Annotated in this window: 51 protein-coding genes and 1 riboswitch; of the genes, 24 read left to right on the forward strand and 27 right to left on the reverse strand. The window is 47.3% G+C overall.

Translation table 11 applies throughout. The annotated features are described in order from the left end of the window. Nucleotides 1-102: 102 nt before the first annotated feature. Complete coding sequence (locus ACLUXO_RS05910; protein ID WP_412136728.1) at nt 103-474, forward strand: hypothetical protein; 372 nt, start codon at nt 103-105, stop codon at nt 472-474. A 57-nt stretch (nt 475-531) separates the two neighbouring features. On the opposite strand, the gene ACLUXO_RS05915 is transcribed toward ACLUXO_RS05910, so the two are convergent. Genes ACLUXO_RS05915 through ACLUXO_RS05930 form a run of 4 tightly spaced genes read right to left on the reverse strand, consistent with a single transcriptional unit; the run spans nt 532 to nt 7828 of the window. Next, nucleotides 532-4284: an SbcC/MukB-like Walker B domain-containing protein gene (locus tag ACLUXO_RS05915; RefSeq protein WP_412136729.1), complete on the reverse strand. Its 3753-nt coding sequence runs from the start codon at nt 4282-4284 to the stop codon at nt 532-534. Beyond that, nucleotides 4271-5269 carry a hypothetical protein gene (locus ACLUXO_RS05920; protein ID WP_412136730.1) on the reverse strand — a complete coding sequence of 333 codons (999 nt, stop codon included), beginning with the start codon at nt 5267-5269 and terminating at the stop codon, nt 4271-4273. Before ACLUXO_RS05920 ends, ACLUXO_RS05915 begins: the two co-directional genes overlap by 14 nt. After that, nucleotides 5257-6777 carry a hypothetical protein gene (locus tag ACLUXO_RS05925; RefSeq protein WP_412136731.1) on the reverse strand — a complete coding sequence of 507 codons (1521 nt, stop codon included), beginning with the start codon at nt 6775-6777 and terminating at the stop codon, nt 5257-5259. Before ACLUXO_RS05925 ends, ACLUXO_RS05920 begins: the two co-directional genes overlap by 13 nt. After that, nucleotides 6764-7828, reverse strand: a complete 1065-nt coding sequence (locus tag ACLUXO_RS05930) for a DUF2399 domain-containing protein (RefSeq protein WP_412136732.1) — start codon at nt 7826-7828, stop codon at nt 6764-6766. Before ACLUXO_RS05930 ends, ACLUXO_RS05925 begins: the two co-directional genes overlap by 14 nt. Nucleotides 7829-8229: 401 nt before the next feature. On the opposite strand from ACLUXO_RS05930, the gene ACLUXO_RS05935 reads away from it, so the two are divergent. The 3 genes from ACLUXO_RS05935 to ACLUXO_RS05945 all read left to right on the forward strand — a co-directional run bounded on the left by ACLUXO_RS05935 (nt 8230) and on the right by ACLUXO_RS05945 (nt 9868). After that, the gene (locus ACLUXO_RS05935) at nt 8230-8808 is read left to right on the forward strand and encodes a histidine phosphatase family protein (protein ID WP_412136733.1); all 579 of its coding nucleotides are present in this window, start codon (nt 8230-8232) and stop codon (nt 8806-8808) included. A gap of 157 nt (nt 8809-8965) precedes the next feature. Then, nucleotides 8966-9667, forward strand: coding sequence for a TIGR00266 family protein (locus ACLUXO_RS05940; RefSeq protein ID WP_412136734.1), 702 nt, complete (start codon nt 8966-8968; stop codon nt 9665-9667). 63 nt (nt 9668-9730) lie between these two features. Next, the gene (locus tag ACLUXO_RS05945) at nt 9731-9868 is read left to right on the forward strand and encodes a hypothetical protein (RefSeq protein WP_412136735.1); all 138 of its coding nucleotides are present in this window, start codon (nt 9731-9733) and stop codon (nt 9866-9868) included. 61 nt (nt 9869-9929) lie between these two features. Here the strand turns inward: ACLUXO_RS05945 and ACLUXO_RS05950 are convergent, their stop codons facing one another. The 5 genes from ACLUXO_RS05950 to ACLUXO_RS05970 form a co-directional block, all read right to left on the reverse strand. Next, nucleotides 9930-11744: an ABC transporter ATP-binding protein gene (locus ACLUXO_RS05950; RefSeq protein ID WP_412136736.1), complete on the reverse strand. Its 1815-nt coding sequence runs from the start codon at nt 11742-11744 to the stop codon at nt 9930-9932. After that, the gene (locus ACLUXO_RS05955) at nt 11737-14091 is read right to left on the reverse strand and encodes an ABC transporter ATP-binding protein (RefSeq protein ID WP_412136737.1); all 2355 of its coding nucleotides are present in this window, start codon (nt 14089-14091) and stop codon (nt 11737-11739) included. Before ACLUXO_RS05955 ends, ACLUXO_RS05950 begins: the two co-directional genes overlap by 8 nt. Beyond that, on the reverse strand, nt 14078-14548 hold the full coding sequence (locus tag ACLUXO_RS05960; protein WP_412136738.1) for a MarR family winged helix-turn-helix transcriptional regulator: 471 nt from the start codon (nt 14546-14548) through the stop codon (nt 14078-14080). Before ACLUXO_RS05960 ends, ACLUXO_RS05955 begins: the two co-directional genes overlap by 14 nt. A gap of 158 nt (nt 14549-14706) precedes the next feature. After that, nucleotides 14707-17907, reverse strand: coding sequence for a carbamoyl-phosphate synthase large subunit (gene carB / locus ACLUXO_RS05965; RefSeq protein ID WP_412136739.1), 3201 nt, complete (start codon nt 17905-17907; stop codon nt 14707-14709). Beyond that, nucleotides 17900-18976 carry a carbamoyl phosphate synthase small subunit gene (locus ACLUXO_RS05970; protein ID WP_412136740.1) on the reverse strand — a complete coding sequence of 359 codons (1077 nt, stop codon included), beginning with the start codon at nt 18974-18976 and terminating at the stop codon, nt 17900-17902. The genes carB and ACLUXO_RS05970 overlap by 8 nt, the downstream gene beginning before the upstream one ends. Nucleotides 18977-19365: 389 nt before the next feature. On the opposite strand from ACLUXO_RS05970, the gene ACLUXO_RS05975 reads away from it, so the two are divergent. Beyond that, nucleotides 19366-20091, forward strand: coding sequence for a DUF554 domain-containing protein (locus ACLUXO_RS05975; RefSeq protein ID WP_412136741.1), 726 nt, complete (start codon nt 19366-19368; stop codon nt 20089-20091). A 414-nt stretch (nt 20092-20505) separates the two neighbouring features. Next, complete coding sequence (locus ACLUXO_RS05980; RefSeq protein ID WP_412136742.1) at nt 20506-21303, forward strand: GGDEF domain-containing protein; 798 nt, start codon at nt 20506-20508, stop codon at nt 21301-21303. A gap of 61 nt (nt 21304-21364) precedes the next feature. Here the strand turns inward: ACLUXO_RS05980 and ACLUXO_RS05985 are convergent, their stop codons facing one another. After that, nucleotides 21365-22645, reverse strand: a complete 1281-nt coding sequence (locus ACLUXO_RS05985) for an MATE family efflux transporter (RefSeq protein ID WP_412136773.1) — start codon at nt 22643-22645, stop codon at nt 21365-21367. A 145-nt stretch (nt 22646-22790) separates the two neighbouring features. Between ACLUXO_RS05985 and ACLUXO_RS05990 the strand changes: the two genes are divergently transcribed. From ACLUXO_RS05990 to ACLUXO_RS06000, 3 genes are all read left to right on the forward strand, one after another. Next, the gene (locus tag ACLUXO_RS05990) at nt 22791-23528 is read left to right on the forward strand and encodes a MerR family transcriptional regulator (protein ID WP_412136743.1); all 738 of its coding nucleotides are present in this window, start codon (nt 22791-22793) and stop codon (nt 23526-23528) included. Nucleotides 23529-23758: 230 nt separating this feature from the next. After that, on the forward strand, nt 23759-25015 hold the full coding sequence (locus tag ACLUXO_RS05995; RefSeq protein ID WP_412136744.1) for an ATP-binding protein: 1257 nt from the start codon (nt 23759-23761) through the stop codon (nt 25013-25015). 316 nt (nt 25016-25331) lie between these two features. After that, nucleotides 25332-25973: a tyrosine-type recombinase/integrase gene (locus ACLUXO_RS06000; protein ID WP_412136745.1), complete on the forward strand. Its 642-nt coding sequence runs from the start codon at nt 25332-25334 to the stop codon at nt 25971-25973. Nucleotides 25974-26164: 191 nt separating this feature from the next. Here ACLUXO_RS06000 and ACLUXO_RS06005 read toward each other — a convergent pair whose 3' ends face one another. Continuing rightward, nucleotides 26165-26635 carry a GNAT family N-acetyltransferase gene (locus tag ACLUXO_RS06005; protein ID WP_412136746.1) on the reverse strand — a complete coding sequence of 157 codons (471 nt, stop codon included), beginning with the start codon at nt 26633-26635 and terminating at the stop codon, nt 26165-26167. Nucleotides 26636-26896: 261 nt separating this feature from the next. Between ACLUXO_RS06005 and ACLUXO_RS06010 the strand changes: the two genes are divergently transcribed. From ACLUXO_RS06010 to ACLUXO_RS06050, 9 genes are all read left to right on the forward strand, one after another. Further along, nucleotides 26897-27811, forward strand: a complete 915-nt coding sequence (locus tag ACLUXO_RS06010) for an ABC transporter ATP-binding protein (RefSeq protein ID WP_412136747.1) — start codon at nt 26897-26899, stop codon at nt 27809-27811. Further along, the gene (locus ACLUXO_RS06015) at nt 27808-28668 is read left to right on the forward strand and encodes an ABC transporter permease (RefSeq protein WP_412136748.1); all 861 of its coding nucleotides are present in this window, start codon (nt 27808-27810) and stop codon (nt 28666-28668) included. The genes ACLUXO_RS06010 and ACLUXO_RS06015 overlap by 4 nt, the downstream gene beginning before the upstream one ends. 132 nt (nt 28669-28800) lie before the next feature. Next, the gene (locus ACLUXO_RS06020) at nt 28801-30204 is read left to right on the forward strand and encodes a Rib/alpha-like domain-containing protein (protein WP_412136749.1); all 1404 of its coding nucleotides are present in this window, start codon (nt 28801-28803) and stop codon (nt 30202-30204) included. 159 nt (nt 30205-30363) lie between these two features. Continuing rightward, nucleotides 30364-30828 carry a DUF2798 domain-containing protein gene (locus ACLUXO_RS06025; protein ID WP_412136750.1) on the forward strand — a complete coding sequence of 155 codons (465 nt, stop codon included), beginning with the start codon at nt 30364-30366 and terminating at the stop codon, nt 30826-30828. A gap of 162 nt (nt 30829-30990) precedes the next feature. Next, entirely contained in the window at nt 30991-31389 is a 399-nt protein-coding gene (locus ACLUXO_RS06030; protein ID WP_412136751.1) for an arsenate reductase ArsC, read from the forward strand. A gap of 38 nt (nt 31390-31427) precedes the next feature. Then, nucleotides 31428-32498 carry a hypothetical protein gene (locus ACLUXO_RS06035; RefSeq protein ID WP_412136752.1) on the forward strand — a complete coding sequence of 357 codons (1071 nt, stop codon included), beginning with the start codon at nt 31428-31430 and terminating at the stop codon, nt 32496-32498. A gap of 162 nt (nt 32499-32660) precedes the next feature. Next, entirely contained in the window at nt 32661-33503 is an 843-nt protein-coding gene (locus tag ACLUXO_RS06040) for an aldo/keto reductase (RefSeq protein WP_412136753.1), read from the forward strand. Between the two features lie 186 nt (nt 33504-33689). Continuing rightward, entirely contained in the window at nt 33690-34442 is a 753-nt protein-coding gene (locus ACLUXO_RS06045; protein WP_412136754.1) for an ABC transporter ATP-binding protein, read from the forward strand. Between the two features lie 22 nt (nt 34443-34464). Beyond that, a complete protein-coding gene (locus tag ACLUXO_RS06050; protein ID WP_412136755.1) occupies nt 34465-36339 on the forward strand; it encodes an FtsX-like permease family protein in 1875 nt (624 codons plus the stop codon). A 63-nt stretch (nt 36340-36402) separates the two neighbouring features. Here the strand turns inward: ACLUXO_RS06050 and ACLUXO_RS06055 are convergent, their stop codons facing one another. Then, on the reverse strand, nt 36403-36867 hold the full coding sequence (locus ACLUXO_RS06055) for a pyridoxamine 5'-phosphate oxidase family protein (protein ID WP_412136756.1): 465 nt from the start codon (nt 36865-36867) through the stop codon (nt 36403-36405). Nucleotides 36868-36962: 95 nt separating this feature from the next. On the opposite strand from ACLUXO_RS06055, the gene ACLUXO_RS06060 reads away from it, so the two are divergent. Next, a complete protein-coding gene (locus tag ACLUXO_RS06060) occupies nt 36963-37097 on the forward strand; it encodes a hypothetical protein (RefSeq protein WP_412136757.1) in 135 nt (44 codons plus the stop codon). On the opposite strand, the gene ACLUXO_RS06065 is transcribed toward ACLUXO_RS06060, so the two are convergent. Next, the gene (locus tag ACLUXO_RS06065) at nt 37069-37647 is read right to left on the reverse strand and encodes a helix-turn-helix domain-containing protein (protein ID WP_412136758.1); all 579 of its coding nucleotides are present in this window, start codon (nt 37645-37647) and stop codon (nt 37069-37071) included. The two genes, ACLUXO_RS06060 and ACLUXO_RS06065, sit on opposite strands and share 29 nt — an antisense overlap. Before the next feature lie 214 nt (nt 37648-37861). Here ACLUXO_RS06065 and ACLUXO_RS06070 point away from each other — a divergent pair, with 214 nt between their 5' ends. Further along, nucleotides 37862-38713 (forward strand): diacylglycerol/lipid kinase family protein, encoded by an 852-nt coding sequence (locus ACLUXO_RS06070; RefSeq protein ID WP_412136759.1) that lies wholly within the window; start codon nt 37862-37864, stop codon nt 38711-38713. A 232-nt stretch (nt 38714-38945) separates the two neighbouring features. Here ACLUXO_RS06070 and ACLUXO_RS06075 read toward each other — a convergent pair whose 3' ends face one another. The 8 genes from ACLUXO_RS06075 to dapD form a co-directional block, all read right to left on the reverse strand. Continuing rightward, complete coding sequence (locus ACLUXO_RS06075) at nt 38946-39503, reverse strand: GNAT family N-acetyltransferase (RefSeq protein WP_412136760.1); 558 nt, start codon at nt 39501-39503, stop codon at nt 38946-38948. Nucleotides 39504-39728: 225 nt separating this feature from the next. Further along, nucleotides 39729-40265 (reverse strand): SLAP domain-containing protein, encoded by a 537-nt coding sequence (locus tag ACLUXO_RS06080; RefSeq protein WP_412136761.1) that lies wholly within the window; start codon nt 40263-40265, stop codon nt 39729-39731. Nucleotides 40266-40296: 31 nt separating this feature from the next. Beyond that, on the reverse strand, nt 40297-40884 hold the full coding sequence (locus tag ACLUXO_RS06085; RefSeq protein ID WP_279190547.1) for a peptidylprolyl isomerase: 588 nt from the start codon (nt 40882-40884) through the stop codon (nt 40297-40299). A gap of 98 nt (nt 40885-40982) precedes the next feature. Continuing rightward, nucleotides 40983-42164, reverse strand: coding sequence for an aminotransferase class I/II-fold pyridoxal phosphate-dependent enzyme (locus tag ACLUXO_RS06090; protein ID WP_412136762.1), 1182 nt, complete (start codon nt 42162-42164; stop codon nt 40983-40985). Between the two features lie 36 nt (nt 42165-42200). Continuing rightward, nucleotides 42201-42980, reverse strand: coding sequence for a 4-hydroxy-tetrahydrodipicolinate reductase (gene dapB / locus ACLUXO_RS06095; protein WP_412136763.1), 780 nt, complete (start codon nt 42978-42980; stop codon nt 42201-42203). Between the two features lies 1 nt (nt 42981). Then, entirely contained in the window at nt 42982-43911 is a 930-nt protein-coding gene (dapA, locus tag ACLUXO_RS06100; RefSeq protein ID WP_412136764.1) for a 4-hydroxy-tetrahydrodipicolinate synthase, read from the reverse strand. A 22-nt stretch (nt 43912-43933) separates the two neighbouring features. Beyond that, a complete protein-coding gene (locus ACLUXO_RS06105; RefSeq protein WP_279190554.1) occupies nt 43934-45088 on the reverse strand; it encodes an N-acetyldiaminopimelate deacetylase in 1155 nt (384 codons plus the stop codon). 60 nt (nt 45089-45148) lie between these two features. Continuing rightward, nucleotides 45149-45862 carry a 2,3,4,5-tetrahydropyridine-2,6-dicarboxylate N-acetyltransferase gene (gene dapD, locus ACLUXO_RS06110; RefSeq protein ID WP_279190555.1) on the reverse strand — a complete coding sequence of 238 codons (714 nt, stop codon included), beginning with the start codon at nt 45860-45862 and terminating at the stop codon, nt 45149-45151. Between the two features lie 115 nt (nt 45863-45977). Next, nucleotides 45978-46154, reverse strand: a riboswitch (Lysine riboswitch). Between the two features lie 221 nt (nt 46155-46375). On the opposite strand from dapD, the gene ACLUXO_RS06115 reads away from it, so the two are divergent. After that, nucleotides 46376-47749 carry an aspartate kinase gene (locus tag ACLUXO_RS06115; RefSeq protein WP_412136765.1) on the forward strand — a complete coding sequence of 458 codons (1374 nt, stop codon included), beginning with the start codon at nt 46376-46378 and terminating at the stop codon, nt 47747-47749. A gap of 1 nt (nt 47750) precedes the next feature. Further along, complete coding sequence (gene dapF / locus ACLUXO_RS06120) at nt 47751-48737, forward strand: diaminopimelate epimerase (RefSeq protein WP_412136766.1); 987 nt, start codon at nt 47751-47753, stop codon at nt 48735-48737. A 49-nt stretch (nt 48738-48786) separates the two neighbouring features. On the opposite strand, the gene ACLUXO_RS06125 is transcribed toward dapF, so the two are convergent. The 6 genes from ACLUXO_RS06125 to ACLUXO_RS06150 form a co-directional block, all read right to left on the reverse strand. After that, complete coding sequence (locus ACLUXO_RS06125; RefSeq protein WP_412136767.1) at nt 48787-50058, reverse strand: hypothetical protein; 1272 nt, start codon at nt 50056-50058, stop codon at nt 48787-48789. A gap of 8 nt (nt 50059-50066) precedes the next feature. Next, the gene (locus tag ACLUXO_RS06130) at nt 50067-51695 is read right to left on the reverse strand and encodes a VWA domain-containing protein (protein ID WP_412136774.1); all 1629 of its coding nucleotides are present in this window, start codon (nt 51693-51695) and stop codon (nt 50067-50069) included. Further along, nucleotides 51670-52608, reverse strand: coding sequence for an AAA family ATPase (locus tag ACLUXO_RS06135; RefSeq protein WP_412136768.1), 939 nt, complete (start codon nt 52606-52608; stop codon nt 51670-51672). Before ACLUXO_RS06135 ends, ACLUXO_RS06130 begins: the two co-directional genes overlap by 26 nt. Before the next feature lie 279 nt (nt 52609-52887). Continuing rightward, on the reverse strand, nt 52888-54219 hold the full coding sequence (locus ACLUXO_RS06140) for a dihydrolipoyl dehydrogenase family protein (protein WP_412136769.1): 1332 nt from the start codon (nt 54217-54219) through the stop codon (nt 52888-52890). Nucleotides 54220-54348: 129 nt separating this feature from the next. Next, entirely contained in the window at nt 54349-54783 is a 435-nt protein-coding gene (locus ACLUXO_RS06145) for a DUF3021 domain-containing protein (protein WP_279190564.1), read from the reverse strand. 12 nt (nt 54784-54795) lie between these two features. After that, on the reverse strand, nt 54796-55236 hold the full coding sequence (locus ACLUXO_RS06150) for a LytTR family DNA-binding domain-containing protein (RefSeq protein ID WP_412136770.1): 441 nt from the start codon (nt 55234-55236) through the stop codon (nt 54796-54798). 211 nt (nt 55237-55447) lie between these two features. Between ACLUXO_RS06150 and ACLUXO_RS06155 the strand changes: the two genes are divergently transcribed. Beyond that, the gene (locus tag ACLUXO_RS06155) at nt 55448-55729 is read left to right on the forward strand and encodes a type II toxin-antitoxin system RelB/DinJ family antitoxin (protein WP_412136771.1); all 282 of its coding nucleotides are present in this window, start codon (nt 55448-55450) and stop codon (nt 55727-55729) included. Continuing rightward, a complete protein-coding gene (locus tag ACLUXO_RS06160) occupies nt 55729-56007 on the forward strand; it encodes a type II toxin-antitoxin system YafQ family toxin (protein WP_412136772.1) in 279 nt (92 codons plus the stop codon). The genes ACLUXO_RS06155 and ACLUXO_RS06160 overlap by 1 nt, the downstream gene beginning before the upstream one ends. Nucleotides 56008-56025 lie beyond the last annotated feature (18 nt).

Consider the following 56025-nt stretch of genomic DNA (forward strand, 5'->3'; position numbering starts at 1 on the left):
TAAATGACACAATTTGATATAATCTGACCCAATATTCTCTAACATAATGGACTTGATCAACAGAAGTTGACTTTAGTGTGTAATTGAAGGGGATGAGAAAAATTGTTTACACAGAAGCAAAAGACGATTGTCTATCGGGTTTTGATGGCAATTTACCTAGTTGCTTTGGGGCCAAACTATACTTTTGGCTACGCAACACAAGACAATCTAACTAACCGTTTTTTCTTGATTGCTAATTTGCTGTCAATTGTCGCATTTATTCTGGCAGCTGTTTGGATTGACCGGCCGAAGTTTTTCAAGGCAGTGTCTGCTATGATGGTGATTGTGGCTATCTTGGCAGTAGTTCAGCTTGCCTTTCCAGGGCAGTCAGCTTATGCAAGGTACAGCAACGCTTGGGCAATCATTAACATTATCTGGGCTGTGTTAACCGTACTTTACCAAAAGCAGCAGCTTCAGATGAAGAAACACGCTTAGTTTAATTTAAACGCCAAAATGGCATGACTCCGTTAATTCGGAATCATGCCTTATTTTTTAGCGATTTTTTCTAACGATGCTCTGTTCTACAGAGATAAAGTGATTCTTGCCATCAACCGTATGGTCAATCAGGGTGAAGTAAGTCGTGTCCTTGCTGTTTTCTGGTACCGCAAGGCGGGCATTGTAGCCTGCAGCAATAAAGTTGTCTGCGATATCGTAGATATTCTTCAATAGCAGCTCTTGCTGTTCATCATCGATACCAGAGAAGGACTCGTCCATCAAGATGATCTTCGGAGCAAGTGGATTGCTCATCTTCTTTTCGTCCAGCTCCAAGACGATCAAAAGTGGTTCAAGGATCGCCCGGCTTCTTTGCCCTTCAGAGAAGGCATTAAGCTTCCGGTCAGTCATCTTTTCTGGGGCATCACCAGCATGGCGGCGGAAGCTGATGTTAAATCTGTACCATTTCTTGTAGTCAAATTCCTCATAGAAATGATCAACCAGTTCATCCCTGGTCATTTCATCGTTATTGTCCTTGATATAAGTCCAGAAGCGGTCCATCAAGAGGGTAACCGCGTTTTGGCTTTCCGGACTGTCGATAGAAGTGTTCCCAAAAGCTGCCAGGTAGTCCTTTCTGTAGTCAGGAATTTCACTGAAGCTGGTATAGAAGGAGATATGACTTGTCTGTTCCTTTTCCTTCAAGGACTTGCTGATCTGCTTGGTTAAAGTAGTCGCTTCGGCAGTGGCCTGGCGGATCTTTTGCAGAATCGTCGAGTTGTTAAGGTAGCGGGCCAGACGCTGAACTTCATCGTCAGCAGATGCCTGGAAGGATTCCAGCTGCTGGCGGATATCGTCATAGAGCTTGCTGAGTTCTAACTCCTGGTCACCGTAGTAGTAGTGAACCACTGCAATTTCATGCAACAAGTTTTGGACTTGAACGAGCAGGTAGTCGTTAATTTCAATGTCTTCAAATTCCAAACGCTTGCTGTTGTCGACCCGATAGTCTGTTTCGCCGTTAATGCTGTTAACGGCAATCATAGCCAGGTTGGCTTTACTTTGGTTGCTTGCCTTGACTTGCTCGCTGTTCCAATCATTAGGGGATGCATCCTTGACTTTCTCAGTTAAATTCAGTTTTTCCAGCAGATCAGTTACTGCTGCATACTCATGATCCAAATCTTCATAGGCTGCCTGCTTTTCTGGCAAACGTTCCTGGTAGTTAGTAAGATGATTGTTTTCTCGCTCCAACTTAAATTCGATTTCGTTAAGTTGCTTTTCAAGCTCCTTGAGCAGTTGGTCCAGTTCTTCCTTTCTGGCCAGCTGCTTTTTAGTTTCCGGGTCATTCTGGATTTCTTCCAGCTGCTTTTCAAGAGTCGCAATCTGAGCTTTAATTTCAGTCAGCCGGTCTTGCTTGTCCTGGACCTGCTTTGTCTTTTCAGATAATTCAGCGTGCGCTTGCTTGATCCGGCTTTCAGCACTAGCCAGCCGGTCCTTTTGCTTAAGCAGGTCATTTTCTTGCATAATCCGCTGGACTTGCTTGTCCTGGTATTTGTCCCAGGCCAGGCGGTAGTCAGCAAATTCCTTGCTGTCAGCTGGCAGGTCTGGGCAGAGCTCGCTAGTAAATTGTTCTTTTTGCCGGTGGAAGTCGGCTAGCTGTACTTGTAGCTTTTCTTGCTTCTTTAAGCGTTTGTCTTGTTCAGAAAGGGCATTATTATAGGCGATTTGCGCTTCGGTGACCTTGTCACTCTTTGGGAAATTAGCAGGATCTGCTTGTTTAAAGAGCTCTTGATAGCTGGCCAGCTTGTCTGCCAGTTCAGCTAAGTGCTGTTTAACTTGCTTGATTTCTTCTGTCAGCAGGGCAATCTGTCTTTCCCGTTCTTTTTGCCGGTTGCTTTCACCGATATGAGTGATCGCGGTGGCTTTCTCGCTGTGCACCTTGACACTGGCATAACTGATATGGCCATCTTTAACCGCAATCGTTTGTAAAAAATCATTGACCCGGTCGTCTTGACTGACTAAGTAGTCAGCCAGAGTTGGGAGATTACCGTTAATTACATTGCTAGTATTGACAGTAGAATTATCAGCCTCCAAGCCAGTCTTGATCTCCTGCCCATCAAAAAGGGCATAGAGGAGGTTAGAGTACTTTAAGTCGCTTTCCAGCTGCAACTGAAGGTCACTCGGCACGCCTTCTTTAAAGTCGATCAGTTCAAAAAGCTGCTTGCCGTCTTTAAACTCAGCTGTCGTTTCCGGCTTTGGCTGTTCTTGCAGCTTTTCCAAATCAGAGCTCAGTTGCTTTAACTGGGCCTTTTCAAGCCGAATGTCATTTTTGGTTTCAGCGATGGCTTCTTGGTACTGGCCTCTGGCATTTTCCAGCAGATGCCGTCTGTCTTCATAAACTTCCAGGCCAAATTCTGCCACTTGATCAAAGCTGATTTCTCTTTCCTTGAGCCAGGCACTTGTTTCTTGATCAAGTTCAGCAAGGGCAGAGGCAATGTTATCCGTGTAGACGGTCTCGTCAAAAGCATTAATTGCTTGATTTACAATGCCCAACTCGGTAGCCAGCTCCTGGTTTTGCTCAGCTAATTTATCCAGTTTATCCAAGAGCAGCTTTTGCTTCTTCAGCAGTTCCTTTGCGTCTGGGTACTTTTCTTCAAAATCAGCTTGAATTTGATACTTGGCAAGTTCTGTTTTGGTCGTTGCCAACCGGCCTTCAAGGATAACGAGAGCGTTCTTCTCTTTTCTGGCGTCCTCGGTATAAGCCAGCAGCCGCACCTCTGCATTCTTGCGGTCCTTTTGGGCTGCTTCAAAATCTCTTTCCCGGTTATTTCTTTCATCTTTAGTCTGAGTGATTTTTCGTGACAGCTGGTCAAGGTTTTTAGCATCAATCACGGCCTGCAGAGCTTGCTGTTCACCTTCTTTAGCCTTTAAATCCTGACTGACACTTGCCTGGTCACTCTTCAGCTGGGCGATTGCTTCTTCGGTTTCCGCAAGACTAGTCTTCAATTTCTCAAACTGTTCCTGCTTTTGGCCCAGCTCAGTTTTAGCCTTACCGTAGAAGTTCTGGATCTGGGCCAGAGTTGGCTTGTTGGTCAGACTTTCCCATTCTTCAGTCTTAGCCAGGGCGTTATTCAGCTTGTCCAATTCTGCCTTTTTCTTTTCTTCTTCAACCATGGCCAGGGCATTGTCGATAAAGTTTTCAACTGTTGCCCGGTCCGCGTAGTGGCTGAGGTTTGGCAAGGCAGTCTTTAAGGCACTGTCCAATTCAGCCGTGCTGCCAGTTTGCTTGAGTGGTGGCTTTTCAAAAGCGGCCAGGTGCTCAAAGTACTCCTGCATCTCACTTTGTGAGGCAAAGCCAAAGAAGAGCTGGTTGATGGCATTCTGGTAGTCAGCCTGGGTCTCATAGCGGCGTTCAACGTAGGGCTTGACGGCTCCGCGGAATTCCGGCCAGCTGGTTGAATAGGGGAGGTCATCACCTTTAACGCCTTGCTTTAAGACGTAGTAATAGTGGTTGGTATTGGATCCGTCGGCCGACTTGCTGTAGGCCAAAAGCAGGGTTTGCAGCAAATCATCTGCTTTAAATTCGGCCCAGGCAAAGCCGGCTTCGCCAGCCTTGATGTAGTAGTCCAGACTCCGCTTGTTGTCGACAATCCGCATGCTGCCTAAGAAGATCGTTGGGAACAGGGAGAGCATGGTCGCGGTCTTCCCGGACCCGTTTTCCCCGTTAAAAACAATCGACTGGGTATTGGCGTCAAAAGTCTGATTTCTGTAGTTGAAATAGTTATAGAAGCCAAAGCGGTTAAGCTTATAATTCGTCATCAGTCATTTCCTCATCTTTTACGATTAATCCGGTTAAAGAAGTGGTGAACCAGGTATCTTGTTCTTTTGTCAAAAGGCCGGTGTCTTGCTCTTTAGCAAGCAGGCCATAATAGGTCAGTTCATTTAAGAGCTCGCTTACTTTCATCTTCAAGCCAGTTGCTTTCTGTGACCCGGTCATAGTCTTGTAACTGCCAGTCTGCTTGGCCAGATTGACTAATTCTGGCAATTGGAAGCGGCTCTGACCGCTGTCATTGATCAATTGGACTAGTTCAACGGCCATGGCATCCAATTTGCTTTGCACTGTGTTAGGGAAATCCAGCTGGGAATAATTGAGCAGGATAAAGTAGTCGTCAACGTTGACTAAGCGTAAGCCTTGCCTTGTTTCATGGTTAAAAAAAGGCTCAAAAGAATTCTGCAGGTAGTTGTACTCATTTTTGCCCATGTTTTCCTTGCGGAAGAAGCCGTTTAACAGGAGTTCTTGCCGGGCAAGATCGTTACCAGTCTGCATCCCTTTCTCCAGATCAATCGGGTCCTGCGGCTTTGCCTGCTTGGTCAAGACATACAAGGAATCCTTGTCGTCCTGGTCCCGGAGTTCAATAATCCCGTCCTTTTCCAGCTTGGCGATGACCGGCTTCAAGTACTTGGACAATTCCACTGAGCTTGCCTCTGATAGATTTTCTTTGTCGTTGATGTAAGCCACAATGTCCTGGTAGAGGATGGTCATGCCGACTTGCAAGCTGGACAATCTGGCTAAAGTCTCATAGTAGACCCGGTATAAGAGGGGATCTGCCTGGACCCGCTTGTCAGCTTCAATGCCAACCGGCCGGGTCTTGGAGTAAGCCCGCAGATGCAGGTCCTGGTCCAAGACCAAATTGAACTTATCTTTCAAGTATTTGCTGATCGCCAGGCGGTTTTGCCTAATATAAGCGGTTGTCTTGCCAGCTAGAAGATTCGGCATAACCTGGCTCCAGTCTATTTCTGCCATCTGCTTTTTACCTCCAGTCTGCAATTGCATAAAATCAAGCTCTGTTTTGGTGATTCGATAGTCATGTTTTCTGTTTGGAATTGCTTGACCAAAAGATAGTCGCCAGTCGTTGCGCTAGCACTTAACAAGTCACCATCAGCTGAGAAGCGGTAATCAAAATGACTTTGCCCCAGCAGTTTTTGCAAAAAGGCAAACTCTTCGTCAGTCAAATTAGTTAATGGATTATTGATCAGATTTTGCCCTAGTTCTGCCTGCTTGGCTTTTTCTGCCGCGTGCCGTGCTTGTTCAGCCGCGAGTTCAGCTTTTTCCTTGTCATTCAGTTCCATGGACCGGGCAAGTTTCACTTCAGCCCGCTTGCGTTCTTTGGGCGTGAAGTTGTAGTGGATCTTTTCATCATCCAGGTTGTAACTAGCATGTTTGGACATAAACCAGTGGTGGTAGACAGGCGTGCCTTCATATTGGTCGAAAAGGAGGGCCATTTCCTGGGCTGTCATGCCAGCTTGAAAGCTCTGCGCTTGCGCTAAGAAGCGTTCAGCTCGCTCTTTGCTGACCTGGATCTCCCGGTTTTGTGAGATGAGGTCAATCAAGGCAAAAAACATGTCGCTCAAACGGTCTAAAAGGCTGGCGTATAAGCCGCTGCCATCCCGTTCGCTTTGGGCAATGTCTGCAATATTTCCAGCCATGATGTCGGACAATTCATCGCTGCTTTTGGTAGCGTTAAAGGCCAGCAGTTCATCGGCTAGGGGCTGGTAGAAGAGTTTGGGACCAATCTTCGTCTGGCTTTCCTCCAAGGCAAAAATGGCATCCAGGACTTCTGGAATCTTACTTTCAACCTTGTCGAGCACTTCCTTAACTACGTCCCGCAGCTTAAACAACTCCTGGTTCAAGTCGCCAGTGGTGTTTGCATCTGTTTCCAAGCGGAAGACCTGCATGTTCAGGTCATGGATGTTGGTCGCGAAGCTGTCGATCCGGTTCTTCAGCCGGTTGTAGATACCGTTGTTGTAGCCAAAAGACAAGTCATAAAGGGAGATACCATCTTTAAAAAGCTGCTGCTGCAATTCCAGATTCTCTGGGTCTGTAAGAAGGCCCTCAAGGCTTTCCTTTAATTCCCGTAAATTCTTGATCAGTTCATCAGTTTCCGTCATAGACAGGGATTCTCTGATCTGCTTTTGCAGGTTGGCGATCTTGTCAAAAGCCTGGAAGAGCTCCATGCTTTCGCTAGTCAAGGCATAAGCCGTGGTCTGCATGGCCTCTTTCATCGACCGGGCCTTAGCCTGGTTGGTTAAGGGGATGGACTTTAAGTTCTTGCTCTCAGACAGCTTTTTAAGGATCTTAGTGACTTCGTCATAGTCAGCTGAAAGCTGCTCGCTAAGCTGGAGGGGAGTATATTCCCCCATGGGGTGGCTGTTTAAATAGACGACAATGTCCCGGGTTGGGCCTGGAGTGGATACGGCTTTTAAAAATCCGTCCGCTTGGGACATGAAGTTCTGATTGTCATAAAAAATCATGGATGGCCTCTTCAAAAATCACACGTTTTTTCTTCTGGATCTGAGATAATACTTCCTGCAAATCTGGATTTTCTACTTCCTTGATCTGCTTGTCTTTTGCCGGCGGGACACTGGCTTGGTAGTGCTCTTTATAGGTCTTCAGATCCATGTTTAGAAGGTGGATCTCTGGAAACTCTAATAAAAGATTGTCCGCGATCTTGATCCCGCTTTGGTCCAAATCGCCAGAATAGTAGAGCTGGCAGGAATTTATTAGCAGGCGCTTGATCAGCTTTTTCGTGGCAAGATTGACCTGTCCGCCCGTGCAGACGAAGGCCCGGTCTGGAAACTTGCTAGCCAGTGCAGTAGTCACGCCAGAATTTTCATGCAGGTAGACCTTGATCTTTTCTGGTAAAACAATTTTGTCAATATCCGGCAGGGCAATGATGTCGTAGGTTAAGGGAGTGTCCAGCAGATTGGCGGTCATCGCGAAATTGTAGAGCTGGTCGGGATAGACATTGAAATCTTCTAAAGTTGCTTCTTCACCTAGCTGGGCTTGGATGATTTTTTCCAAAAGCCCGCGCCCCCGTCTTCCCCGGTCAAAGGCATGGGGGTCGCCTAGTACTTGCAAGGCAAAAGTTGGAAGCAGGACTCCTTCAACTGGTTTCTCCCAGGCCTTTGCCATTTTTTGGTAAAAGGCGAGGTCAGAGATGATCTGTTTCTCTGAGAAATTTTCGGCAAGAAAAGCCGCGTAAGCTGGAGCTACGTCTTCTTTGAACTTGTCTAGTTTAACCTGGTCAGCACTGGCTTTTAGCTTGCGTTTATCCTTTTTAGAGAGCAGGGGGCCATATTTGTCTTCCAGCACTTGATAAACTTCAGCCGGGCTCTTGCCATATTGTTTGAAAATCTGGTAGCAAGGGATTCTGTAATTGCCGTCTTTATCAAGCTTGGCCTTAGTCAGCAGGCCAAGGTCGAGCAGGTCAGACTTAGTCAATGTTACCCGCCAATTTTTAAGCTGCTGGTCTTCACCTTTTTCAAGATAGAGGTCTCTGGTCAGAGCAAGCCAATCGATCATGATTTTTGTCCCTTTTCCTTCTAAGCTAGTTCAGTTTAAATGCTGAATAATCTAAGCAAAATGCTTTGTCATTTCCATGATACCAGATAGAACAAGCTTTTATCGGGAAAAGAGGATCTTCTTTATGATCCCATCGCTTCGGATCCAGAATATGGGAAAAGGCCAAAAAATTAAAGAGGGGGTAAGTTAACTTCAGTCTGATATCTCAAGCAACTCTTAGCAAGTGGAAAAAGTGTAAGAAGGCAGTCAGAGCAATGATTTAAGCAGGTATAGCTCCTAATTTTTTGTCCGTCCGCGCTGGTCCGTTTTTATTGGAGCATTGTCAATTTCCATTAGTTTGCGAAAAAATGCTATAATTTTCTGTGAAAGCGCTATAGAAATGTGAAAAGGGGCAAATTTAGATGGAAAAAATACTGTATCTCATGCGGCACGGACAAACCTTATTCAATGTTGAACACAAGATCCAGGGTTGGTGCGATTCACCTTTGACTGAATTAGGGATTAACCAGGCCAAGATCGCTGGCCGCTACTTTACAGATAACAAGATTAAGCTGGACCACTGCTATGCAAGCACGAGTGAGCGGGCTAGTGATACTCTGGAACTGGTTACTGGCGGCAAAATGCCTTATACCCGGCTCAAGGGGATCAAGGAATGGAATTTTGGCCGGTTTGAAGCGATGGATGAATTTTTGAACCCACCGCTGCCTTACGAGGACTTTTTCGTCAAATATGGCGGGGAAGATCAAGAGGAAGTCGGGGAGAGAATGGCTAAGACCTTGAGCCAGGTCATGGAGCAGGCAGACCACCAGTCAGTTTTAGCCGTATCGCATGGCGGTGCCATGGCCTGCTTCTTGCGTTACTACAAGCAGCAGCTGCCACATGGGATGAAGAACTGCATCATTCTTAAGCTGAAGTATGACGACGGGCAGTTTACCCTGCTGGAGCACTTTGAACCTGATTTCAGTCAACTGGACCAGTAAATATTTTCATCATGAAGTATTCAAGCTGACTTTCTTTGTTTTTTAAAGGAAATTCCTTTTGCGGGAGAAAGCGTTTTTTTGCTATAATATAGACAAGAAAGAGCATTTAAGATAAATATCAGATTTTGCTAAGGCAATAGAAAAGAAGAGGGATATCATGAAGTACGAATTGAGCGGCGGGAATACCTGCCCATTAGCAACTGTAACCCTCGATAAGGGTGAAAGCATTAAAGTCGAAAACGGCGCCATGGTGTACATGAAAGACGTCACTATCGCCGGAAAGATGAACTCCAGCAAGAAGGGCCTGGGCGGTTTGCTCGGCGCGATTGGCCGGAGCTTGACCAGTGGTGAAAGCATGTTTATCACCCAGGCAACTGGGGATGCGGACGGCGGACAAATTGGGGTTGCGCCGGCAATTCCTGGCAAGATCGAAAAATTATCCGTCGGCAAGCAGCAGTATTGCTTGAACACCGGTGCCTTTCTAGCAAGTGACGACAGCGTCAGCTACAAGATGAAGAGTCAGAATTTTAGCAAGGCGGCCTTTGGGGGAACCGGTGGTTTCTACGTAATGCAGACTGAAGGTGAAGGCGATATGCTGGTTAACGCCTTTGGTGACTTAGTTGAACTGACCGTGACCAGCGATAAGCCGATTTCAATCGACAACGAACACGTTGTGGCTTGGGATGCAAACCTTGACTACGACATTAAAGTAGCGTCAGGGATGTTTGGCTTTACCTCTGGTGAAGGCCTGGTTAACCACTTTACCGGGGATGGCAAGGTTATCATCCAAACTCGTAACCTACATTCACTGGCAGAAGCCTTGCAACCTTTTATTGTTGAGAAGGATAGTAACAGTTAAAGAAAAAACGGGATTAGCTATGCTGGTCCCGTTTTTTGCTTAGTCTTCAACCAAGTCGAAATCATGCTCTACGTAAATGACCCGGAAAAATGTGCCACGTTCTGGAGTGAACAAGTTGGCTTTATTGTGAAAGAAGCAGGCGAAGGCCACCTGCACGAATTGAATATTCCGACTTTCATCGCGACCAGAAGCGTGAAATAGCAAAAGCCACCAAGTTTAAGCTTGCTGGCTTTTAATGTATCCAAAATGATTTACTTTTTTCTTATTCTTCACCATGCTCAAATTGTGATTGGTAAAGGTCGGCGTAAAAGCCCTTCTTTGCCATCAAGCTGTCATGGTTGCCGACTTCAACGATATCCCCGTCCTTCAAAACGATGATGCTGTCGGCATCCCTGATCGTTGACAAGCGGTGGGCAATAACAAAAGCCGTCCGCCCCTGCATCAGCCGGTCCATCCCTTGCTGAATCAAGAGCTCAGTCCGGGTGTCAACTGATGAGGTTGCTTCGTCCAGAATCAAGATCTTCGGATCCTTGACAAAAGCCCGGGCAATCGTCAACAGCTGCTTTTGTCCGGCGGAGATATTGCTGGACTCTTCGTTAATCATGCTGTCATAGCCCTCTGGCATCTGCTCGATAGAGTGGTCAGCATGGGCATCGATTGCCGCTTGCCGCAATTCTTCATCACTGGCATTGAGATTGCCATAGCGGAGGTTCTCCTTAATCGTTCCGTTGAAAAGCCAGGTATCCTGCAAGACCATCCCAAACATGGACCGTAAATCCAACCGCTTCATCTTGCTGATATCCTGGCCGCCAATCGTGATCTTCCCGCTGTTTAACTCGTAAAAGCGCATCAAGAGCTTGACTAGGGTGGTCTTGCCGGCCCCAGTAGGCCCGACGATGGCAATCTTTTGTCCGGCAGAAACATCCAGGCTGAAGTCCTTGATGATGATCTTGTCTGGATTGTAACCAAAGCGGACATGGTCAAAAGTCACATCGCTAGGCAGTTCGGCTACTTCTTCGGTAGAAATTTCCACCTCTTCTTCCGGCATCTCTTCGGCTTCCAAGAAGTCAAAGACCCGTTCACTAGCTGCCGCCGTTGACTGGAGCAGGTTGATAATCTGCGCCATCTGCGTGATTGGCTGGGTAAAGCTCTTCACATACTGGATAAAGGCTTGAATGTCCCCAATCGTGACCACGCTGTTGACCGCCAGGAAACCGCCAGCGATACAGATGCCAACATAGCCGATATTGCCGACCAGGTTGGAAATTGGCATCATCAAAGAGCCAAAGAACTGGGACTTCCAGCCGGAAGTGTAAAGCTCATCATTGTACTTCTTAAAAGTTGCCACTGACGCAGCTTCACCGTTAAAGGCCTGGACGATCTGGTGGGCCCCATACATTTCTTCGATGTGACCGTCCGCGTCACCTAAGGCCTTTTGCTGACCGATATAGTACTTTTGCGACCGGCTCATGACCATTCCTAAGATGCCGAAAGTCACTGGCAAAATCGCTAAAGCAATCAAGGTTAATTGCCAGGAGATCGTAAACATCATAATCACGACCCCGACAACGGTCACGGTTGAAGTGATAATCTGGGCCATGGACTGGTTGAGCGATTGGGCAATCGTATCCACGTCATTAGTAATCCGGGACAAGATGTCACCGCTGGCATGCTTATCAAAAAAGCTGAGCGGCAGGCGGTCAATTTTTACCGCGATATCTTTTCTCAAAGAATAGGCCACCTTCTGGGAAATGCCCGAAGTAATCCAGCTTTGCACATAGTTGAAAAGCATGGACAGGAGGTAAAGGCCCAGGAGCAGCAGGAGGATCTTGTTGATATAGGTAAAATCAATTCCACCAGTATTCTGGATCTTGGCGCTGATCCCGGCGATCAGCTTGTCAGTTGCCTTAGATAAAATTTTCGGCCCGATAATGGAGAAGACGGTCGAAGCAATCGCGAAAATGATTACAGCGAGCAAGGACCAGTAATAAGGCTTTAAGTAGCGGAAGAGTCTGGCAAAAGTTCCGGAAAAGTCCTTTGCCTTCTCAGTTCCTCTTGAGTTGCCATGGTTATGCATCGGCTAATTCCTCCTTTGAAAGCTGTGAGTAGGCAATTTCCCGGTAAACCTGGCAGTTCTTGAGCAGGTCCTGGTGCTTGCCCTTGCCGACAATCTTGCCCTCATCCAAAACGATGATCTGGTCGGCATCCATGATTGACGCGATCCGCTGGCCAACCAAGAGGACGGTCTTCTTTTCCTTAGCGGCCATCTTGGTCAGTTCCCGGCGGACCTTGGCGTCAGTCTTAAAGTCCAGGGCACTGAAGGAGTCGTCAAAGACCAGGATCTCTGGATCCTTGGCCAAAGCGCGCGCAATTGCCAACCGCTGTCTTTGCCCGCCGGAAACATTGCTGCCGCCTTGGGCGATCGGGGCCTCCAATTTGCCTGGCAGGCGGTCAACGAATTCTTCTGATTGTGAGACCCGCAAGGCTTCTTCTAAGTGGGAGTCATCCTTTGCCCCATACAAGACATTAGATTTTACTGTCCCGGTCAAAAGCTGGCCTTTTTGCGGCACCAAACCGATCCGCTCACGCAGGTCTTGCAGGTCATAATCCTTAACATCAATTCCGTCAACCGTGACTTTACCGTTCGTAACGTCATAGAAGCGGGGAATCAAGTTGATCAAACTGGACTTACCAGACCCGGTTGACCCGATAAAGGCGGTCGTCTTGCCGGCTGGAGCAGTGAAGCTGATATTTTCTAAGGCTGCTTCCTGGCTGCCTGGGTAAGTGAAGGTCACGTCGTCAAAAATAACGCCCGTGTTTTCCTTGCCTGACTTACTTGCAGCTGGAGATTCAATCTCAGCTTCGGTTTCCAGGACTTCTGCCACCCGGCCGGATGAAATGCTGGCCCGGGGAATAAAGATGGCAATCATGGCCACCATTAAGAAGGCCATAATGATCATCATCGCGTACTGGACAAAAGCCATCATTGCCCCGATCTGCAGCTTGCCCAGATCGATTTGCTTGGCGCCGGCATAAACGATCACCAGAGCAATCGTGTTCATGATGAACATCATAAGCGGCATCAAGGTTGACATGACCCGGTTGGTAAAGAGGTTGACCTTGGTCAAGTTGCGGTTTGCTTCGTCAAAGCGGTCTTCACTGACTTTTTCATTGCCAAAGGCCCGGATGACCAGCATCCCGGTCAAGTTTTCCCGCATGGACAAGTTCAATTTGTCAATCAGCTTCTGGACAATCTTGAACTTCGGCATGGCCAGGCCCATGGTGATCATAAGGATGACAAAAATCAGCAGAATTACCAGGCCGATAATCCAAGTCATCGATGGAGATGAGTCCAGGGCGTGCAGGAGGGCTCCAATACCCAGGATTGGCGCGTAGGCCACCATCCGGATCATCAAGACAATTACCTGCTGGATCTGGGTGATGTCATTGGTTGACCGGGTGATCAAGGATGCGGTTGAGAAGCGGTCCATTTCCGTGTTGGAGAAGGATTCGACCTTTTCAAAAAGAGCCAGCCGCAAGTCCCGGGCCACGCCCGCCCCAACTCTGGAAGCTAAAAGGCCAGCCAAGATCGTTACGACGGAACCAAGAAGGGCGATGCCCAGCATCTTTAGGCCCGCAGTTTTAATGTAGCTGGTCTGCAGCTTGCTGGTTGAAGCACCCAGGCGCTTGTACTCAAGCTTGACTGCCCGGCCGCCGGCCATGTTCATGGTGCTGGTCCCCATCTTCTTCATCTGCTTGTCGATCGAGTCGTAAATCTTCTGCTTTTGTTTAGCAGTCATCTGCTTGAAGAAGTAGGCCAGGTCCTTTTTCTGGTAGGCAGTCTCCATTTCGTCAATTTGCTTTTTGGCCGCTTCCAGCTGCGCCTTCATTTTTACGGCCTGGGGAGCTGCAGGTGCAACTTTAGCCAGCTGCTGATAAGCTTTTTCCCCCTTAGCGTATTTGTCTTTAGCAGTTTTGATTCCCTTAGAGATATTCTTGAGGAACTTTTTGCTGGTATCTGAGTTCTTATTGCCGGTGAGGGTGTAGTAGAGGATCATCCCCCGTAGCATGGCCGTGTTCAGCTTGTCCCGGTCAGCATTTTTCTTTAAGACATAGAGATTTTTGCCTTTAGGAAAAGTCTGCTTCAAGTCATTGGAGACATCAGCTGCTTTGACATAGCGGTAGCTGGCCTTGATTGTCTGCTGGTGAGCCTTAGTTGAGTAAGTCATGACCTGCCGGTAGGTTTGAGGCGACAGGACATCAGCAACGCTGTCTTTAAAACCACCCGCCTGGATCCCGTTAGTCACAATATCACTCATATAGTCCGGCAGAGCTAGCTCAGTTTGGGCCTCACCGAAGATAAAAGCGATCGCCAACAGAATCGGCAGCAGGTAGGGCAGGATATATTTTCTAAGCTTGATCATCCGCTTCCTCCTTGATCATTGCTTCCAGATTCTGGCAAACCTGCTCATGAATCCGGATAATCTCCTGGAAATCTTCGTCGGTTAGGCCTTGGAACATCTGCATATTACACTTCTTCATCTTGGCTATGACTTCATCCAGCTCCTGGTTGGCCTTGGCGGTCAATTCCAGCCGGTACTTGCGCCGGTCATTTGGATCTGTCACCCGGACCAGGTAGCCGTCCCGCTCCAGCCGCTTGATCCGGCCGGACAGGCTGGCTTGGGTGATATGAAAGAGGTCGGCCAGGTCGGTCTGGTTGTAGTTGGTCTTCTTAATCGCGAACAACAGGCCTCCGGATTCCCGGGTTAAATGAATATCCTTGAACTCCTGCTGGTACAACTTATGCATGAGCATGTTCAAATAGGCTCTTTTTTGGATGATTTCTCCCAAACGGGGGTCCTCAAAATATGTGGGCTCCATTCTCCACCTCGCTTAAAATATTACTTAGCTTCCTAATAATTAACATACTAAGTATTTTACTTAGCTTGCTAAGTAATTGCAAGGGCATTTTTCAATTTATACAAAAAACGCCAGCAAATACTGACGTTTAAACTATTGAGTATTGAGGAATACAGTTTCTACAGCTTGGTGATGTCGACCAAGGAGATCTTGTTGTCGTGCTTGGCTTCCAAAGCGTGGATCAAAGCCCGTGCCGTATCAAGGGAAGTGTAGATCGGCACGCCGGCTTCTACGGCAAAGCGGCGGATCAGGAAGCCGTCCTTCAAGTTGTTGTTTCTGGTTGGAATGTCGATGACCAGGTCGACCGTTTCCGTCAAGATCAAGTCAAAGATGGTGTTCTCCTTGTCGTTGATCCGGTTGACCAGGCGGGCAGGGATGCCATGACTCTGCAAGAAGTCGTATGTCCCTTGGGTCGCGTACAGGTCGTAGCCGAAGTCGTGGTATTCCTTGGCGATTGGCAAAAATTCTTCCTTAGCCGAATCCTTGACCGTGCAGATAACCTTCTTGTGCTTAGGCAGGTCCAGCCCAGTCCCCATAAAGGCCTTGTACATGGCTTCTTCAACGTCTTCAGAAATCCCCAGAACTTCACCGGTTGACTTCATTTCCGGCCCCAAGGCAATTTCCGCCCCGGTAATCTTTTCAAAGGAGAAGACTGGCATCTTGACGGCAACCGTCTTTTTTTCCGGAGCTAGGCCGTAGTCGTAGCCTTGTTCCTTGATGGACTTGCCGATGATGACATTGGTTGCCACGTCAACCAGCGGAATCCCGGTAACTTTGGAGATATAAGGGATGGTTCTGGAAGAGCGGGGGTTGACTTCAATCACGTAAACTTCGTTTTCGTAAACGATAAACTGAATGTTCATCAAACCCTTGACCTTCAAGGCCTTGGCCAGGCGCTTGGAGTATTCAACGATCCGTTCCTTCATCTCCTGGGAGATCTTTTGCGGCGGGTAGATGGAGATTGAGTCACCAGAGTGGACACCGGCTCTTTCAACGTGTTCCATGATCCCTGGAATCAAGATGCCTTCGTCATCGCAGATGGCGTCAACTTCACATTCCTTGCCGGCCAGGTACTTGTCGATCAAGATCGGGTGGTCTTCAATGTTGAACTGGGAAGTGATGTGGTCGATAAAGCGCTTGAGGTCGCCATCATTTAAGGCAATTTCCATCCCGGCCCCGCCTAAAACGTAGGAAGGACGGACCAAAACCGGGTAACCCAGCTCATTAGCAGCCTTTAAGGCTTCTTCAGCTGTAAAGACGGTTTGCCCCTTCGGCCGGTCGATCTGGCACTTTTCCAAAATCTCGTCAAATCTTTCCCGGTCTTCAGCCGCGTCAACACTGTCGGCAGAGGTACCAAGGATCGGCACGCCCATCTTCATCAAGTCCTGGGACAGCTTGATCGCGGTTTGCCCGCCGAATTGGACAATGGCCCCATCTGGCTGCTCAAGTTCAATGATGCTCTGCACGTCTTCAGCCGTCAAAGGTTCAAAGTAGAGGCGGTCGGCGATGTCAAAGTCAGTTGAGACAGTTTCCGGGTTGTTGTTGACGATGATGGTTTCGTAGCCAGCTTCCTTTAAGGCCCAGACGCTGTGCACGCAGCAGTAGTCAAACTCAATCCCTTGGCCGATTCTAATTGGGCCGGAGCCAAAGACAATTACCTTTTTCTTGGACCGGTCTGGCTGGATTTCATGTTCACCGCCATAAACGCTGTAGAAGTATGGCGTTTCGGCATCAAATTCAGCCGCGCAGGTGTCGACCGTCTTAAAAGCGGCCGTGATCTTCAAGCCCTTTCTGAGGTAGTAAACTTCATCAGCCGTCTTGCCGGTTAAGCTGGCGATGACCCGGTCTGGGAATTCGCAGTGCTTGGCCAGTTTCAACAGGTCTGGTGTCAGTTTTTCGCTCTTGAGGCGGTCTTCGATTTCAACCAGGTGCTTGATCTTGTCAATGAACCAAACGTCGATCTTGGTAATGGCATGAATCTCCCGGATGGAGACGCCCTTTCGCAAGGCTTCGGCAATTCTGAAGGCCCGCTTGTCGTCAATCTTGCGGAGGTCTTTTCGGAGATCATCTGCTGACAGCTGGGCAATTTCTTCATTATAAAGGTAGTAGCTGTCTTGTTCCAGGGACCGGAGGGCCTTCATGAAGGCACCTTCGAAGTTGTTGCAGATGGCCATGACTTCCCCGGTTGCCTTCATTTGAGTGCCCAGCTTGCGGGAAGCGTCGTAGAATTTGTCAAAAGGCCACTTAGGAATCTTGCAGACAATGTAGTCAAGGGTTGGTTCGTAAGAAGCGTAGGTCTTGCCCGTTACGGCGTTGACGATTTCGTCCAGCGTGTAGCCCAAAGCAATCTTGGTAGCAAGCTTGGCGATCGGGTAGCCGGTTGCTTTTGAGGCCAGGGCAGAAGACCGGGAAACCCGAGGGTTGACTTCAATGACGCAGTATTCAAAGGAGTCTGGGTTGAGGGCAAACTGGACATTGCAGCCGCCCTTGATGTTCAAGGCTGTGATGATGTTGAGGGCAGAGGAGCGGAGCATCTGGTAGTCCTTGTCTGACAAGGTTTGAGATGGCGCAACCACGATACTGTCACCGGTGTGGACACCGACCGGGTCCATGTTTTCCATGTTGCAGACGGTGATGCAGTTGCCGGCACCATCGCGCATGACTTCGTATTCAACTTCCTTCCAGCCGGCGATGGACTGTTCAATCAAACATTCAGTAACTCGGGAGAGGCGGAGGCCGTTAGAGCAGATTTCATGCAATTCTTGTTCATTGTGGGCGATCCCGCCGCCCGTCCCGCCTAAAGTGTAGGCCGGGCGGACAACTACGGGATAGCCAATTTCCTTGGCAAAAGCGATGGCATCTTCAACGTAGTTGACGACAACCGACTTGGCAACCGGTTCACCGATTCTTTCCATCAAGTTCTTGAATTCCAGCCGGTCTTCAGCCATCTTGATCGTGTCGGTGTCAGTACCGATGGTCTTGACATGGTGCTTTTCCAAAAAGCCTTCGTCAGCTAATGCCATGGCGATGTTCAAGGCGTTCTGCCCGCCCATGGTTGGCAGAAGGGCGTCTGGCTTTTCTTTTTCAATCAATTGCTTGACGACTGGCACAGTCAAAGGTTCGATGTAGACGTGGTCAGCCATGTCGCCGTCAGTCATGATCGTGGCCGGGTTGGAGTTGATCAGGACAACTTCGATGCCTTCTTCTCTGAGGGCCCGGCAGGCCTGGGTGCCGGCATAGTCGAATTCAGCGGCCTGGCCGATGATGATCGGGCCGGAACCAATCACTAAAACTTTTTTGATATCGTCACGCTTAGGCATTCTTGTGTTCTCCCATCATTTCAATAAAGCTGTCAAAGAGGTATTCCGTGTCGTGCGGGCCGCCGCAAGCTTCCGGGTGGAACTGGACGGACTTGATGTTTTCGTTTAAGTATTCCAGGCCTTCGTTGGTCTTGTCGTTGACGTTCTTGAACCAGACCTTGGCTTGCTTTGGATCAATTGTGTCTTCCTTGATCATGTAGTTGTGATTTTGCGTGGAGATGTAGACCCGGCCAGTATTCAGATCCTTGACTGGGTGGTTGCTGCCGTGGTGGCCGTAGACCATCTTTTCCGTCTCAAAGCCGTGGGCTAAGGCTAAAAGCTGGTGGCCCAGGCAGATGGCGAAGATCGGGATGCCGGAAGAAGCAAGGATCTTCAACTGGTCAATGATTTCCGTGCATTCACTCGGGTCGCCGGGGCCGTTTGAAAGCATGATCCCGTCGAAGTTGTGGTCTAAGACATATTGGGCCGGGGTGTCAGCCGGCAGGACTGTGACATGGCAGCCTCTTTTGGCCAGTTCTCTGGCGATATTGCGCTTGGCACCGAAGTCATAGAGGGCAACTTCGTAGTCACCTTGACCGACATGGTAGGGTTCAAGGCAGCTGCACTTTTCAACGACCCCTTGGATCTTGAAGGCCTTGATCTGGTCAATTACTTCGCTGACTTCGTAATCCTTGGTAGTGATCATCCCGTTCATGCAGCCTTCTTTGCGCAGGATCCGGGTGATGGCCCGGGTGTCGACGCCTTGGATGCCGGGGATGTTGTTTTCAATCATATAGTCGTTCAGACTCATGTTCATGCGGAAATTGGACCCCAGCCGGGAAAGCTCGCTTACTACAAAGGCTTCGACAAAGGGGTGGGCAGCTTCCTGGTCATCCAGGGGAACGCCGTAGTTGCCGATCAGGGGATAGGTCATGACCACGCTTTGACCGGCATATGACGGGTCGGTCAAGACTTCCACATAACCAGTCATCGCCGTGTTGAAGACGAATTCGCTGATAACATCATGGACCGCGCCGAAGCTTTCGCCTTCAAAAACGTGTCCATCTTCCAGTATTAAACGCGCTTTCATTGATTGTTTGACTCCTATAAAAAAAGACATATCAACGAGTGACATGTCTTAAGTGATGAAATATTAATAATTTGAAAAAATGGAAAAGAAACAGCGAATGAAGCTGGGCAGATATCGGGATTAATGTTAATAAATGCGGCCATTTTTGCTGCCTCCTTTCTGTTTTTTCAATAGTATAAAGGATAGATGCAAGGCTTGCAAGTGGTTTTCTTAATTTTCATTAAGAAAGCTGCATATTTTATATGCATTTAGTTGGCAATCGTTGATTTATCTAGGGGAAAGCAAGATTTGCCTGGATAATCACGAATATTCGCTTTTTCATTATTGAAATGATATTTAAATTAAAAAGCACCTTTTCCTATGCTATACTTTTGACTGAGGTGAAATATATGCCAGGAATCGGAACTGTAATCAACGTCACCGCCATTATCTGCGGCGGTCTGCTCGGACTTAACTTCGGCCACCTGCTCAAGGCCCGGGTGCAGGAAACATTAATGGTCGCTTGCGGACTGGGGACCATGTTTTTAGGGATTGCCGGAGCAATTGAAAAAATGCTGCAAGTCAAAAATGGCCAGCTGACCAGCGGGTCCAGTTTGATGATGATTTTATCCCTGGCAATTGGCGGCTTGCTGGGGGAATTACTCAACATTGAGGCCTACTTTGAATCTTTTGGCCACTTCCTCAAGCACAAGACTGGCAACAGCAAGGATCCAGCCTTTACTACAGCTTTTGTCGATGCCTCCCTGGTCGTGTGCATCGGCGCGATGGCGATCGTTGGCTCGATCAATGATGGAATCTACCATAAGCCAGATACCTTAATCGCCAAAGCGCTTCTTGACTTCGTTATTATCATGGTGATGACCAGCGCTGAAGGAAAGGGCTGCATCTTTTCCTTTGTGTCTGTCGGCCTATTGCAGGGGAGCTTAACCTTATTGGCTCACTATATCAAACCGGTTATGACCGCGGCTGCCTTAACTAATATTTCTTTGGTTGGCTCCGTCTTGATTTTTTGTGTCGGGGTCAACCTGCTTTGGGGTAAAAAGGTCCGGGTTGCCAACTTTTTGCCAGCCTTAGTTGTCGCCTGGATTTTTGCCTTCTTGCCAGTAATCGGCTGATGATCATATTCTGAAAAAGAAATTTGAAAGCAGTTCGTATAACATTTAAAATATAATTGATGATATACCTATATACGTTTTAGCTTTTTGCTGTGCTTCAGAAAGAAGGCGGTAGAGGATGAAGGCTCGCAGTAAAATCTGGAACTATCTCTGCTACGCGGGATTAAGTCGAGAAGAATATGAATCTGTTAAAGGCCGGGTTAGCTTCAGTAATTGGCGGATGCTGCTCCTTGGGGAAAACATCTTCTTTATTGCCATGATCATCTCTGCCATAATCGTGCCAATAAAGGTACCCTTGCATTACTTTACTAGTTTCTATAGCTGCTTTTACTCTCCTGAATTTCTTTACTTCAGTTCGGGAATCGCTTGTTTTTTCTTATGCTATTGACCCTGCTGGCCAAAGGAAAGACATCCTTGACAAAATTGCTGGTCTTTCTTTTCTGCCTGCTTCTCTATGCCTACTCCATCTGGACAACCTTGCAGAACCCCTCCAGCCAGGCCACGACCATTATGGTTTTTTTAGTCTTGTTGCCAACCATATTTGTGATCACCCCTTGGAAGCAATTCTTAATGTCCTTCATCTTAGTAATCTGCTTTAACTATTTGGTGATTGAGTTTAAAACGCCCGATAGCTTTGACGCTGATTCGTGGAACTCGGTCTTCTTTGGAGTAGTTGGCATTATCAGCGGCTACTACTTTGACCATGTCAGTCTGCTTGGCTGGCTTGACGCGGAAAAAAGCAAATTTCTCAGTGAAAACGACCTTTTAACCGGGATCAGGAACCGGAACTATTACCAAGATGAAATTGGCAACCTTTTGCACGGGGCCCAAGAAAGCGTCACATTTGTCTTCTGTGACGTTAATGGTTTACATGAAACAAACAACAAGCTTGGCCATGAAGCCGGGGACCGGATGCTGATTGCCCTGGCTAGTGAATTAGCTGACAAATTCGGGCAAGACATGTCTTTTCGCTTTGGCGGGGATGAGTTTTTAGCAATTGCCTTAGACGAGCCCTTGGACCAGGTCCAAGCAAAGTCTGACCAAATCCTTTCTAACTTGAAAAAGCAAGGCTACCACGTTTCAATCGGGATCAAGCAGGCAAATGCTGACCACTTGAATGTTACTGACCTGCTCTACCAGGCAGACAAGGCCATGCGCAAATCCAAGGAGGAATTCTACAAGAAAGCCGAGAACGACCGCCGGGTCCGGTGACCTTCCATTCTTTACTACATTTATGACTGCAGACAAAAAGCCGGTTTTACCCGGCTTTTTTCTATTCTGTTGCTTCTAAAGCTTGCATTTCTTTAATAATCAAGATGGTTGACCCCGAGACGCAGATGATTCTGGCGCCTAGCTCCGCGCTCCAGAAAGCATTAGTCTGAAGAGGCATTAAAAGCAGCCAGGTTGCGGCCAGCTTAAGGGCTAGTTCACCCAAGTTGCAATAGAGGTATTCCTTCATCAAAACCATGCTTCTGAGCAGTCCTTCATTCAAGAACTTGAAGATGGAGAAAAGCTGGATGCCGACAAAAGCATAGAGGTAAACTCTGAAGAAGGAGTAAGCTGCCTGGTTTTGGCCTGGATCAAAGAACATGCCTGCCAATAGCCGGCAGAAGATGACCGACAAGGCTGAGCTGACCAGCCAGTAAATAAGAGAGACATTGCTGCAGTAGCGGTAAACTGCTTTAACAGCTGAGTACTTTTTGGCTGCTAATAGCTGAGCTGTCATCAAAGTTAACGTCTGGGCAAAGCCAACCAGGACGATCCGGGCCAGGTTCATGACCTTGACGATGGCAACATAGCCCAAGATGGCTTCCTGGCCAAAGGGGTTGACCCAGGCTTGAACCAAAGTCGCGCCAAAGGTGATCGCGAATTGCTGGAAGATGGTTGGCAGGGCGATATGAAGGATGGACTTGATTTTTGTCCAGGAGAGGTCAGGCTTAAGTGAGACAGGCTCTTCTTCCTGCCGGTCCATTTTTGCCAAAAGGTAGAGGGTGACCAGCATGGTGATCCCTTGGGCTAAAACCGTGCCCAGGGCTGAACCCAATACGCCCAGCTGCAAGACGAGAATGAAAAGAAGGTTCAAGAGCAGATTTAAGACACTGGAAGTTGCCAGGAGATAGAAGGAGATTTTGGCCCGCTCATTGGAGATCAAGATAGCCCGGCCAACGTCATAGATGTAGATGATCGGCAGGGCAAAGAGGTAGACCCGGCCATAGAGGAGGGCATCCCCCATCATGTTTTCCGGTAATGACACCGCCTTATAAAGGGCGGGCAGGGAAATCCAGGCAATTACTACCAATACCAGGCCGCTTATCGCGCTGAGAAAGAGGGTGTCCCGGGCCATGGCAGCCTTCTCTTTATTTTTGCCAGCCCCTAACAGACGGGAGACCATGACGTCGACCGCCATTTCAAAGCCGCCGGAGACAACCAGGAAAAGCATGATGATATTGGCCGCGTTGCCCACGGCGCCTAATTCCCTGGCTCCCAGATAGCGGCCGATGATGGCCATGTCGATGACGCTGTAGAGCTGCTGGACAAAAAGCTCACTGATCATGGGCAGGCTGAAGGCCCAAACTTTCTTTTTCAATTCTTCTGTCATTTTTCTTACCTGCTTTCAAAGTTCATACCTTTAGGGTAAACTATGCCCTTAGGGAACAGTCAAGAGCTGAGGAATCTTAGTAAGGAAAGAATTGACCGATATGGACGAGGAATTGATCAAAACCGGTGATTTTGCCAAAATGTGCTCTGTCACTAAGAAGGCACTTTATGTCTATGAAGCAAAAGGACTTTTGCAGCCGGCAGTTGTCAAAGATAATGGCTACCGCTACTACCGATTGGAACAGGTGGACCAAGTTGCCACGATCCGCCTGCTGGAGAAATTGGGCAGCAGCTTGCAGGAGGTCGGAAACTTTTTCGCCCTAAAGGACTTGAATGAACGGCAGAAGTATTTAGCTAAGCAGCAGGAAGCAGTTGAAATAGAGATTACTGAGCTGGGGAAGATCAAGTCCAGTCTGGAATTTTTTGACCAGAGGATTCGTGACTTGAAACAGACCGGTTTGAACAAAGTGACAATTGAGACTTGCCCGGAAGAATACCTAGAAGTCAGTCCTTTTAGGCATGGTGTGTCGCTGAATCCAATCAGCTTCGGGCCCAGATATGGGGTGATCGTCGATGACTTCGAAAAGGCAGAAATCAGCCGCTTTTTTAAAGTGGTGGAAAGAAAAGAGGGCAATTACGTCAAAGCGGCTGGAAAGTATGCCTGCTTTTACCAGGAAATGGAGAACGACGATGTTGCTGGCAATGGGCCGGAGGCATTGAAGTTTTTAAGAAGTAAGGCAAAGGTTGTCCCGCCATTTTATCAGGAAGACTTCAGCAGTTCCGTTTTAGGCCATGACGGATCGGTGATCATCAAGTATTCTGCCACGCTGGATTTATAAGCAAAAAAGCAGTATCTATGCACGTTTTTTCGCGTGAGGGGATGCTGCTTTTGAATTTGCGGATGTTTTCAATCGCAAAAGGAGCGGAAAAGCGATTGAAAGAATAATCTATCGCGTTTGCAATCGCTTTTGATCAAAAAATCACTCCAAAACGAGCGCAAATGCGATTGAAAAGATAATCTATCGCATTTTTCCGCTCCAATTGCTATAATTAGTGGGAGGTGAGAAGCATGCGTGAGACCAAGGATCTAGAATTTAAGGAACAAGTTTCAAAGACGTTTTTGAAAACGGTCAGTGCTTTTGCTAATTATGGCACAGGTGAGATAAAATTTGGAATAAAGGACAATGGCCAAGTTGTAGGAGTGGACGATCCTGAGAGGGTTTGTTTGGATATTGAAAATAAGATCAATGACTCAATCCAACCTAATCCAAAGTATGATTTAGATATAGACAAAGATACACGGGTCATAACATTAAGAGTCTATCAAGGAACTAACCCGCCTTATTTTTATAAGTCCAAGGCATACAAGCGTAATGATAGTGCTTCGATTGAAGTAGATCCAGTCGAACTATCCCGCTTGATACTTGAAGGCAAGAACCAGACTTTTGATAGCCTGCAAGCCCAGGACCAAAATTTAACTTTCTCTAGCTTGGAAACTGCTTTACAGGATAAGCTTGGCATAAAGGCGCTGAATCAAGATATTCTGATAACTTTGGATTTGCTGCGTAAGGGTAGCGGATACACCAATGCTGGGGCACTTCTAGCTGATCACAATCATTTTCGTGGTATTAATTTAGTTCGTTTTGGAGCAAATCTTAATATCATGCTGGATCGAAAAGATTATGAAGGTATTTCTGTTTTAGATCAATACAATTTCTCCATTGACATGTATCGACAGTATTACCAACATGAAGAAATCAAGGGCATTAACAGGGAACTTGTAGCAGAGATACCCGAGGAAGCTTTCAGAGAAGCAGTTGCTAATGCCTTGGTCCATCGTACTTGGGACGTGAATTCTCAAATCAAAATTTCAATGTTTGATGACAGAATTGAAATTGCTTCACCCGGCGGCTTACCAAGTGGCTTGAGCAAAGAGGAGTATCTCTTAGGGCAAATTTCAATACTGCGCAATCCAATTTTGGCTAATGTTTTTTACCGTTTAGGCTTAATTGAACAATTTGGCACGGGAATTCGCAGAATTATTAGCAGCTATCAAGGCAGTGTTATTCAACCTAAATTTAAAATCTTTGCGAACTCTATCGTGATTATTTTGCCACTTTTACGATCGGTGCCAGTCAATCTTTCTGTGGATGAAGGCAAAATTTATCAAGCCGTTCAATCTGGAAATGAAACTACAAGCAAGATAAATGAAGTAGTCGGCTTTGGCAGAACCAAAACTTTGAAGTTGATAAACTCTTTGGTAAAGAAAGGGTATCTACTCAAATCTGGTGAAGGCAGAGGCACCAAATATATGCTACCGAATTAGAAAAATTGAATAGCTACTAAGCAGCATCCCTGCAGAATTTTCGCGTGAGGGGATGCTGCTTTTTTCTTTTTAACCTCATTTGCGGGAAAAAGGGCAAGTAATCATCTCCAAAATTTTGGGCGCAAATGAGAGCTTTTCTCAGCATTTTTGGCAAAAAATCACCTTTTTACCGAATGCGTAGAAATAGGCATTTTTACGCATTCGAATCTTGATTAGTTAGGACGGAATTTTTAACAATTTTGTCGCTTCAATGCACCTTTGTGCTAGAATAAATACATAAAGACGCATTCAATGAGGGGAGGATTTTAACAGCAAAATGGGCCGAAAAGTTAAAAAAACAGAGAGCAGCAGAAATATCCGGCCACTGAAAACTGCCAAGGAAATTAACGCCATGAAGCGGGCCCTCCAGTTTGGGACCGGGACAGTTACTGGGCAAAACAGGAATGGTCTGCGGAATGCTATGATTTTTGTCTTTGGGATCAACACAGGTCTCCGGATCTCCGACATCGTCAAGGCCAAGGTCTCAGACATTGAAGACGGGGAATGGTACAACCTGGTTGAAACGAAAACCCACAAGAACCGGCATGCCTATATCGGCAATATCAGCCAGGACTTGGAAAATTATATTGACCAGATGCGGCTGAAGCCAAGCGACTGGCTCTTCCCTTCTAGAAAAGGGGAGGGGCATATTGAAGGAAAGTCTTTCTATAAAGATTTGAAGCGGGCAGCCCGGCAGTGCGAGATTGATCCCAATACAGTTGGTACCCACACCCTAAGAAAAACTTTTGGCTACCACTACATCAAGAGCGCGACAACCCCTGCAGGTGATCCAGATCCCCGGGCCCTGTATAAGCTGCAGAAGATGCTGAACCACAGCAGCCCAACCACTACTCTGAGATACATCGGCTTGGAAGACGAAAGCATGGAAGAAGATTTGAAGTCTTTCCGTTTAGGATAAAATACACCTTTTTAAGAAGTGAGTTCTATTGCGCTTAAATGTGCAGGTGATCAACTTTAACTTTTTAAGAGCAACAGAATCGCTTTATCAGCGCTATACATTTTTAAGTAAACATATCTACATAAATTTTGTTATGTAAAGTAACTTGCTGGAATTAAAAACCGGTCTCAAAATTTGAGATCGGTTTTTGCTTACAAAATAAATTCCATATTTGTTCCCTTGACCTTCAAGCCATTCTTCTTATAGAAGTTTATGGCAGAATCATTGCCCTCCCATACATTAAGTGTCACTTCATAGCATCCCAGTCTTTTGGCTTCAGCTTTGACATAATCAAGCAGGGCCCGGCCCACGCCTTGGGAGCGCTGGGTACTGTCAACACAGAGGTCATCGATAAAGAGTGACTTAAACTGAACCATATTGGTTGAGAAAGGCTGCTCTTGCAGCTGAGTGAAGGCATAGCCAAGCACTTGATCATCTTCGTCAACCGCGACAAAAACTGCTTTCTGGTCATCGTTAATGATTGTCGTCAGCTCTTCCACCGTGTACTTGGTTGTGCCTGGAATAAAAATATCTGGACGAATCGAAGCGTGAATTTCCAAAACCTGGTTCAGCTGCTTCATAATTGCTGGAATGTCTTTAACTTGCGCGCGTCTAATTTGCATGATGCCACCTCTAAACAGTATCTAGTTACTGTTAATTTTAACATGAAGCATTGAATATACAGTACTTGAGATCTGTATCTCAGGGCAAATTAACTCACTTTACATCACCTAAGGGGTCACGCCAACCAGCGTGGCCTTTTCTTATGCCAGCTTTTTGCAACTTAGCTGCCTATTTTTGCATCTTACCTGGATTTAACCCAAAAAGATATTAGCAGATGTAGAATTAACTTATAAAGATAAATAGAAAGGGGTTGCAAAATAGTGAAGAATGCTATTGAGGTTAGAAACCTATCTAAGTCCTATGGTGACTTGAAAGTCGTCGATGACATCTCCTTTGCAGTCCGCGAAGGCGAGCTCTTTGCCTTCCTTGGCCCAAACGGGGCCGGAAAATCTACAACGGTTGACTGCCTGTCAACTTTAACCAAGTTCGATTCTGGTGAGATCAAGCTGGCCGGGCTTGATATGAAGACGGAGGCACAGGCAATCAAGCAGAGGATCGGGATCGTCTTTCAAGAAGGACTGCTGGATAAGCGGCTTACAGTGCTTGAGAATTTAACTCTTCGCGCTGGCTTTTACTATCACAGCAAGGCAGAAGTAAAAGCAGCTGTTGCCCGGGCAAGCGAGTATACGGAGATTAACGACCTGCTTAAGCGGCAGTATGGAAAATTGTCCGGTGGGCAGAGAAGGCGGGTAGATATCGCCAGAGCGCTCTTAAATACGCCGAAAATCCTTTTCCTAGATGAACCAACGACGGGTCTTGATCCGCAGACCAGGCAGCACATTTGGGAAACGATCCAGCGCCTCCAAAAAGAGCAGGGGATGACCATCTTTCTGACGACACACTATATGGCCGAAGCATCCGCAGCGGATTATGTGGTAATACTGGACCACGGGAAGATTGTCGCTGAAGGTAGTCCGATCAGCTTGAAAGAGCGCTACAGCTATGACCGGCTGAAGCTGTATCCGAAGCAAGAGCAGAGTTTAGACAATATTCTGTCGTCTTTATCACTTAATTGGAAAAAGGCAGCCGACCACTATGAGGTAGAACTGACGGACACCATGGATGCCATTGATATCGTAGAAGGAATGCGGGACCAATTGCAAAGCTTTGAAGTCCTGCACGGAACGATGGATGACGTATTCTTGAATATTACAGGGAGGAGGCTAAGAGAATGAGCGCGATGGTCAAAAGGAATCTCAAGATTTACTTTAGAGACAAAGCTTCAGTATTCTTCTCAATGCTGAGTGTCATTATTATTTTTGCCCTCTACATCTTATTCATTGGTGATTCAGTGAACAGCGGGCTAAAGTTTCTGCCACATCCCAACCGCTTGATGCGGGCTTGGATGCTAGCGGGGATGCTGGCTTCGGCGTCGATCACTACGAGTTTAGGAGCATATGGAGTAATGATCAGTGACCGGGAGAATAAGGCGATCAAGGACTTTTACTCATCTCCGGTCAGCAGAAGACAGGTCGCGGGCGGCTATATCGTGACTGGCTTCATCATCAGCATCATCATGTCCATTTTTACCTTAATTTTTGGGGAAATCTACCTGGGTCTGGCCGGCGGGGCAGTACTGGATGTGGAGACTTTACTAAAGCTATTTGCTGTAATTGTCTTATCAGCCTTTGCTTCATCGGCGATTGCTTCCTTCATAATTTCTTTCTTGAAGACCAACAGCTCCTATTCAGCCGCAAGCACGATAGTTGGGACTCTGATCGGCTTTTTGGTTGGGGCATACATTCCAATTGGGAGTCTGCCAGACAACGTTCAATGGCTGGTTAAGTACTTCCCATGTGCTCATTCAGCGGTACTTTACCGGCAGCTTTTGATGAAGCCTGCAATAAAGGCAAACTTTGCTAATCAGCCGGCAAGTGTACTAAAAGAAATCAAGGAAATGTTTGGGATTGTCTTCGTATATGACGGCCATACCGCGCCTGCCTGGCTGTCAGTAGTCGTCTTGCTGGTTACTGGGGTAGTTTTCTATTTACTAGCGGTTTTGGTAATGACCCGGAAACAAAATGAGATATAGAGATAGTTAACATAATTTAGGATATGGAAAGTCGCGTACAAAAGTATGCGACTTTTTTGATTAAAGCCTTTTCATGGACGAATTTTAGGGATATGATCAAGTTGGATGTTTAAGTTAGGAAAGGTGAATAACATGAAAAGGAAAATTCTAGCATTTGTTGGATGTCTGTCCTTGGTCGCTACGACCATTCAGCCTGTGCAAGCAAGCTACCTTAACGGGTATGACTATGCCAAAATGGCTAACAAGAAAGTTGTAGTCACTAAGACTATGAAGGTCTACCGGGTAAAGACTGGCACTTCTGAGTCAAAGAACCATTTTTACTCTGCGGGCAAAGTCAAGAAAGGTTCTGTTATCTATCGGTCACGATGGTTGATGAGCACTGGCAGTGGCTGGGTAATTAAGAGTAGCAAGTATAAAGCCGGCAAGCGGCAATTCTACTTTGTCTCTGCCCCAGAAAAGACTAAATGGTTTAAGGCTTACAAGGCTAAGAAGAAATCTGTAGCTAAAACGGAGAAGACCAGCAAAAAGACCAATGAGAAAGTAAGCAAGAAGAAAGTCACTAAGGCTAAGACCGTAAAAAAGACAGCTAAGCCGAAGAAGGTAGTAAAGAAAACTGCTAAGAAGAAAAGCAGTAAGAAGACTGTGAAGAAGGTTGCCAAGAAGAGCTCTAAAAAGACAGTCAAGAAAACTACTAAGAAACCCGCAAAGACAGTAAAGAAGACTAGCAAGAAGCCGTTAACGATGGCACAGAAGTATAACCCAAAGGTTAAGGCTTGGACTACAACACTTGATTGGGGAGAAACATTCTCAAGCGATGCGTATTCTTACATTACTAATACCTTGGATCTTCCAAGTGAGACAAACTATACTTTTGTAAAGCCGGTAAACACTAAGAAGGGCGGCTTCTATCAGACTAATATTCTGGTTACCTACCCAGATGGTTCAAAGGAAACGGTAGGGCCAGTATCCTTTGTAGTCAAGTCAGCACAAGCAGATGCGTACAATGTGACTGTCAAGAACACTACCGTGCCGTATGGCCACCATATTGATATTAGAACGGACATTGTGACTAACCCAGTTGGTTACTTCCCGAATGACCCAGCTGAAGTAACTAGGGATACGACAGAATTTAGCTTTTGCCGTGCGGATGGCAATCCTTTAGCCGATGATCCCGATACCACGGTACCAGGCAGTCATGATTACTATATTTTGGTTGAGTATCCAGATTATTCCTACCAAGTTAGCCAGAAGTTTACCTTAACAGTCAGTCAGCCAGATAACCTGGTCTATCATCCAGCTCTGAAGAGCTCTTCAATCACCATGCCAGTAGGCACAGATATTGAAGCAGACAGCTACCAATTGCTAAAGCCGCAAGACTTTATCAGCAATACTGATGCTATGCCGAAGGGGACCAAGTACGAGATTCGTGACGACTACAGCTACGATGAGCAATCTAGCAGCTACGTTACTATCAAGGTTACCTTCCCGGATGATACAACTTGGGAATCGCCGATGTTCTTACTGGCCTTTAATTGAAAATTGCAAACGCTTTTCAGAAAAACTTATCAAAAATCCTTACACAATCAATTTTTCTATGCTAGAATAACTAACTGTATTTGAATACGGTTATGATTGGAAACGCACACTCCCGGAGTGATTAACGAACAACACGTGAATCATGAAGGGAGTTTTTTAATGCCAGAATCAAAACTGGAAAATTTTGTCTTTACTGTTATGATGGCCTTTGTTATGGTCTACGCCATGATCTGCTACAACATCGCTCTTACCATCGGCGGGATGAGGGATGCTGTCTTACTGGATGCCTTCCGCGAAATGATGATCATGTGGCCAGTTGCAATCATCCTGGAGATGTTCGTCTTTGAAAAGCCTGTCGTTTATTTGACTCAGCGGCTGATTACACCTGAAACGCCAATCTTGCTGATCATCTTGATCCGTTGCTCAATCACTGTCTGCCTTATGTGCCCAACGATGAGCTTGATCGCGACCGCGCTCTTCAAGAACTTCCAAGCAGCTGGCTTCATCGGGACCTGGTTGCAGACTGCCGTCATCAACTTTCCAATGGCGATTGGCTGGCAAATCTTCTTCTGTGGTCCTGCAGTAAGATTCTTGTTTAGAACAATTTTTAGAAAAGCAAACTAAGTTACATTAGCAGCATTCATCTGTATTTAGTGCAGGGGATGCTGCTTTTAGTTTATAATAGAGGTCATAAGTAATCGGTTACAGCTCACTGGAGAGAATTTTTCCTTTGTCATTGTTTCCAGTAACCCTGGTCTGCTTGAGAAGAAATAACAGGAGTTCATTATGACCAAAACGAAAGTAGCCTTTATCTGCACCCATAATTCCTGCCGCAGCCAAATTGCTGAAGCCTTGGGTAAAAAGTTGGCTGGGGATGTCTTTGAATCCTATTCAGCCGGCACGGACCTTAAAGATCAGATTAATCCCGACGCGGTTCGGTTGATCAAGGAGCATTACGGCATCGACATGCTGGCTAACGGGCAAAAGCCGAAGACGCTGGCTAATTTGCCTAGCGTTGATTACGTAATCACCATGGGTTGCGGAGTCCGCTGTCCTTATTTGCCTGCAAAAAAGCGGGTAGACTGGGGATTAGAAGATCCTACAGGCCAAGATGATGAGACCTTTTTGCAGGTGATTAAAGAAATCGAGAGCAAAATACTTAACTTGAAGCAGGAACTGCAATAATTACGCAAGATCCCTTTTGATTGACTGAGGTAAAAAGGATGACGAGCCAAAATAACAGCCCAGTCTGCCGGATTGAGGCCGGTGAAAGCTGGCAAATCGGAAATGAAAACACATTATTGACCATAAATAACAAGGAGATCAAGTATACTGACCTGGAAAACAGTTCAAGCATTTTCATCCCTTGTGATACAACAGATCTGGCCAATTTCTGCCTAACCGGCGTCAGCAATCTCTATGTCCTAGAACCCTTACTTGAGCTCAACTATGACGAAGAGCCGGGCATCCCTGCTGACCAGCCTCTGCTTTTCCCCTATGATCCGGAATTGACTGGCGAGCTTGTCCAGATCGTCAATTACTTGACCAAAAAGATCGCCAGTAAGTCCGCCTATGATGAACGGCAGAAATCTTTGGCGGCCAAACGCGAATATGAGCGCCTGTACGGTCCCTTTAGATACAGCCGGGGGCAAGCTGAGCATTTTAGCGACAACCACTACAGAATGCGGTATTTTCCAACTATTGAGTTAAGAGGCAGTAAGTGCACGCCGGAGTGGTACCTGCTCCAACCAGAAATGGAAGTCAGCTTTAAAGATGATGGCGACAATGTACTGATTGCCTGCCAAGGGCAGACCCTGGGCTATTTGCCTAACCCGCGCATCGCGAACCTGGTTAGGTCTGCTCTAGCTAACCTTGAGCAAAAGCCATTTGCCTTTATCAAGTCCATCGATGAAAAAAGACAAATTATCCAGCTGGGATTAGCCATCTATCAAAAAATGACTGAACCCGTTTTAGCCAATATCCCGCACATTGAAAGCTGGCTCTTAGAAACAGACGGTGAAGATATTGTTGGAGAGAGCCGGCAAAAGTACCTTGAAGAAGTCGAAGTAGGGCAGCTCTTGTCTCTGCAGCTAAATCCTCCGTACGAGCAGATTACGGTCTGCACCCTGGAAGGGGATGAGCTGGGGAAATTAAATAAGCAAGACACCGCCCTAGCTATGCGCTGCAACAAGAAAATGCAGATTTTTAGCGAGATCTGCCAAATGGACTACCAGCACCACATCCGCTGCAAAGTCAGAATCTTGTTTATCGACCCGAAAACCCAAGAAAACTGAAGACCAGACAGCCACTAAAGCAAGCAACAGCTCCAGTGGCTGTCTTCTATAGCAGGGATGCATAGCAACATGTATAGCAAGCATTATCTTTTGACAGGCATGCCTTGTATCATAAAAGCATTAAGGAAATCAAACAGATAGTTCCCGAAAGGAAGACAAAATATGATGGAATACTTAAACTTAAACAACGGTTTGCAAATGCCTATGGCCGGGATCGGTACCTTCATGCTTTCGCCAAAAGACGCGGAAAACTCAGTCGCCAGTGCCCTAGCAAGCGGCGTCCGCTTGATCGACACGGCCAATGCCTATGTAAACGAATCGGCTACCGGCCGCGGCATCAAGAAGAGCGGAGTAGCCCGTGAAAATATCTTCCTGGTGTCTAAGCTTTGGCCAACGGTTTATGAAAATGACACCGCCGTTGACGAAATGTTGAAGCGCCTGCAGACTGACTATGTTGACCTGCTCTTCCTCCACCAGCCAACTGACAACTGGCGGGCAGGTTACAAGAACATCGAAAAGGCAGTAAAGGAAGGCAAGGTCAAGGCGATCGGCCTGTCCAACTTCCCGCAAGAGCTGGTTCAAGAAGCAATTGACACCATGGAGATCAAGCCGCAAGTCGTACAAGTTGAAGCCCACCCATACTACCCGCAAACTAAACTGAAAAAGTTCCTGGCCAAGTATGATATGGGCCTCATGGCTTGGTACCCGCTGGGCCACGGCGACAAGAGCTTGATCAACCAGCCAATTTTTTCTGAATTGGGCAAAAAGTACGGTAAATCCAACGCCCAAATCATTCTCCGCTGGCACGTGCAAATGGGCAACGTGGTTATTCCTGGCTCTAAGAACCCAGACCACATCCGTGACAACTTCGACATCTTTGACTTCCAGCTGACTGATGCGGAAATGGCTGAAATCGCCAAGCTGGACAAGGACACGCCATACTACCAGGCATCCCCGGTATTGTTGGCAAGATACGCCACAACTCAGCTGGGTGAAGACCTGTAAAAATTGAATAAAGCATCTACACTAATCATGAAACAGACGAAGACTTTCCACAAAAGGAGAGCCTCGCCTGTTTTTTGTTACAACTTTTTTACAAATCGCTAAAATTCCTATTGACGATTCGAAAAGACTCCAGTATTATTTAGTGTATCAGAACAGTAATACACCGATACGATTTAGGGGGTAACTATGGAAAAAGTGATGACAGTCAACAACGTTACGAAGACTTACGGTAAAAAAGGGGAGAAGCAGTTCCAGGCCTTGAAGGGTGTCTCGCTCAGCGTAGCCAAGGGAGAATTCGTCGCCATTATGGGGACTTCCGGTTCTGGTAAAACCACTCTTTTGAACATCATGTCAACCCTGGACAAGCCAAGCAGCGGCGAGGTCACGATTAACGGCAAAAACATCGCCAAGCTGAAGAAGAACCAGATGGCCGACTTCCGAGCTAAAGAAATTGGCTTTATCTTCCAGGACTTCAACCTCTTGGACAACCTGACCGCTAGGGAAAACATTGCCCTGCCACTTTCTTTGCAAGGTGTAAAGAGCTCAGAAATCGATTCTAAGGTCGATAAGATCGCCGCTAAGCTCAACATCAGCGAAGTCTTGGAAAAGTACCCAGCAGCCATTTCCGGCGGGCAGAAGCAAAGAGTTGCTGCTGCCAGAGCCTTGGTTCATGAACCGGCAATCTTGATGGCCGATGAACCAACTGGGGCCCTGGATTCTAAGTCTTCCAGAGCCTTGCTGGACACGATGGAGCTGCTTAATGAGAAAGACCAGGTTTCAATCTTGATGGTCACTCACGATCCGTTCTCCGCATCGTTTGCTGACCGGATTCTCTTTATTAGGGACGGTTTGATTGATGAAGAAATCAAGCGCGGGGACATGAAGCGGCAGGACTTTTACAAGAAGCTGATCAGCCAGCTCAGCGAAAATGCCGACTAGTTGAGTAAAGAAAGGGATTAACATGATTTTTAAACTGTCAATGACCGGGCTGAAAAGCCGGCTAAAAGACTACCTGGTCCTGTTTTCTGGCCTTAGCGCCGCCAGCATGATCTTCTACATGTTCTTGACTCTGGCCGCTAACCCATCCTTCTTGAAGTCCAGCGTTGCCGGCCAGCTGACCATGGAAGCGACCAAGTTTATTTTTTCCTTCGGGATCGTCCTTCTGGCTATTTTAACCCTGGTCTACCTGGCATATGCCAACAGCTTCCTCTTGAGCATGAGAAAGCGGGACTACGGCATGTACATGATGCTGGGGGCAAAAAGCGGCAAGATCGGCCAGCTGATCTTCGCTGAGACCCTGGTTACCGGCCTTCTGGCTACTGGGATCGGGATTATCTTAGGCGTGGGGCTGACTGAACTGGTCTCATCCTTGATGGTCAAGCAGCTGGGGCTAACTCTGGCTCACTTTAACCCGCTCTACCTGCCAGCAGTTCTCTGGACCTTACTCTTCTTTGTCGCCCTGTTCTTCCTGGCCGCTTCCTGGAACGCGGTCAAGCTGACCAAGACTACTCTGATCAATCTCTTAAAAGAAGATCAGAAGCCAAGCAAGTTGAAGAGCCGGCCGGTCTTACGGACTATCCAGGCTATCGCGGGTGTACTGCTTTTGGCTACGGGCTACTGGGCAATGTGGCATGTGGCTACTTTGCAGCTGAAGGCAATTCCAATTGCTTTAGTAACCATCGTTTTGGGCAGCTTTTTAATCTTTGACGCCTTCTTTGTAGCTGTCATCGACTTTTTGCGGAAGAGACACAGCTTCCTTTATAAGGGGATACGACCTTACACTCTGGGCCAGTTGAAGTTCCGCCTGCATGGCTATACCAGAATCCTGTCAGCCATCTCAATTATGCTGGCCCTGGCCCTTGGCGCTATTACGGTCGGCATTAACTTCAACAATTTGAAGAATGCCATGACTGACGTTATGTACTACGACTTTGTCTTAGTTGGCAAGCAGAAGAAGCTGGCTGACAAGGTTGAAAAAATCGGTACAGAGGAGAAAGTTACTTACAGCTACAAGGCTGATGAGAAAAATGGCGTCCTCTATGTCAAGAAAAGTGAAATTGACCAGACACCACTCAAGATTCAAATGTATAACGCGGCATCTTCAGACAAGAAGAAGGCGATTGACAAGGAAGGGCGGATTTACCACACGGTCGAGGTTACATCCAAGACCTTAACTGGTAAGCAGACTTCAGCTACGGTCAGAAATTCTGCTCAAGCTGCCAGCCTCTTCCCAGAAGATTCCAGCAAGGGCTTTGTGGCCTTGTCAGATGCAGCTTTTGCCAAAAAGAAGCTGACGAGCAAGGTCATCACTTTTTACAAGGTTAAGGATTTTGCCAAGAACAACAAGAGATTGCTGAAGCTTACTGAGCAAGAAATGAAGCTCTTCAGTAAGGAGTCTATGGCTTATGGCTACCTGGAATTCACCAAGCCGGTTCTTTACCAGCAGATCGCGGCAATGTGTTCAGGCTTTGAATTTATGGGCCTTTTCCTCGGTTTGTCCTTCTTGATGATGCTGGCTTCAACTCTGATGTTTAAGATCCTGTCAGCTGCAGCCAGTGATAAATTGCGCTACAAGATGCTCTACAAGCTTGGGGCTAGAAACAGCGTCTTAAAGGCAGCGATCAGAAAGGAAATTGCTATTCTGTTTGTCGCACCGGCGGTACTTGGCAGCCTGGACGTGCTCTTTGGCTTGAAGTTCTTCACGATCCTTCTGCCAGACCCCTACTACAAGATTTGGATTCCATTCTTAGCCTTCTTCCTCCTGTACCTGGTTTACTACCTGGTAACCGTTACGCTTTACCAGGGGATTGTTTTAGGAGACACTAAGCAAGACTAAGTTTTTATAGCAAATGAAAAGCGATCGAAACATGATACAGTTTCGGTCGCTTTTTGCATGGAATTAGAAGGTGAAGGCTTTTTGGAAAATCGGGGTTTGCCGCAAATCGTAAACAAAGCCGTCAATAGGGGTGATTTCAAATGGCCGGAGCAGTTCCCGGCGTTCGGAGTTGGTCTTGTTGATCTCCAGCATTTCGGGATGCTGGTCGTAGATCTTGTCAAGATAGGAGAGGTCGACTTCTTTGACTGTCCCGTTTAGGGTAAAGCCAACGCTGGACATGGTCTCTTCGCCTTTAAGAGCGGTGATTGAGACATAGGGCAGGGCGTGCAAGCGTTGGTAGAAGCTCTTTTGGTAGGTCGTCGCAAAGTAGAGCTTACCGTCAAGGCAGAGCTCAATATCGGCAACGTTAGTATAAGGGCGGCCGTTGGCAATCGTGCCAAAGACGACTGATTGGAAGGCAGATGGAATTAAGTCTAAAAATTCTGCTGTAGTCAAGCTATTGTCTAGCATCGGTACTGCTTTACGCATAAGAATTTCCTCCTATGAGTGGTGTATTTCTAAGATTTACATGCTTATTATAGCATCTTTTTGGGAGAAAGAGATGGGGGAGGAGGGATGCTAGTTTGACTAGTCATAATTATGGTTATGTAAAGCACGATAAATGGTCAAGCAAGCAGGCCAAGAAAGAACAGGAAGCTCCGACATTGCAGAAGCAGGCTGACGAGCGTGCTAATGTAGTGGAGATGACCAAGGATTAGAGCCGCTTCCCCCTTCAATTTCAACTCTTAGCAATTGACAAGTCTCCGAATCCTGGGATACTAAGTTGTAGTCGTTAAACGCTTCTTCAATTGGCTTCTCTGCATCTTGTTCATGGCAAAAGTAGTTCTCTACTCGCAGCCAGTTTGCTAGTTGCTTGGCAGTAAACTTTGAAGATTTCTTTGGTTCTTTCAAGGGAATTTGACTTGGCAATTTACTAGTATAGAGCAAATCTTTTAGCAACTTGTTGTCATCCTCTGATGGAAAGGCACCAGCTTCATACAAAGCAACAGTATTCATGCTAAGTCCCGTTAATTTAGCCAAATCACGCTGAGAGAGGCCAAACTTATTCCGAAAGCTCTTTAAGTCGGCAGGTGACACAAGCCCCACATCGTCGCGATAAGCTTGTCTAGCCATTTCAGTTGCACGTTCATCAAGTTCAGCATCGTAAATTGGTTGATCTGTTTCAGCATCAAAGCGTGCTGGTGCAGTAATCTTGTATGTCTTACCGCTAAATGTGTATGTAGTCGTGAAATTTTTGATGTAGGACATGTTCAGGCCTCCTTGTCACATTCATGTGCAATTATGTCACCAAGCTAGAAAAGATTCCACTAAATAGCATATAGAAACTATCACCTCACCTCCAAAAGCGGGGGAGGGAACAGGGGAGGCGGTACCTTATCGCCCCCTTTTTGCTACGGCTTCTGTACAAATCGGCAAGATTGTGCTTACATTAAACTATTATAAAAGGAAGTCGATATAATACATGAAGCATGTTTTTCTAATCAAGCCAAGTCCCGATCAGTCGAAAAGTGATTCCCTCGTCAAAAATATCGCTAGGGTGATGGAGGGGAGAGATTACGTGATTTTCTTTAGTGAGTACAAGGACCACGTCAAAGAAATCGTCAAAAATTACCCGGAAAAGACCCGGTTCTACTCAGTTGGCGGAGACGGCTTTTTCAACCAAGTCATCCAAAATCTCGTGCATACAGACCATGAAGTTGTTTGCCTGCCATTTGGGACGGGCAATGACTTTTCCCGCGCGATTCACCGCCATATGACTCCTGAAGCCATCCTCAAAGCAACTTTAGACCAGCCAGCGATTCCAATTGACACGATTTTAGTCAATAATGAGCGATACTGCGTCAACGTTGGCTGCTTTGGACTTGACGCCTTGATTGCCAATACGGTACATGACGTCAAAACGCCTAAAAGCACGGCATATGTAGCTTCAATCCTGCGCAATATCAGCCGCTATAAGTTTGCTAAAGTGAAAGTCATGGTCCAAAATGATCTGCTTTTTAACGACCGGGTCACGCTTTGTGCCTTCTGCAATGGTCGCTTTTATGGCGGGGGCTTCCAAATTTCACCCAAATCAAAGATCAACGACGGTCTGATTGACATGGTAATCCTGCCGAAAGTAAACCGCTTATTTGCGCCATATTATATCTATAAAATTCTGCGAAAGGACCTAAATAGCTGCAAGGATGTAGTGGTGAAACAGGTGAAAGAATGCGTAATAACAACGCCTGCAGCAATGAATCTTGATGGCGAAAAGAAGGAAGCCGCCAAGTATCATCTGGTCGTTCAGCCAAAATCCTTGAACTTGGTGATTTGACAGACTAGCTAGCGAATCTGCCGAAATACGGGCAGATTTTTTCTGTAGCTTGATAAAACAGAAATCAAAAGCAGAAAAGAAAAATAAAAAATGCTCAAAAACTCAATAAAATTGCTATAAAGCAAATCCTTGAGCCAAAAGAGCATTTCAAACTTCTGTCATTAAAATTATAGTTTTAAACTAACACACATAAAAAACGTGAGAAAAACTTTGAGCTTTAAGCAAGGGTAGCTTAGTACTTTTCTTTCACATCAGGCCATTCTTCAGCAAGCACAGCGTACTCATTGCTGTCATGATAGCCGTCTCTAAGGATCAGCCGGCCCTTATGGCAGCCTTCAAACCGCATCCCCAGCCGTTTAGCCACATTATTGCTTGGCAGATTGTCTACCGCGCACTGCAGCATAATTCTGTGCAGGCCATATTCCTCAAAGGCGATATCGATGATCGCCCGGGTAGCCAGCGTCATGATCCCGCGTCCGCGGAATTCTTTGCCTAAAAAGTAGCCGATATCTGCCTCAGAATACATAGCATCAATTGAATTCAAGCTGACTTTACCAGCTAATCGGCCATGATACCAAATATGCAGGTCTAAGGCTTTGCCTTCAGCAAACCTGACTAAACCACGCCTAATAGCATCAGTCTCAGCTTGCACGTCATGAACGTGGTCAACCCAAGGCAAGTAGTAGGATAAATTGTCCCGGTTTCTGTCAATTAAGTCATACAGAGCTTCACCGTCAGTCAGTCTTGGCACGGCTAACTCTAATTCATCGTTGAGCTTGTAGCTAAACATTGTTTTCATCTCCAATCCAAAAGTAATCGCGAAAAAAGATTATCTGAATTATATCAGAGCGCAGTATCAAATACTAGCGGGCAAAATGACCAGCTGCAGCTAAAGCATCCTCTCTCGCGGATTTTTCTACACAACTTTACATAATATGTATTATTCGAACTATAAGCTGAAAACGAAATCGTATCCCCTCCAAACAAAAAAGCACTGCATTTGCAGTGCTCAAGTTTAAGATGTTTGCGGTTCAGTCGTTTGGTTCTGCGTATTTGGATCACTAGTCACTTCGCCCTTAGGCGTTTCGATGTTGCTTGCCTTAACGTACAAGCCGACGCCGATTGCCCAGTACTTGCTGCCATTGATCTTTTTCTTGCCGCCATAGACAGTTACCGGGCCATTCTTCAGCAAGACGCCGGAATTCTTCAGCCGTTTGCCTTTGCTGGAATAAATGTAGCTGTTATGGTTCAGCTGGCAATCCAGGCCAACCACGTTCATATATGCCACGTACTTGTTTTGCCCGATCATGATATATGGCTTGTCACCAACATAATTAATCATGCTGTAGCAGCCAACGGCTTTACCGGCCAGGATCTTCTTATCCTTGGTCCGTTTGCCTTTTTCATCATACACATAAGTGTTGACCATGGCATTCTTGTAAAACGGTTTGTCAGCATCTGAAGCTGCCGTAGTCTTTGCCTTTGGCGCCAAAAAAATGGCAAAAGCCAGTACAAATATTAACTTAACGAGCCAAACCCGTTTTAACTTCACTCTTGTTCACGCAAACCTTTCTTACTTACCCTTAGTCAGCAATTTCGACAGTCGTGATTACCACGTCTTCAAGTGGCTTGTCGTTGCCGTCCTTGGCTACCTTGGCAATTTCGTCAACGACGTCCATGCCGTCAGTTACATGGCCAAAAACAGTGTGTCTGTGGTCAAGCCATGGTGTACCACCTTGCTTGTATGCCTTGACAACTTCTTCTGGGTATTGGGCATCGCGCAATTGTTGAATGAAGCGCTTTGGCATGTTCTTGTTTTGCACGATGAAGAATTGTGAGCCGTTGGTGTTTGGACCAGCATTAGCCATTGACAAAGCCCCGCGCAAGTTGAAGAGTTCGTTTGAGAATTCGTCTTCAAAGTTGTGGCCCCAGATGCTTTGACCACCGGCACCAGTACCTTCCGGGTCCCCGCCTTGGATCATGAAGTCGCTGATCACCCGGTGGAAAGTTACGCCGTCGTAGTAGCCCTTTTGTGCCAGGCGGACGAAGTTTTCAACAGTCATTGGTGCTTCTTCTGGGAAAAGCTGAATGACGATGTCGCCGTGGTTGGTCTTGATAGTTGCCTTTGGGCCCTTGGCTTGGTCAAGGTTAAGTTGTGGGTATTCAGACATTATTTATATGCTCCTTGTCATACTAATTCTTTAGATTCTTTCTAAATTATATCATTCGGCATAAAAAAAGACAGCGAACTGCTGTCTTAGAAAAAATATTAGAGCTGAGCAACGTATTCACCAAGCCGCTCAACTACTTCTGCCAGCTTGTCATCAGCTGCCGCGTAAGAGAAGCGGACATAGCCAGCAGATCCTTTACCAAATACGCTGCCTGGAATCAGACCAACTCTGGCCTTCTTAGCCACGTCTTTGGCGAAAGCAAAGTCATCGCTGCCGAACTTCTCCGGAATCTTGGCAAAAATGTAAAATGCTCCTTGCGGTACGGCCATTTCAAAGCCCAGCTTGGTCAGATTATCAACCATGAAGTCCCGCCGGCGCTGGTAGGCTGCCTTAAATTCCTTTGGATCGTCAAGCCCCTTGGTCAAAGCCTCGATTGCCGCGTCTTGGGCGATATTGTCTACGCAGGTCACCATGAAGCTGTGGGCCTTAGCCACATTTGGCAGTAAACTTGCCGGAGCCGCGATATAACCAAGCCGGTAGCCCGTCATGGCGTGTGACTTAGACAAGCCGCTGATCAAGATTACCTGTCCTGGCAATAAAGTCGCCAAAGACAAATGTTCCTGGTCATAAGTCAGTTCGCTGTAGATTTCATCACAGATTGCCAGCAAATGGTGCTTCTTGATCACTTCGGCTAAAGCAGTTAACTCAGCTTTGGAATAAGTCCGCCCTGTTGGGTTGCATGGGTAGTTGAGCATGATTGCCTTAACCTGGTCGCCGGCCGCCGCAATCTCCGCTTCTAGCCGCTCTGGCGTCAAGTTGAAGCCAGTATCTGAGGTATCGATCATCACCACTTCCCCGCCTGCCATTTCAATATTAGTGAAATAAAGGGAAAAGACTGGTGTTGGCACTAAAACCTTGTCACCCGGATTAAGAAGTCCCAGTAAAGTTGCCGTAATTGCTTCAGTTGCCCCGTCAGTGACAATAACTTCGGTTTCCGGGTCATAGTCAACCTGTCTGCTTGCCGTAAGATACTTGCTGATAGCTTGCCGCAGGGCCAGCTTTCCTTTTGATGGCCCGTAGTGGGAGTCGTCTGCTTCAATTCCCTGAATAGCGGCCCTTTTCACATGGTCTGGTACCGCGAAGTCTGGTTCTCCCAAGGTGAGCTTGATGATTCCTGGGATCTGGGAGATTTCTTCGTCAAAAGCCCGGATGGCTGAAGGCGCGATTTTAGCAAGATTTCTGTTGCCTAAATCCCGCAAGTTAGGATCTGTTTCTGGCATGATGATCGTCTTTCTATAAAAAACAAAGAATACTTTCTACAAAATGTTTTCCAGGCCGACATAGAGCTGGTCTAAGCCAGCTGCCTTTTCCAAGGCAACCTTGACCCCGCTCATGAAGGATGACCGGTCAAAGGAGTCCTGCCGGATGGTCAAGGCTTCCCCCTTGCCGCCAAAAAGCACCTGTTCATGAGCGACGTAGCCTGGCAAGCGAACCGCGTGCAGCTTGATGCCTTGGTAATCGCCGCCTCTTGCCCCTGGCAGGCTTTCTGTCGTGTCTGCTGCTGTTTGGTGGGGCTCGCGGACTTCAGCGATCAGCTTGGCTGTGGCCAAGGCCGTGCCTGATGGAGCATCCTTCTTGTCTTCGTGGTGCATTTCGATGATTTCCACGTCTGGGAAGTACTTAGCTGCTTCTTGGGCGAACTTCATCAATAAAACAGCTGACATGCCAAAGTTAGGAGCGATCAAGCCGCCAATTTCCTTCTCCTTGGCTAATTGCTTCAGCTCAGCTTCCTGCTGGTCAGTCAAGCCAGTCGTCCCTACGATTGGCCGGTAGCCGTTTTCCAAAGCGTAGCGGACGTTTTGGTAGACAGAGGCTGGAACAGTAAAGTCAACCCAGATATCTGCCGCGTCTGCTGGAATTTCATCCAGGCTAGTGTACAGCTTAGCGCTTGCCGGCAGGCCGTAATCTGCTGGATCGCTGCTCTTTAAACGGTGGGCCAGGCCAGCAGTTATTTCAAAGTTTGGCAGGCTTGCTACTAATTTGACGACTTGCTGGCCCATTGAGCCGGCAAAACCGGCCAATAAAATTCTTGGCATCTTACTCTCCTTCTAACATATCACGCGTCAGCTGACCAGCTAATGCATCCTTTGGCAGCTTCAAAGCAGTGGCGAGTTCTTCCTTTTCTTCACCGTTCAAAGCTACAAGCGGCAACCGTAAGCCCCCTACTTGGTAGCCCATGGCAGCTAAAGCCGCCTTAACCGGTGATGGTGACGGGAACATGAACAGAGCGTTCATCCGCGGGGTCAGCCAGCGCTGCAGGCTGCCGGCCAAGGCAAAGTTGCCCGCGTAAAGCTCATCGTACATTTCCCGCATTCTTGGGGTGTACAGGTGACTGGCAACTGAGATGACCCCGTCAGCGCCCAAAACTCTGGCCGTCAGCGCCTGGGCATCTTCACCGGTAAAGACGGCAAAGTCTACTGGCCGGCCGGATACGATCTCTTCAATTTCTTCCAGGCTAGCGCACTGCTTGATACCGGCAATGTTGGGATGATGGGCCAGCTGTAAAATAGTTGACACTTCCATTTTAACCCCAGTCCGGCCCGGAATGTTGTAGATGACTACTGGAATGTGAACCTGGTCAGCAACTGCCGTAAAGTGAGCGATCATTGACCGCTGGTTTGGCTTGTTGTATGGCGGAACGACAACCAGAGCATAGTCGATGCCCGGAATCTGGGCAACTTCTTCAGTAAAAGCAATGGTTTCCGCTGTGTTGTTGCTGCCCGTGCCGGCAATAACCGGTACACGACCATTTACAATCTGGCCAAAGCGGGTGTACAAGGCAATCTTTTCGTCATGGGTCAAAGTTGGCGTCTCACCAGTTGTCCCGCCAATCACAAAGCCGTTGCAGCCCTGGTCAATCAAGTTGTTGGTTAATTCAGTCAAGCTGGCAAAGTCGATCTGTCCGTCTTCCGTAAAAGGCGTAATGATTGCTGTCAGTAAATCCGCGTTTTGTAAGTTTTGGTTCATTGTCTTTGCCTCTATTGTTTCCTTAATCTTCCGTCATCCGGTATTTCAAAAAGCCGGTAATGGCCGCGATGCCGCGGCTGATTGAACTTTCCTGGGGTTTTAATGTTGCTGAGTGCAACGGTGAATCGTCCTCAATGCCCAGCCAGAACATGGTTCCCGGGATCTGAGCCAGGAGGTAGCCAAAGTCTTCCCCGGTCATTGCCGGGGCTGTTTCGACATATTCAACCCCGTCAGCCTGCTTCATATAATTAATGAAGTTTTCAGTTAATTCCGGGTTATTTTCAACTGGCCAGTAGCCGCCTTGATTGAGTTCCAGTTTGACTTTGACGCCGAAGCTCAGCTCAATTCCCTGGCAGACTTCGGCCAGCCTTTTGTCGATCAATTCGATCATGCTTTGGGTAAGTCCCCGGATCGTGCCTTCAATTCTGGCTGAATCAGCGATTACGTTTCTGATCTTGCCGGCAGTCACCTTGCCCAAGGTAATAACTCCGCTTTGAACCGGATCAATATTTCTGGAAATGATGGTCTGGACCTGCATAATCAAGGCCGCTGCCGCGACAACCGCGTCATTTGACAATTGCGGGAAGGCAGCGTGTCCGCCCTTGCCTTGAATATCAATGTTGACTTCAGTCGTTCCGGCAAACAAGGTGCCGTTCCGGCAGCCAATCGCCCCAGCCGGCAGACTTGGGTTATCATGCAGGCCGTAAAATTCATCAACATGCCACTTACCGGTGAAAAGTCCCAGCTGGTAGGCCTTCATGCCGCCGCTCTCGCTTTCTTCAGCCGGCTGGAAGAAGAAAAGGAGATTGTCAGTTGGCTGATGCTCGCTAAAGTAGCTGAGAACACCCAAAGCAACCGTCATGTGGATGTCGTGCCCGCAGGCATGCATCACGCCTTGGTGCTTGGAAGCATATGGCAGGCCTGTAGCTTCAGTTACTGGCAAAGCATCAATATCTGCCCGGTAGCCGATGGTCCGTTTAGCCTTTGACCCCTTGACCAGAACCAGGAGCGCGGTTGGCAATTCTGCTGGCTCCTTGATTTCCAGGTAGTCTTGCTTCATCTGCTTGATCACATCCAAGAGATAAGCATGGGTTTGATATTCTTCTAAAGCCAATTCCGGGATCTGGTGGAGTTGGCGCCGGATTTGAAGCAACTCGGCTTCGGTCAATACTGCCATTGAAAAACTTCCTTAATGTGGACTAACTTATGTCTGTTTTGTTTACTTTAACTTGACTCTTTACAGCTTACGCAGGTCTTCTTCCAGGCCGGTCTTGCTTTCTGTCTTGGCGTCGACTTCCTTGATTACCTTGGCTGGAACGCCGGCAACCACCGTGTGCGGAGCCACATCCTTGGTCACAACCGCACCCGCTGCAACAACTGCACCTTCACCGACGTGGACGCCTTCCAGGACAACCGCGTTGGCCCCGATCAGAACGTCATCGTCAACGCGGACCGGTAAGGCAGAAGCTGGTTCAACCACCCCGGCTAAGACCGTACCGGCACCGATGTGGCAGTTCTTGCCAACGATCGCCCGGCCACCTAAGATCGCCCCCATGTCGATCATTGATCCAGCACCGATTTCCGCGCCGATGTTGATTACCGCCCCCATCATGATAACCGCGTTATCACCGATCAAGACCTGGTCACGGATAATAGCGCCTGGTTCGATCCGGGCATTGATTTCCTTAAGGTCCAGCAAAGGAACGGCAGAATTGCGGGCCGTGTTTTCCACGCGGACAGATTCAAAGTCAGCTTCGTGTTCTGCTAAAAACGGCTTAAGAACTTGCCAGTCGCCGAAGACTACGCCGGCTTGACCACTGACAAAAGGATCCGTACCTTCCGGGAAAGTGACTTGATCAAGGCCAGCTCCCCGCAAGTAAACCTTAACCGGGGTCTTCTTTGGTGCTGAACCAATGTAGTTGATAATGCTTTGCGCGTCTAATTCTGCCATAGTATCTTTCTCTTTCTAATCTGCATCTGTTTCTGTTACTTCGAAGAGGCAAAGAAAAAGCTCCAGATTGCCTTAACAATCTGGAGCCCGAAAAATTCAAAATCAAATTCTCTCGTCAAATTGCAAGCGCAACGCAGGTACCTTCCCTGCGACAGTCCATGGCCTCTTAAGCCATAGCCCAGCCAATCCGCCTTGCCAAAGCGGACGCTTCGGCAACCTCCCCTTTCTTGCAAGTTCTCCGCCTGGCTGGCTCCCTTGCCTTACTCTTGTCGGTTGCGCCTCTTCAATTTGTAATCAGTTTATAATATTGGCCTCATCTTGTCAACAGCTTTTCCGCTTTTTTATTTGCATATTTTTATTTAAAGCTTCCTCAAGCACTGGTGTCACAGTGTTTAGAAGATGATTATCGTGATTTTTTAGAATCTTGCTTTGCAATTTCCAGAGAAAAATGGTAAAGTCCATTCTGATTAAACTTAAATTATGATTAAAGACAAACACGAAAGAGAGTAGCCCATGAAAGTTGTTAAGTTTGGTGGCAGTTCCCTGGCTAGCGGCCCTGCTGTAGAAAATGCTTTGAAGATTATTACCGCTGAAGCTGAAAGACAAGTTGTCGTTACGTCTGCCCCAGGCAAACGCTTTGACGATGACATTAAGGTCACTGACCTGTTGATCAAGTACGCCCATGAAATCAACCATGGCAGAAACGGGCTTGAAGTTGCTGACCGGATCTTCCAGCGCTACGTTGAAATCGGCGAGTACTTTAACTTGCCACTTGAAGAGATTTTGCCCTTGAAAGAAATTCTGCTGGATTTGCCCAAGCAGCCATATCCAAACAAGAACTATCTGCAGGCATCCTTTAAGGCCCACGGAGAGCGGCTTAACGCCAAGCTGATTGCCAAGATTCTGCAAAGCCAGGGAGTAAAGGCCCGCTACGTTGATCCTAAAGAAGCCGGGATCATTGTTACGGGGAGCCCAAACAATGCCTCTGTTAACCCGGAAAGCTACCAGCTCCTAGAAAACTTTGCCTATGACGATGATGAAAAGCTAATTTTCCCAGGCTTTTACGGCTATACTCTGGCTGGTCACATCGCCACCTTCTCAAGAGGTGGTTCAGACATTACTGGGGCGATTTTGGCCAGAGGTTTCCACGCCGACTTATATGAAAACTTTACTGATGTCGATGCTATTTTCTCCGCTAACCCAAAGGTCGTTGACAATCCGCAGCCGATTCACACGATGACCTACCGGGAGATGCGGGAGCTGTCCTATGCTGGTTTCTCCGTCTTCCACGATGAAGCCTTGATCCCGGCCATTCAAGGACAGATTCCGATCAACGTCAAGAACACCCAGCACCCGGAAAAGCGCGGGACCATGATCGTCCCGGAAAAAGGCTTCAAGCCGGAAACTATCATTACCGGGATCGCCAGCGGCAAGCACTTCGGTGCCCTCTACCTGCACAAGTACCTGCTCAACAAGGAAGTCGGCTTCACCCTCCGCATCCTGGAGATCTTAAACAAGCACAAGCTTTCCTACGAACACATGCCAACTGGGATTGACGACTTGACCATCATCTTTGACAGAGACACTTTAAACGATGAACTGATCGATCAAGTCTGCAATGAAATTCAAATCGAAGTCAATCCCGACCACCTGGAATGGATCAGCGACTACGCGATTATCATGCTGGTCGGCGAAGGGATGCGGGCCCGGATCGGGGTTATGCGGGACATCGCTGCACCTGTATCTAGAGAAGGCATTTCCCTCCGGATGGTCAACCAAGGGGCTTCCGAAATATCCATTATGCTGGGCACGGCAGCTAAAGATGCCGATCGGGCGGTAGCCGCGATTTACGACTACTTTTTCAAGCAAGAAGCACAAGGAGAATAAGATGACTAAATTATTGAAAGTCCATGGCTCACAGAATTCCTTCTTCATTTTGGACCAAACTGAACTGAAAAATCCGCTGACTGATAGTGAACTGCGGCACTTGACCCAGACACTCACAGACAGAGAAAATGGCCTGCTTGGCGGCGCCGACGGCATTCTGTCGGTTGAGGAATCAAGCCACTCTGGCGTCTTAGGCAAGATGCGAGTGATCAACGCTGACGGCAGTGAGGCTTCAATGTGCGGCAATGGTCTTAGAACGGTTGCCCGCTACTTACACGAAAAGACCGGGAAAAGCCAGTTCAAAGTGGAAACCATGTACGCTGACCTGGCCGTCCGGCAAGCCGATGACTTTGCAGAAGGTGTGCCGGCTTTTGGGGTAGAAATCTCCCCTGTCCGCTTTAACAAAGAGTCTCTGCCTTTTGACAATCTGGGCCATGACCGCCTGTTGGACACGCTGGTGCCGGAACTGGTTCCAGGCTGGCGCTTTAGCGCTCTGGCTGTGCCTAATCCCCATCTCATCGCCTTTATCAAAGAAGAGGATCTGGACAGTCCAGTATTAGGAGAGCTTGGTGCTTACTTGAATGGCGATAATCCATACTTCTCAGATGGGGTCAACATCAACTACACCGTTATTCGCGGCGATAGCCAGCTTTTTGTCAGAACCTACGAACGGGGCGTTGGCTTTACTAACGCCTGCGGGACTGGGATGTCAGCCAGCTCATTGGCCTTTGCCTTGACTCACCCGGACCTGGGCCACTTTGAAAAAGAGATTTCTGTCTACAATCCTGGCGGTATGGTCAAGACCGTCTTGCACCAAAAGGATCACAGCTACTGGATCGAACTGATCGGCAACGCGACAGAAACCCATACGGTTGAAATTCCAGAAGACCAGCTGCACAGCGGCCAGGTTAAGCTAAAGGCGGTAAAGACCGAAGAAACTGGTGAACAGGCAGCATACCTGGCTTTCGTTGATCAGCTGACCAAGTAGCATCCCTCCAAGGAAATAGAATTAAATACCAATTACTAAGCATCCCCAATCAAGCATTCACCGCTTGGCCAGGGATGCTTTTTTCTGCATCCCCTTCTTCTAAAAGCAGGCGAAGGTACTTCTTGGTAAACTTGTTGGTCGTCAGTTGCAGGCGGGTTTTCAAGTATTCTCTGGCCAGGTCATGCTGGTCGATAAAGGCTTGATAGCTCTGGTCAACGCAAACCAGGGCGGGATGCTGCAGAAGTTCCTGGCTTAATTTGACAACGTTAAAAGCGGAAAGATCAGTCTTATCCGCAGACTCATTAAGTTCCTTCAGCAAGGCAAGATCTGACCCTTCAGCTGCTTCCGCATTCAGAAATTCCTCAGTCAAATCAGTTGGCACCAATTCATGGTAATAGACATGATAGTCAGAATAAAAGCGTTCCTCAGCCGCGATCAGTCCGTCTTTTTGCATCGCCTCAATTACCTGCAGAATCTCCTGGTTTGGCAGAAAGCGAAAACGTCTGTCATAGTCGCTGTGGTTGATAGCGTCATAATCTGGATAAGACAATCCCCGCAGAATCTTCAGACAGTTGTTAGGAGTAATCCGCGTCTCATTTCTCAAAGTCAGCTGGGCAATTGCCCGGGCTAACAGGTCCCCCCGCAGGCTGGAAGCAGCAACCTTTTCTTTGATCTTTTTCTTGTAATTCGCCTCTTTCTTCTTCGAATTGGCTAAAAACTTGTCATACTCCTCGTCCATCGCCTCTGGCTCTTTTAAGGCAAAAGCATGCTCGTGGTCCTTTCTCCCCGTCAAAGTCACTTCGAGCTTGGACTGGTTCTTGAAATGCCAATTAACCGACAGGTCAGCATGATTTTCCTTGATATGGTTCACAAGTTCTTGCCAGGACTGGCAATTAGCTAAACTGGTCTTAAAGTGCTGAAGCTGCTGACGCTTGTTGCTTGGTAAGAGAAGTTTCTTTTTATCAGCTGTCAGTTCCAGGTAAGCCTGCTTGTCTCCTGGAAACAGGTAGTCACTGGCCAGATCCCAATCTTCTTTAGGCAAATATTCCTCCAACTCACCAGGCTTCAGGTAAATGCGCTGCTTGTCACTGTTATCATCGAAAGCCTCTTCCTCAAGCTTGGCTTTCAGCCACTCCTTAGTCAGCAATTGGTAAGCCAGGCAAACCTTTAAGCTGCTCGGCCGGAGATACTGCTTAGCCAGGGGCTGGGCCAACACATCCATGTAATATGACCGGTCAAAGTAGCTCTCGTAATTCTCAAAGAAGTCGCTGACCAGCTGGTCAGTTTCTTTTTCTGTTAAGACTTTGCTTTCTTCTTTCATCTTCATCCTCAATTCTGTAATTCGCACAAAAATTTGATCAAAGAGGCCGGGTTGGTAACCTCAGCCAGTTCACTGACATATGGGGTATATCTGCCAATGACAGAGTCCCCGGTGTCCCATTTGCTTTTAGCTTCAGGATTAAGCCAGTAGCATTTCTTCACCCGCTGGCACAAGTCCTTGAAGATCTTTTCCTCGCTGGGCAAGTGGTTGTTTCTGGCATCCCCCATCCAGAGCATAATCGTCCGCTTGTTTAGCTGTCCCTGCTTGGCTTTGTATTCTCTTAGCGGCTTGCCGTAGTCCGAGTAGACGCCAATGGTTGGCACCTTCCGCAATACTTCTGTAAGTTCGCCATAGGACATCCCCGCCTTTAAGTCACTTGAGAGATCAACCAAGTGGTCAACAAAAGCATAGATCTCGCAGCCTGCCGGGAAAAGCTCCCTTAAGCAGCAGGCGAATAAGAAGAGCGGTTCAGCCGCCTTGATGCAGGAGCCCGACACGTCCAAGAAGATGACCAGCTTGCAGGGGCGCTTTTTAGGGTGCTGGTATTGCAGCTTAAGTGGGACACCACCACTTTTGCAGGCCAGTTTAATGCTAGCCGCAAGATCAATCCTGCCTTTCCTTGGACTAATCAACCTTTTGGCGACTTGAGCCCTGAACTTATAGGCGTACAAATTGACATAGTCACTGATCTGCTCACGTTCAAGCTTAGACAAGCTGGCAAAGGGCTTGGCTAAAAGGCCAGTATTCTCAATGAAGTTCATCCTTCCCCGGTTTGCTTCTTTGCTCCACTCCCGCTTTCCTGGGGATGCTAACCTGTTTTGCAGTTCGTCAATCCTCATCTGCAGGTGGTCAGCTTCTTGTCTGGCATCTTCCCGGCTCTGCTCTAAGTCGCCTTGTTTTTTCTCCTGCTTGCTTCCTGCTCTTTTCAGCCGCTTGTCCTGGAGATCGATCTTTTTCATGATCTTGCCCAGTATTTCTAAGAGCTGCATCCCGGTCAAAGGATTAGGCAGGTCAGGAAGTTTGCCGGCTGCTTTTTCTAAGTCAGCCAGCAGCTCTTGCCGCTTGGCAAAAATCTCTCTTTTGCCAGGCTGGTCATTGTCTGCTAGAGTCTTAGCCATCTTTGTAAATATGTCCTGGTTAGGACTATCCGCAAACAGTTTTTTGAAGGCTTCAGCATTTTCGGTCTGCAGCTCTTCTAAGTGCTTAAGCCAGGTCTTGGGAATCTTAAAGCTGCCCGGTAAGCTATCCTGCTCTTGGGCTAATTGCTTGCTTTCTTCTTCCAGACTGGCCTCTTCTAGGTCAAATTTCCTCATGATGCCAGCAATTTCCTCATGATTTCTGGCTAAGTCCTCTTCTTTATCCCGCAAGCTGTTTTTCAGTTGCAGATAATTCCGTAAGTCTTCTTGAAAGTGCTGAGCTTCAGCCGGGCTTTTAACCATTAAAGGTTTCAGCAGCAATTGGTAATTCCACAGGCTGACATCGGGCTGGTCAAAGTAGCTGCCTGCCAGTAATGCCAAAGTCTCTTCCGCGTAATTCGGCATCAGCTGATAGCCCCGCTTAACCAGATAGTTGCCAAAGGCCAAGAGGTCTGGCAAAAAGCTGTTTTTCAGCTCAATCGTCTTCTCTTTCGTCTTCATCGTCACTGCCTTTGCTCCAGATCTCCCCGCCATGCTTCAAGAGCAAATTCCTCCCCCGGTCATAATCCCGGTTGTCTTTCAGCAAGATACTCAAGGCTGAAAGGGCGGTTTCTTTGCTGATTTCTTCCTGCTGGCTGAGAAAGTTCGCGTAGTCAATCGCTTCAGCCAGCGACGGTTGATAGTGCAGATTGGTCATTTTAGAAACTACCAGGGCAATGCCTAAAGCCAGGTCGTGGTCAACATTTGCCTTCAGACCCAAAATTTTGGCCATTTCAGCCGTTTTCTTCCGCTTTAAGTAAAGATAATTGCACCGCCGGCGCAAGGGACCAGAGAGCTCACGATAGCCATTTGAGGTAATGATGACGATGGGCCGCTGGTCGGGCCTGCAGGTAACCGTGCCATATTGCGGGATGGACAAAGAATAATTCTCTAAAAACTCATAGAGCATGTATTCAGTAGCTTCATCTGCCTTGTCAAGCTCATCAATGCAAAGGACGGTCTGCTTTTTCGACCTAATCGCCTTTAAGACTGGCCGCTCTAAAAGAAAGTCATCCCCATAGAAATCAAGCTTGCTAAGAGCGTACTGCTCAGCTTCCTTGAGACTCATCCCTTTGCATTCTTCCATCAGACGCGGCTTAAGCATCTCAATAACCAGCAGCTGCTTTTGGTAGTCATAGTCATAAAGAATCTTGTCATCACTCAATCCCTCATACATCTGCAGCCGCTGGTATGGCAGGTCTAAGCTGTCAGCGAGCGCCTTAGCCAGACTGGTCTTGCCCGTCCCGGCAGCTCCTTCTAAAAGCAAGGGCCGGCCCCGGCTCACGCTGGCCCACAGGGCAGTCGTGATTTCGTCATTAGCTACATAGCCGGCTTTCTCTAAGCCCTCCCGGATTTGCTGAATTGAATATGTCATCACACTTTTCCTTTCCGTCTTCACATTCACCACTTGACTTAATTGCTTAATTTTTTTGCTGCTCGACCAAATGTTCGAAGCTCAGTTTTGATTAAAGCAGATTTTTCTTGAAGGAAAAAGTCGCATGTTACCAGCGAAAAAAGCCCGGTCTGACGGGCTTTTTACAGGCAATTCAATCTGTAAAAGCAGCCAATTTTCAATCCGCGGGCAAAGAAAAAAGCAAAGGATAAACCTTTGCTCGAATTCAATATTTTTCAAATTTCAACCTATTGTCAGCTTCTAGCGGAAGAGAACGTCCAGTTTGTTGGCCAGAGTCGGGAATGCGAAGCCCAGATTATTCATGGCAAATTCTGCCGGGTCCTTCTTGCCAATCAGCGGGGCGAAGAGATTGATGTCATCGCCGGCATTGATGCTGATTTCTGAAGCGCCGACCACTTCGCCATCCTTGTTGAAGATGACCTTTAATTCCGCCTCTTCATCGCCTTCGCCTAAAGCGGCAAAAGTCGACCCCAGCTTCATTCTTCTAACCGTATCGCCTTCTGCCATTTCACTTTCCCGCTTGCCCACCTGGGCGACTTGCGGGTAGGTAAAAGTGCTAGTAGCTACAGCCGGGTACTTAATCCCTTCAGTAAGGCCATTTTCGACAAAATCATAAATGTGGTAGGAGTCAACCCAGGCAACCGGCGTCAGATTCATCTGCCCATTGTCAGCGACATCCCCGGCGGCAAAAATACTCGGGACATTGGTCTGCAAGTGCTCATTAACCGCCACGCCCTTGACCGGATCAAACTTGATCCCTAATTTTTTCAAGCCCAGGCCGTTTACATTAGGCCGCCGGCCAGAGGCGTCGATTACCAGATCAGTTTCAAACTTTTGCCCATTTTCCGCAGTTACTTCATAAGCAGCAGAATTTTTGGCGATTGCCTTAACTGGCGTGTTCAGATGAATCACAATGCCGCGCTCTTCCATTATTTCCGTCAATTTCTCGACATATTCCTGGTCAAAAGGCCTCAGCAACTTCTCAGAGTGCTGCAAGACCGTGACTTCACTACCAGCTGCCTGCAAGATTGTGGCCAGTTCCAGGGCAACATAGCCGCCCCCAATGACGACCGCCTTTTTCGGCAATTCATCCAAGTCAAAAAACTCATCATTGCTAATGGCATACTCACTGCCCGGCACTTCCAAGTGGTGCGGCAGAAGACCCGTCGCGATGACAATATTTTTGCCCTCATATTCCTCGCCATCTGCTTGAACCATATGCGGACCAATGATCACTCCGCTGCCAAAGACAGTATCCACCTGGTCGCTTTCGATACTTGGCCGCTCTTCTGCGCGAAATTCTGCCCAAATCTCTTTCTTGCGCTTGATCAAAGCCTTCCAGTCCAGCTGGGCTGCTGCTTTTACTCCCTTACCAGTCAGATAATAAGTGTTCAAGACCGGCCGGACGGCGCCTTCAAGAAAAATCTTCGGCTGGCAGCCGGTATTCGGGCAGGTTCCGCCCCACAAGTTGTTTTCAATGACCAGGGCGGTCCGGTCAGTTCTTGCTAATTTGAAGAGCAGGTGGTTGGCCGCCGGGCCGCTGCCAATGATGATGTAGTCGTATTTTTTCATTGCATTAGCTCACATTTCTATAGATTGAACCTAAAAGATATACAAACGATACTACTTATTTTTTACAAGTTCAACTTTCCTGTTTATACAAAAAACAAGACTGGAAATACCTCCAATCTTGCCTGATAGCTACTTTTTCAGCTGCTTGATCCGGTCGTTCATCTTCCGGGCCAGCTTCTTTTCCTGCTGGTAAAAAATCAGCCAGATGATAAAGGCAACGGCGATTTCACCGGCAATAGTCATGAAGGCCGGCCAAAAGCCGGCTTTAACCGGGATCCAGCCAGCCCAAAAGCTGACCAGGGTCATGACCAGACAGCCGGTTCCCATGTGGATTAAGACCTGGTAGGCTGGTGCCAGCTTGTCATTTTGATAAACGATGTTGGGCAGGCCAAAACCAAGACCGACAAAGACGATGCCGGCCAGCATCTGAGTGTATTCAGCAACAGTCATGGTCAAGCTGCCGGCTCCTTTTGCTAAAAGCAACAAGCTGTCCAGGCAGGACAAGACGGCGGCGATGCCAATTCCTATTAGGGAATTGACCAGGATATTTTTCATGGCAGACATTTTTATCCCCTCCTAAAGCCCCAAATACTGCTTAAAAGCGGGCAGGTATTTGCGGGAAATGTAATCAGACAGGCCATGCTCTAAACGCAGGAACATGGTTCCGTTAAAAGATGCTTCAACGCTTTTCAGGCAGGTCAAGTTGACGACGGCTTGTTTGGAAATCTGCATGAAGTCCTGGCCCAGCTGCTGGTAGACCTCATACAGACGCTTTCTGGAAAAATACTTGCCTTTTCCGGTGTAGATGACCGTATCGCCGCCTTCGACCCGGACAAGGATGACGTCACTAGGCTTGATGATGACCAGTCGGTCTTCCTGCTGGGCGATTAACGGGCCAGAGCTGGCGCTGCTTTCCAGGAAAGCAACTGCCCGCTCAACCTCTTCAGTCATTTTATCAGTATAGATCACTACCTGGGGCAAGTCCTGGTCTTTATTCAGCTCAACTTTAACCTTCATGCTGGCCACCTTCTTTCTCTTTGGCTCTTTCGCAATATTATCGTATCGTTTTTTGTCGGTCTTGTCCCAGCTTTTCCGGTAAGATGCAAAAATTCCACCCTAAGATGCAAATAGAATATAATGATCCTCTTTCAGCCCTCTATTTGTTTGCCTTTTGATTGACAATGTAAACCGGGCAGCGTACAATCAAAAACATAAGGGAGGTATTTCTATGACGACAACAGTAGCAACTCAAATCAGAATAGACAAAGAAGTAAAAAAAGAAGCAAATGAATTATTCGACGATCTTGGTCTAGATATGTCCAGTGCAGTTAATATTTTTTTGCGTCAATGCATTATGCATGATGGATTGCCTTTTGAAGTTGAACGTCCAAAGTATAGTGCCTCTACTCTTTCAGCAATGGAAGAAGCGAAAAAAATTTCACGAGACCCAAATGTTCCTGGATACAATTCTATGGCAGAATTAAAAGCAGCATTGCTTGAAGGTGACTAATGTATTCCGTTAAATTTACGTCAGCTTATAAAAAGAGCTATAAACGTATGCTAAAAAGGGGCTATGATGTTTCACTTTTAGATCAAGTAGTTGATATCTTGAGACAAGGGGGACAACTTGCAGATAGATATCAAGACCATTCATTAAAAGGAAAACTTATCGGATTTCGCGAGTGTCATATAAAGCCAAATTGGTTGTTGATCTATTTAATTGAGAATGATCAACTTACATTAACCCTAATTGATACGGGGAGCCACGCAGATTTATTCGATTTGTAACAAGCAATATAGTCATTC

The sequence above is a fragment of the Lactobacillus delbrueckii subsp. bulgaricus genome, assembly GCF_046938665.1.
GTDB lineage: Bacteria > Bacillota > Bacilli > Lactobacillales > Lactobacillaceae > Lactobacillus > Lactobacillus delbrueckii_C.

Coding starts and splice junctions, on each gene's coding strand:
- ACLUXO_RS06090 (WP_412136762.1), bottom strand. CDS start 42,164: ATGCCAGAAACAGATCCTAACTTGCGGGATTTAGGCAACAGAAATCTT.
- ACLUXO_RS05940 (WP_412136734.1), top strand. CDS start 8,966: ATGAAGTACGAATTGAGCGGCGGGAATACCTGCCCATTAGCAACTGTA.
- ACLUXO_RS06030 (WP_412136751.1), top strand. CDS start 30,991: ATGACCAAAACGAAAGTAGCCTTTATCTGCACCCATAATTCCTGCCGC.
- ACLUXO_RS06070 (WP_412136759.1), top strand. CDS start 37,862: ATGAAGCATGTTTTTCTAATCAAGCCAAGTCCCGATCAGTCGAAAAGT.
- ACLUXO_RS05925 (WP_412136731.1), bottom strand. CDS start 6,777: ATGATTTTTTATGACAATCAGAACTTCATGTCCCAAGCGGACGGATTT.
- ACLUXO_RS05970 (WP_412136740.1), bottom strand. CDS start 18,976: ATGAAAGCGCGTTTAATACTGGAAGATGGACACGTTTTTGAAGGCGAA.
- ACLUXO_RS06075 (WP_412136760.1), bottom strand. CDS start 39,503: ATGTTTAGCTACAAGCTCAACGATGAATTAGAGTTAGCCGTGCCAAGA.
- ACLUXO_RS06015 (WP_412136748.1), top strand. CDS start 27,808: ATGAGCGCGATGGTCAAAAGGAATCTCAAGATTTACTTTAGAGACAAA.
- ACLUXO_RS05975 (WP_412136741.1), top strand. CDS start 19,366: ATGCCAGGAATCGGAACTGTAATCAACGTCACCGCCATTATCTGCGGC.
- dapF (WP_412136766.1), top strand. CDS start 47,751: ATGACTAAATTATTGAAAGTCCATGGCTCACAGAATTCCTTCTTCATT.
- ACLUXO_RS06000 (WP_412136745.1), top strand. CDS start 25,332: ATGGGCCGAAAAGTTAAAAAAACAGAGAGCAGCAGAAATATCCGGCCA.
- ACLUXO_RS05990 (WP_412136743.1), top strand. CDS start 22,791: ATGGACGAGGAATTGATCAAAACCGGTGATTTTGCCAAAATGTGCTCT.
- ACLUXO_RS06105 (WP_279190554.1), bottom strand. CDS start 45,088: ATGGCAGTATTGACCGAAGCCGAGTTGCTTCAAATCCGGCGCCAACTC.
- ACLUXO_RS06045 (WP_412136754.1), top strand. CDS start 33,690: ATGGAAAAAGTGATGACAGTCAACAACGTTACGAAGACTTACGGTAAA.
- ACLUXO_RS06035 (WP_412136752.1), top strand. CDS start 31,428: ATGACGAGCCAAAATAACAGCCCAGTCTGCCGGATTGAGGCCGGTGAA.
- ACLUXO_RS06135 (WP_412136768.1), bottom strand. CDS start 52,608: ATGACATATTCAATTCAGCAAATCCGGGAGGGCTTAGAGAAAGCCGGC.
- ACLUXO_RS06160 (WP_412136772.1), top strand. CDS start 55,729: ATGTATTCCGTTAAATTTACGTCAGCTTATAAAAAGAGCTATAAACGT.
- ACLUXO_RS05995 (WP_412136744.1), top strand. CDS start 23,759: ATGCGTGAGACCAAGGATCTAGAATTTAAGGAACAAGTTTCAAAGACG.
- ACLUXO_RS05950 (WP_412136736.1), bottom strand. CDS start 11,744: ATGCATAACCATGGCAACTCAAGAGGAACTGAGAAGGCAAAGGACTTT.
- ACLUXO_RS06055 (WP_412136756.1), bottom strand. CDS start 36,867: ATGCGTAAAGCAGTACCGATGCTAGACAATAGCTTGACTACAGCAGAA.
- ACLUXO_RS06085 (WP_279190547.1), bottom strand. CDS start 40,884: ATGTCTGAATACCCACAACTTAACCTTGACCAAGCCAAGGGCCCAAAG.
- ACLUXO_RS05985 (WP_412136773.1), bottom strand. CDS start 22,645: ATGATCAGTGAGCTTTTTGTCCAGCAGCTCTACAGCGTCATCGACATG.
- ACLUXO_RS06020 (WP_412136749.1), top strand. CDS start 28,801: ATGAAAAGGAAAATTCTAGCATTTGTTGGATGTCTGTCCTTGGTCGCT.
- ACLUXO_RS05945 (WP_412136735.1), top strand. CDS start 9,731: ATGCTCTACGTAAATGACCCGGAAAAATGTGCCACGTTCTGGAGTGAA.
- ACLUXO_RS05955 (WP_412136737.1), bottom strand. CDS start 14,091: ATGATCAAGCTTAGAAAATATATCCTGCCCTACCTGCTGCCGATTCTG.
- ACLUXO_RS06150 (WP_412136770.1), bottom strand. CDS start 55,236: ATGAAGGTTAAAGTTGAGCTGAATAAAGACCAGGACTTGCCCCAGGTA.
- ACLUXO_RS06145 (WP_279190564.1), bottom strand. CDS start 54,783: ATGTCTGCCATGAAAAATATCCTGGTCAATTCCCTAATAGGAATTGGC.
- ACLUXO_RS06040 (WP_412136753.1), top strand. CDS start 32,661: ATGATGGAATACTTAAACTTAAACAACGGTTTGCAAATGCCTATGGCC.
- ACLUXO_RS05960 (WP_412136738.1), bottom strand. CDS start 14,548: ATGGAGCCCACATATTTTGAGGACCCCCGTTTGGGAGAAATCATCCAA.
- ACLUXO_RS06025 (WP_412136750.1), top strand. CDS start 30,364: ATGCCAGAATCAAAACTGGAAAATTTTGTCTTTACTGTTATGATGGCC.
- ACLUXO_RS06155 (WP_412136771.1), top strand. CDS start 55,448: ATGACGACAACAGTAGCAACTCAAATCAGAATAGACAAAGAAGTAAAA.
- ACLUXO_RS05915 (WP_412136729.1), bottom strand. CDS start 4,284: ATGACGAATTATAAGCTTAACCGCTTTGGCTTCTATAACTATTTCAAC.
- dapD (WP_279190555.1), bottom strand. CDS start 45,862: ATGGCAGAATTAGACGCGCAAAGCATTATCAACTACATTGGTTCAGCA.
- ACLUXO_RS06125 (WP_412136767.1), bottom strand. CDS start 50,058: ATGAAAGAAGAAAGCAAAGTCTTAACAGAAAAAGAAACTGACCAGCTG.
- ACLUXO_RS05930 (WP_412136732.1), bottom strand. CDS start 7,828: ATGATCGATTGGCTTGCTCTGACCAGAGACCTCTATCTTGAAAAAGGT.
- carB (WP_412136739.1), bottom strand. CDS start 17,907: ATGCCTAAGCGTGACGATATCAAAAAAGTTTTAGTGATTGGTTCCGGC.
- ACLUXO_RS06065 (WP_412136758.1), bottom strand. CDS start 37,647: ATGTCCTACATCAAAAATTTCACGACTACATACACATTTAGCGGTAAG.
- ACLUXO_RS06005 (WP_412136746.1), bottom strand. CDS start 26,635: ATGCAAATTAGACGCGCGCAAGTTAAAGACATTCCAGCAATTATGAAG.
- ACLUXO_RS06140 (WP_412136769.1), bottom strand. CDS start 54,219: ATGAAAAAATACGACTACATCATCATTGGCAGCGGCCCGGCGGCCAAC.
- ACLUXO_RS06130 (WP_412136774.1), bottom strand. CDS start 51,695: ATGAAGACGAAAGAGAAGACGATTGAGCTGAAAAACAGCTTTTTGCCA.
- ACLUXO_RS06050 (WP_412136755.1), top strand. CDS start 34,465: ATGATTTTTAAACTGTCAATGACCGGGCTGAAAAGCCGGCTAAAAGAC.
- dapA (WP_412136764.1), bottom strand. CDS start 43,911: ATGAACCAAAACTTACAAAACGCGGATTTACTGACAGCAATCATTACG.
- dapB (WP_412136763.1), bottom strand. CDS start 42,980: ATGCCAAGAATTTTATTGGCCGGTTTTGCCGGCTCAATGGGCCAGCAA.
- ACLUXO_RS06115 (WP_412136765.1), top strand. CDS start 46,376: ATGAAAGTTGTTAAGTTTGGTGGCAGTTCCCTGGCTAGCGGCCCTGCT.
- ACLUXO_RS05920 (WP_412136730.1), bottom strand. CDS start 5,269: ATGGCAGAAATAGACTGGAGCCAGGTTATGCCGAATCTTCTAGCTGGC.
- ACLUXO_RS05935 (WP_412136733.1), top strand. CDS start 8,230: ATGGAAAAAATACTGTATCTCATGCGGCACGGACAAACCTTATTCAAT.